Here is a 57671-nt window from a genome sequence, read left to right on the forward strand (position 1 = left end):
CCGTAACAATAAAAGCTATATTGACACATTTAGATTAGTAGTGAATCAAGGATAATCATTGGAATATTGATTTCAGATGGTGCCATTTGTATTGATTAATCAATAATAATTTATAACCTATTACCCTGTTAACACGAATGTGTCCTTATTACCTTTTAAAAATAAAGTTCCAAAAATAAATTCCGATTGTTTTATTGCGCCAAATTCTGTAATTATTGGCGACGTAGAAATAGGATCTCGTACATCGATATGGTTTGGCACTGTTCTTAGAGGGGATGTATTTCACATAAGGGTGGGTTTTAATACCAATATACAAGATAATAGTGTTGTGCATGTTACCACTAATAAATATCCCACTATTATTGGTAACAATGTTACTATTGGTCATGCAGTGACACTTCATGGTTGCTCAATAAATGATAATTCGCTAGTTGGGATAGGTTCTGTTGTTATGGATGAATGCGAACTTGGAGAATGGTCAATAATTGCTGCAGGTTCGGTGGTTAAGCCAAATACTAAAATTCCCTCGGGCAAACTTTGGGGGGGTTTGCCAGCGAAGGAAATTCGTGACATAAATAACAAAGAACGAGAATGGATAAAAGAGTTATCAAATAATTACTTGGAATTATCAAAACAATATTTGAGTATTTAAAAGGAAATAGACAATACATTTCCGAATTAGATACTGTAAATAAATCGTATCTGCCTACAAACGTTCCTGTCCGATCCTTAAAATCATCTTTTATATATCATAATCCTTGAAATCCGTTCTAGCAGAATCCTATTCCATAACTAAATAGGTTAATTTTGTTTCTTTTATTTTTACTAAACATGATGTTGTACCATTGATAAAGTAATCAGTTATCAAACTGCTTTATGGGATTAGATAGGATCTTCAATAATGCTAAAGATTATACCATTTAATCTACTATTAATATTCTTAGTAGTGGTAGTAACAGGTACAGCTACACAAGCAATCTTTAATCAAAACGTATTAGCACAAAACTCAGGTGAAGACAGCTCTCGTGGATTAAATTTTGATGGTCTATTCGGAAATAACAAAGACGGTTTCAGTTTCGATGAATTGTTCCCATTTAGTGATTCTAGCACTTCAAGTTCTGAAGATGAAGAATCCTCTTCAAGTTCTGAAGATGAATCCTCAGCTATGGATCCATTGGGCGGAATCGATCTTGTATTTCCTTTAAATGATATCCAACCTCCAGAAGCACAATCTGATACAGCATCTGAAGATGAAGGTACCTCAAGCCCAGACGACAATAGCAAATCTATAGCTCCCCAGAACGAGTCAACTTCTGAATATGAAAATGCAACATCTTCTGAAGACGACAGCACAAAATCAAGCTCTGAAGGCGAAGAGACAACATCTTCTGAAGACGACAGCACAAAATCAAGCTCTGAAGGCGAAGAGACAACATCTTCTGAAGACGACAGCACAAAATCAAGCTCTGAAGGCGAAGAGACAACATCTTCTGAAGACGACAGCACAAAATCAAGCTCTGAAGGCGAAGAGACAACATCTTCTGAAGACGACAGCACAAAATCAAGCTCTGAAGGCGAAGAGACAACATCTTCTGAAGACGACAGCACAAAATCAAGCTCTGAAGGCGAAGAGACAACATCTTCTGAAGACGACAGCACAAAATCAAGCTCTGAAGGCGAAGAGACAACATCTTCTGAAGACGACAGCACAAAATCAAGCTCTGAAGGCGAAGAGACAACATCTTCTGAAGACGACAGCACAAAATCAAGCTCTGAAGGCGAAGAGACAACATCTTCTGAAGACGACAGCACAAAATCAAGCTCTGAAGGCGAAGAGACAACATCTTCTGAAGACGACAGCACAAAATCAAGCTCTGAAGGCGAAGAGACAACATCTTCTGAAGACGACAGCACAAAATCAAGCTCTGAAGGCGAAGAGACAACAAGCTCTGACAGCTCTCGTATGATTGCTCCTCAAAGTGGAACTGCATCAACAGAAACAGCTACACCAGTAGCTCCTCAAAGTGGAACTGCATCAACAGAAACAGCTACACCAGTAGCTCCTTAAGTGTAGTCGATTCGATCGATAATGATTAGGTGAAGCAGGCGCGATTAAAAAAATCCATACCTGCTTTACATAAAACCAAATTTTTTATATTTTTTGATTTACTTATATTGTTAATATTTCATGATGTATTACTGCTGGTCATTCAATTCATAGTAGATTCAATTTCATAAAATTAAAACTTCATAAGATATCAGTTACCATATAAAATAACTCATCTTATTCATAACCTATCTTAATATTATTATAAATTTAGAATCTCAATTTTACCGATTCTTTAGTCTAGTGCTAGAAATTCATGATTTCCTACTCTTTAATAATTAGTTTAACGAACAATTTCAAATATTTTTTTGAGATCTTCTTGAAGTGCTTTGTATTTATCCAATCTTGTTCGTCCCTCCTCTGTGGATGGTATATTCTCTAATAATTTTCTTTGTTCTTTTTCTGTCATACAATCAACGGAGTTCAGGATGTCTTCAAGTTCAGATTTTGATAATTCAACTGTAATTATTTCACTGGGATGATTCGTTTTAACAATTTTTATCATATTCATATTGACATGTCCAAATTAATATCTTTGTTCATATCCAAATGTGGATTGAGATGAATTGCAATGGACCTCGACGTAAATTAATCGAATCGTTAAGATTTTCTTGTTTAATCCAATAAATCATACTTTAGATTATTTCAAATTATCCATTAATAGTGCATTATTTATTGTATTTTATGCATTCGAATGTTAATGCAGTTGTATGGCATTTCTCATATAGATGTATATTCCATATTTACATCGTGTAAAAATGAATTAGATATCATTAGTCTCATGAATCATCTTATTTTTTGACTTATTTCTTCACCATATCCGATTGGGACAGTTACCGATTGAACAAAATCTATTTTTCTTATATGTTCAATATATTTAGACATACTTGGTCTATACTCTTCAGGATATAACACATTATCCGTTACAATTATTCCACCCTTCTTGATCATTGATAGGGCTAAATCAAAGTATCCTATCAAATTTTCTTTGTCTGCATCCAAAAAGATAAAGTCAAAATATTGATTTTGATCATCTGGATTTTCATTAACTTTATTGGATAATTGCTTCAGAACCTCTATAGCATTTCCTTCAATTATTTCTATTATATCGTTAACTCCAGCATTCTTAAAATTTGTTCTTGCTTTATTAATTTTAACTGGATTATTATCTATGGTGGTGATATTTTTTTTTAATAATGAAGAATTTCCATTATTCTGATAAAACGAATATGCTATCCAAAGAGTCGAATATCCAACGGATGTTCCTACTTCTAATATCTTATTGGCATTCATCAACGATATCAAAATATTGAAAAATTTTCCAGTATCGCTGGTAATCGCAAGCATTGAATCTTCATGGGAAATATTTGTTAAACCTGATCTTTCTGCTGTTGATTGCTTTTCCAACTCCATTAAAACTTCCATAATTCTCGAACATGCATTAAGATTCATGTCTGACATTTTTCTATTCTTATAATTATTTAATTCTTCTAATATTAAAACAAAATATTTTTGTATTTTAGGTGATTATGGTTGTATAGTAGTTGTACAGTTATAGAAATCTTAAGTAACAGAACAAGACTTTAACTGTAGTAAAATAGGATTAGTTAATATTGATAACCATGAAATTATTAATATGTTTTTTATTATTTCCACTTACATTCAAAATACCCAAATTCTATTGAATTCAATAATTTAGATCGCCTGATGATTATTAGACTAAAGAATAACGTTACCAAGGTCATTTAATAAATAAATACTTCAATATCTATATGATTGAGTTTTGTAGACCTGAATTTCTGTATCTGCGCTTTTTGGTATCATATTGAGTTTATGATTTCAATTGATGTGGATACATATATTTTATTTTGATTTAATTAATTTTGCAGAAATCTGTATGGATCATGATAACTTCTTACATTTTTCAATCAGGTAGCTGAGAAAATGGAGAGGTGCGATTATTTACATGTGACGCTCATATTTTGCTAGATTTAATAAATAATTTTACAGTACTTGATAAAACTGATGAACTCTAAAATGAAATTAACATATTAACCAACAAGAGAAATCAAGTGCTACGCTTCACCAAATCAGAATGATTCGATGAATGATGAGAGGAAATGAGAATTAATTACTTTCTTGGATAGAGGTAAATTTTATAAATTAAAAAAACTGGAAGTGAATATTGAGAATGGGAAAAGTACAAATGTTTACGAATATTTTGAAATCGCATCTAGGTTCATTATCTTTTTCTAAGTTTATTGGGAATGATATCTAAAGATGCATCTTTTATTCTTACCTAATGTGAAAACGTTTACCTGTAGTTGTATTTTTAACAATAGTTACTCAGAATAGACCAACACCCCCGGAGGAAGGAGTGCTGATATCGGTCGTGAAGGAGGGTGCCTCTATTGATTAATCGGGGAATTGGTATGAGAGTTCACATTGTCAAATAGGTACTTATTAGAACATCAAATCCTCTGATAGATCATCTTCCTATCATTAACTTTTTTGTAAAGGATAATAGTTTAGTCACTGCTCATTCTATGGCCAACTTATATCTAGTTATAATGCGTATTCGAAGATCTTAATATACAATAATATTATAGACGATTATTCCACAATTATCTATTATAACTATATATCCTAATTGTCTTCATTAATTATTATATCCAATATTGTACGTTAATAAATCACGTTTAAAATGTTAAAGTCAAAAAACACAAACAAAACTACACTAGTATTAGTTGTAGCAATACTAGCAGCTATCATGACAATCGGTCCTTCTGTATCTAATTTCCAAAGTGTATTTGCACACTATGGAGTAGACAAAGACGACTGTAAAGATGATAAAGACTACTATGAAGATCATGAAGAATCATGCGACAAGAACTTGAAAGAACATTATGGTAAAGATTATGATGGTAACTTTGCTTCACAGGCTATCGCTCAAGAACAAGATTCTGAACAAAATAGTCTAGTAGTATCTGGTGATGATACAAAGAACTCTGGTAACAACATCAACGTCCAAAACCAAGAAAACAAAGGCAATAACGCATTAGCTCAAAGTGGCGGTGATGGTGATGGCAATAGCGCAAAACAGGCAATTGGTCAATCACAATCCAGTGAACAAAATAGTCTAGTAGTATCTGGTGATGATACAAAGAACTCTGGTAACAACATCAACGTCCAAAACCAAGAAAACAAAGGCAATAACGCATTAGCTCAAAGTGGCGGTGATGGTGATGGCAATAGCGCAAAACAGGCAATTGGTCAATCACAATCCAGTGAACAAAATAGTCTAGTAGTATCTGGTGATGATACAAAGAACTCTGGTAACAACATCAACGTCCAAAACCAAGAAAACAAAGGCAATAACGCAGCAGCACAACAATAACCTCTCCCTTTTTTATCTCTATAACAAGATATATCATTGAACGCTAGATGATGAAGAATGAAAGAATCTGCATCTAAAAGAAGTCGTCTGGAATTATATTATTATATATTAAGAACATGTATCATTGATGAAAAACGTACTAGGAGTTCTCTAAATAGGCAACTCTTGATATCTTACTCGCTATTAGACGATTGTTTAATTTACCTACAACAGTTAGGCTTTATAGATATAAACTATAATGATAGGGCAATCAAAACTACATTAAAGGGCCAAAACTATGTACAGAAATTTGGCTATTTGATGCAACAAGTAGAGGATATTTCTAAGTTGTCAACCTAAATCTGTTCAAATTTGAAAATTTGATTTACATACGGAGGGCTTCAGACTGATATGGGGGTTCTATATGTTAGATACTGAAAAAACAGTACAAAAAGTATCAAACTCTCAGTAAGGGATAAAAATTGAATAAGGGTTTGATATGCTTTCAAGGTAGTTTTTACAGACAAAAATAAGTAATGCGAACTTCTCAAATGTAGATTTATCAAATTCGGATTTATCAAATTCTGAAATCTCCAATATAACGTTTAATAATGCAAATATGTCCTATTGTAATCTTCAAAACACAAAGATTTATAATTGCAGTTTTGTTGGATCAGTAATCTCATTTACAAATCTTAATAAATCCGAAATAAAACTGTCAAATTTAACTTTCACTAATTTCTCTTCAAGTGATTTGTCGGATACTACGTTTGTTGATTGTGATTTATCAAAAGTTTGAATGGGATAGTTCAAAACATATCCCTTTGATAATTTATGCACAAGATTGTCGATAAATTTGACATAGTAGCAAGGTCTGAATATTTTGAAGAACTAATCTAATAATGCTGATTTAATAAAAAATCAAGTTCGAATGGTATCAACTTGATAATTATACTACCCAAAATTATGGTCAAATTTGACGCGGGCCCGGAGGGATTTGAACCCTCGGCCTGACGCTTAGGAGGCGTCCGCGCTATCCATTATACGCCTTTGATTCTACAAAGTCTGCGCTACGAGCCCATCTTATACTCTCAGATTATCTTATTTTTGAGATTAACATAATATTAATGCTGAGAAGAATTCACGAGGTTAGATGTAACCATTAGTTTGCCTAAAGTAGTGATATTAATTACTGTCTTGCCCCTGTCACCTTTATCGACCTCTACCAATCCCAAGTCTGCTAAACCTTTGTTCTCTTTACCGCCTTGTACATGATAACTTAAAAGAGGTTTTCCATATCCTGAAATTTGTTCTAGTTCTTCTAAACTGCTTACCATTCCGCCTATGCTATCAATACTTTTTAATATTTTTATCTTAGTATCTGATATGATTTCGCTGTAACTGAACTTTAGTACTGGTAATAAAAGAGGTATCGAGTGACCGTGGTCCATTGCAAATGCCTTTATTCCATTAATAAATGCTGACGAGAGAGCAGCACAACTGATTAATTTATCTCCAGAACTTACATTCATTAGTATTTGATGATATTCCATGCTTTTCTTTAATAGTACTTCATTAACTCTTTCGATTGTATCCTTTACGACATTTTCCTTCTGAACAAGAATTATTTCTATACCAATGCCGATTATTGTTTCAATCTTCTTTGAATATTCAATGGCTTTGGCTTCGTCACTTGAATAGCATATTAGTATGAGTTGGTGGATGGGAAAATTTCGAATCCCCAATGCAATTCCATCCTGATCGTCGTCACCAAAAGTAGCAATTTGAAGAGTTTTCATTCTATAAGGTATTGATATATGGACTTGATTAAAAATATTTACAATTTTCTGCTTCATTTTTGAATTTGGCACTTAATTGGGATTTAATATTAGAAAGTTTTTCTTCTAAACAATGATAAAGATCCACTACCAAATCTTGAGGTATTCTGGAAGCTTCGAATTATTTTAGATGTCAAAGATGTTAATTCAAGTAGTCAAATGAAATCAAGTGGTTGACATCTCCTCTAGGGCAGCGAAATTGTCTTTTACCACGCACGACAAATATGATGAAATGTTTGTTTTTCAGGTTTATACTGGGTATGAATTTTCGTTTTTTCCATTCTTATTGATGATTAAAATATCTATACCATCACCGCTTGCAGAATCCCTTTGTATGGATGATCGAATGGCTTTTAACGCTAAATTAGTAGCTTTCTCCTCGTCAAAGTCTTCAGAGAACTCTGCATCCATTACTCCCAATGCCATTTCAGCTCCAGTTCCTACTGCGGCATATCTATCTGGTAAAACTGAACCTAATGGATCGAGAGTATAAATTTCAGGTTTGCCCGTTGTAACACCACCTACTACAACTTGAGTTAATAGCGGGAAGTATCTTCTTTCAAACATGATAACAGACATTAATTTTGCAACTGAATTCGGTTCAACATTGCGTCGAGTTTCCAATTTCCTAATTTTTGACAAAGCGCTTACCTGTCGTACAAGCACCTGCATATCCGCAACCATCCCTGCACAGGCGGCACCTACGTGATCAGTAACATTAAATGTTTTTTTAGTATTTTTATTAACTACGAAATTGCCATATGAAACTCTCTTTTCAGCAGCCAAAAGTACTCCATCATTGTAAGTAATGCCAACTGCTGTTGCTCCGGGCATAAATTGAAAAGCCATTTAATAATTAAAAAAAGGAGAGTTAGATTTAGTCGTTTCTATATAGATCGCTACTTTTTCAACATGGAGTAGTCATGAATCTTTATTGCTTCGGATATTAGCTTATTTTGAATTTCTAGGATATCCTTCGCTTCTGGATATTTGGACCCAACCACTACCTCGGCAACAATGTTTGTTATATGTCTGAAAAGGAATTCATCTCCTCTTTGAGCTTCAACCTTATAGGTGGAATGAGCCTTATTTACAAAGACAATATTTTCATTCGTAAAACTGTATCTCGGATCAGTTTCATCTTCGTATGGGATCACTTTGTATCCTATTTTTTTTAGAGTAAACGTTTTCTTGAGAATTGGTTTTCTAATAGTTTTTCTGATCATCCCGTTACCGCTATTGGAAAGATGGTCGTTATGATTATTATTTAAAACCTGAGTTAAAGAAGCGCCCTCACTGGTGATAGAATCGTTGATGGCAAATTCATTGGGTGAATTGGAGATTTCAGAATTGCTGAAATTTTTGTCTCGATTGTCTACATAATTGTCCGATGAAGAGATCCTTGTAGTTTTCTTTGAATTCAAATCATCAAAAGTTGAACCGGTAGTTGATTTGTTGTTGTCATCTTCAATGCCTAAATCGTAGTTCTTATCTACTTCCGTTGAGGTAAAGAATACATTATCGTTTCTATTATTCCCCTCACTATATACTGAATATTCATCGCCTGAGGCACTATCTCTTGGTCGACTTGAGTCATATGTTTCATTCGCATCGGCTGGGGATGAAACCTCAACTGATTCAAATCCTTGAATCTCTTCTCCTGGTTCAAGGGTTTCCAAAACAGCTTGACCCATGACTTTATCTATTTCCTTATAAATTTTTGATTCTTCTCTTGTAATTAGGACGTCTTCATATTCTGTTAGGCTTGGAAGTACTTGATCAATTATGAAAGTTTTTACATTTTGATTGAAATTGTTATATACATCATTCTCAATCAATGCCGATTTATCGGCAAACCTGGAGGTTAGTTCGTCGCATTTTAAATATCCTGTAACTCGGCTTAACTTGTTGTCAAATCCAAATGTGCTCCGCAAAACCACGTGGTTACCTACCATTATTGCTATTCCCTTCTCATCTTGTCCCAAAGGCCTTCTAGCAATAGTTATTTCACCGGTGATTCTTGGATTATCTAAGCTTACTTCTAACTTATAACCCTGAATATCTGGCGAACGGATTACTTGGGAATTAGACATATCCCATTCTTTAATATTGTCAGCAGATTTGATATACACATCGAAGAGAGGATATTTTAGAATAGAGAGTTTTTTAATTTCTTTGGAAAGTTTGTTTATGTCAATGCTTATTTTAGATCCTATCAACAAAATTTCAGTACCATTTCTGTTGAGTTTTGGTTCTCCTATCTCTTGCAGTTTCGCTCGTCCGGTAATTAGCTCTTCTAATGTATTACCGTCGATGGATATTGTTTTGCTAAAATCATCCAGCCGAGTTTTAATTTTCATTTGATCAAACGAAGTTAAAAAGGATAATCGTCCAGTACCGTATCGTCCAGTTCTTAATCTTTTTAATTTTGGTGAAAGTGTCTCTTCGGCCTTATGGGGTGAGCCTAATATCAAAAATTTGTCCATTGAATTGGAGTTCATTCCTGCATTGTCTTCTATTACCACATTGCCGTTGTTTAGTACAGTTACTAGGACGTTCGTTGCATCCTCGTCAAAAGCGTTTTCAATAAGTTCTCGCACTATTTCATATGGAGAGATCCACGTTTTTGTGGCAAACTCTCTAAAAAATGATGGATGAACCTTTAATTCCATAGTCAATATATTTTAGTTTTTAGGAGAAGATTATTTAAACAAATATTAAAAATTAGTTGACTATTTTCCTAATTTTTATTAACTAGATCTATGACATGAATCTATGTTGGAATTGTGTTGGCAAGGTTGATTGTTATAGCCTTAGGTATCAGATCTACCAATCCTAAGGTTATTTTAGGCGGATGAGTTTCGATAAAGGGATGTACTGTTGTATAATAAATCAACAAAGCTGGTACTGCAGCGCATCCTGCTATAGTTAAAAGGATTAGCCAAGTGGCTGTCATCTTTCCCGTAAACATGTCATTTTAAAAATAGTTGGGATATATAAAGATAAAGCCATCTCACACTGTATTATTAAATCTCATAAACGAAATGAAATTTCCTTGAAAGCATTCCAAAATTTGTCACCAACATAGTGTAGATTGTTTATTATCTGTCCTTTTTGTAATTCTTTGGCGTTAATGCTATTCTCTAGTGCTATGCCCACAGACAAATATTTTCCATATTTTTCTTCCTTTGCTACCACTATATCATTTTTCATGAATTGACCAAACTCTACAATCCCTGGACGCAATATTTTTGCTCCATTACAAATGAACTTTATAGAACCTGAGTCTACAATTACAGAAGGAAATTTTTCCAATACTTCGGTTCTGCCTAAAAAAGGCAGTATAATCTCTTCAGAAATGAAAACTGCAACAAGAGAGTCGATAACCAAGATACTCTTCTTTTCTTCAATTTCAAAAACTTTAATATTCTTAGTTTTGGGAATGGATATCTTTTCCTCCCAACTATTGACCATTGTTTTGAGTATTTTCTCCGTATCTTTCTTGGATATCACATACGTCTTCAAACAGATTATTGATTTCGTCATAGATAATAAAGATGTATAATTGTTGGTTATTGCCACTGATAATTCATTTAATTCCCTGTGTATTCTGCTGAATATAAAATTAAAAAAATAGATCCTATATAGTATGTATTTTTACTACCCGTCTTATCCTTATTCCCTAAATTGGAAAAAAAATTTTTATAACTAATTAGGCCCTACATAGAATCAAATTGAGATGAGTGAATCGCTTGATACAAAATATGAGGTTCCAATAAAACAGGTGGAAAAAACCTTGAAAATAAGTGATAGAGCTAAAGCTGAGCTAAAGAGCTCAGGGATGATGGATGATAAGGGTAAACTAAAACTCAAGGGGGTCAGTCCAAAAATGTTAAAAAGAATGAAGTTAGAATCTGTAGATTGTCCTGTATTCAAACAGGAACTTGGCTTTATACAATGCTACGTTTGTAGCAATTTTCATAGTAGGATTAGTGGCGTAGTTTACTGTAAGGGTGACCCATTAGAGTAGTCTCTTAAATTTTTTTATTGTTTGGTTCTGTGTCGTTAAGTGTTGGAAATATTGGCATAAGCTTCATAAATAGAAATCCATAGCTATCTTTTGATTAATTGGACCAGAAAATCAGCAAGGAATTTGGTATTAGTGTGAAAAAAGATGAAAACTTTAGTGAGTGGTATTCTCAAATCATAGAAAAGACAGGATTGGCGGATCATATTTCTGCTAAAGGTTTTATAGTCCTGAGGCCATATGGCTTCGCCATATGGGACCTCATCAAAAACTATTTAGATCAGAAATTCAAAGAAACTGGACATCTTAATGGATTCTTACCATGTTTGATACCTGAAAATCTATTGAACAAAGAGGAAAAACATTTCAAGGGATTCAATCCCGAGGTCTTTTGGGTAACATCTTCTGGTGATTCCCTACTGAGTGAAAAATTAGCCTTGAGACCCACCTCTGAGGCACTACTTTATTCAATATTTCCGAAATGGATATCAAGTTATAGAGATCTTCCACTTAAAATGAATTTTTGGAACACAGCTTTGAGGGCTGAGATAAAGTCAACAAAACCTTTTATACGCAATTCGGAATTCTTATGGCAAGAAGGTCATACAGCTCACATCAACAAAAAAGAGGCAGAGGATGAAGTTATGACTATTTTATATCTCTATAAACATTTTATTGAAAAAGTCCTTTTAATTCCTACAATTTCTGGCTATAAGAGTAATAAAGAAAAATTTGTTGGTGCCGATTATACTACTGCTTTAGAGGGAATGATGCCTGATGGGAAAGCCCTACAGTTGGGAACTTCCCATAATTTGGGTTTAAATTTTTCACAACCATTTGAAATTAAATTTTTGAACAAGAATAATGTTGAAGAGTTTGTTTGGCAAACTTCTTGGGGGATATCATGGAGATTGATTGGAGCATTAATAATGGTCCATGGAGATGACAAAGGCTTGATATTGCCTCCGATAATTTCTCCAATACAGATAATTATTATTCCAATTTATAAAAATATAAATGAACATTTAGTCAAAGAACATGCTCACAGTCTGAAAGATAATTTAGTTGCATTGGGATATAGAGTTTTTGTAGATGATAGGGATGAGTTTACCGCTGGATGGAAATACAATGAATGGGAAATGAAAGGGGTCCCTGTTCGAATTAATATCGGACAAAGAGATATTGAAAACAATAATGTTGAGATAGTTAGAAGAGACAATAGACAAAAAAGTATTATATCTGTGGAAAATTTGAGCAAAGAAATCGAGAAAATCTTTCAGAGTTTACAATCTGATTTATATAACAAAGCTGAAATCTATCTTAAAGAAAAAACAAAGATTATAACAAGTTTCAACGATTTCAAGATGGATCTGGATAGTTATTCCGGATTTATCGTGACAGGCTGGTGTGGTAATGAAGATTGTGAAGTAGGAGTAAAGGATGATACTGGAGCAGACATTAGGGTAATCCCGTTTGATGTAAAAGACATACCAACCGATCTCGATAGTAGGTATGACGATATTAAGGAATGTATTTATTGCGGAAAAAAGTCAAACAAGACCGTTATTTTTGCAAAAGCATATTGATACAATACTTTCGGTTTAGTCGCAACGGAAATGAAATAAGGAATATCAAAATTTAAACAGAATGTTTATGTAAGGTTCAAATTCCAAATTATTTATTACAAGTTGTCAAAAAAGAACAAGGATAACAAGAGGAAAGATATAAAGATAATTATAATCATCATTGTGGTATTTGCTATAGCATTTATTTCTATTAGGACTCTTTTAGCCGACTCTAATCCATTTTATGTAGTGGCAAGTGGTAGTATGATACCTGTTCTAAACGTCAATGATTTGATAATAGTTTGGGAGAAAGACAATAGTACTTTTGCCAATGCGAATTTAGGAGATATTATAGTTTTTAAGGCCCCGGCGCCTGAGGAAGAAAACAAGACCATTGTACACCGGGTATCGGCTATTATTGAGAATGGAAATAATTTGACAGGAGACGTGATCCTTTGTGCTCCTATCGCCATAAATGAAGTCATTCAAGAAAAAACGATCCTAACTAGGGGAGATGCAAATGAGTGCTCCATTCCGGGAATAGATTTTCCGATAACGGATGAGAACTATGTAGGGAAAGTTGTCTATACCATCCCACAAGTGGGTATCATACCTCAGGTTTTGAAGCCGCCTGTAAACTATATAATAATGGCTGTAATCGGTGGATTACTGATATACTCATTCATTCGTGGAGGTAAAAAGGATAAACAGGAGGAGGAGAAAGAAAAATTAAGAGATGAGTGAAACCAGTGCCAATGCTATACCATTAGAGTTATCTTTATTGATGTATAGACAGGATGATCCAAACAAATGCACTGCATCACGGCTTGTTAAATTTAAGATGGCTAAGGAAGTAAGAAGGATTCCTACCACATATTTAGTACTTAATCCTTTCGCTGAAAAAATGATTGTCCCCTCTGATGTTAAAAAATTTAGAGGTATTTGTGCTATTGATTGCTCCTGGAAATTAGCGACACAGGTAATTAATACTTCAAAAAAATTCTTTAATAATAGAAAACTTCCTGCCTTATTGGCCGGAAATCCTACCAATTATGCCAAATTAGGAATGCTTTCAACGGTTGAAGCCTTATCCGCAGCTTTGTATATACTAAATTATAGAGAAATGTCTAGCGAAATATTAAATAAATTCAAGTGGGGGCATACATTTTTGGATCTAAACTCTGAAATCTTGGAAGAATATTCAAATGCGCAAGGACAAGACGAGATTATAACGATAGAGAAGGATTACTTTCCACACATTTTCAACTCCTAGCAACAGCTCCTGAGAAAGGTATAACACTAGAGAGAGAACAATTATACTGGAAGGCTAATTTTGTTAATACAAATTAATTGAGCGATTAAAAAATATTTCAACATCAAGTTTGTTTTTTTGGATTTGGAAAAGAATGTAATTAGCTGTATCGCAACAAGAAGGTTTATTCAATAAACGTATAGTCGATAAGAAAGTTAATAACTTTAAAGCTTCATTTTTACTTGTGAGCTAGCGGGCAAGTTACTTCTACTAATATATAACGAAGAGGAAACTCCTCCCTCACTACGGGCACCTGAATTAGCGATAATTAGAAGGAGACTTCTGGCAACGAAATAGAAAAGGATCCAGTTGAGATCATAAGCAATGATGATTGATAATCTGAGTGATTTCAGTCTTGGAGTGAAACTGTCGACCTAGGTGGAGAAAGGCCAAACAGAGTTAGGAACCCGTACATATACTCAGGTAGGCTGCTTAGCTAAATCTTGCTTAAAACAAAAGGAGGGTTACTACTAGGACACACAGTATGGGATTCAGAGTGAAAAAATTTCTAATCTGAATCCCATACTATTAGTTTATCTTCATATAGATTCAAAAATCTATTAATTATAATTGCCACTACTAATAAACTGTAATATAGAATGGATGAAGATTTAAACTGTCCAGTACTTATAATGGGTAACGAACGGTCTAGGTACTTATCAGAAAGATATGGATATAAGGAGTGGATGATATCGAGATTTCTAAATTTTATTCCTTATCCTGAAAAGATGCTAGATTATATCCATGATGGTAAAAACTTACATCATTACATTAGAGTAAATACTCTGAGAACTAATCCAGATGCGCTAAAAAGGCGACTTTGTGAAAAGGGGTATAGCCTAAGCGATACAATTCTAAAAGAAGTATTTGAAATCAAAAACCCTAGTTTTGGGGATAATAAAATTAAGGACTCTGGGAACACGATTGCTCATCACAATAATAATGATAATAATGATGGTATCGTAAAAACAGATTATGATTTACAATCTGGTAACGATAGTGACCTTGGGTCCAAGCAGCCTAGTATAGGTTCAACGATTGAATATTTGAAAGGATACTATTACATCCAGGATTTGAGCTCTTGTATTGCAGTAGAGGAGTTAGAAATTCAACATGGACAAGATTTAGTTGTATTAGATATGGCTGCGGCGCCGGGGGGTAAGACGACACACATCGCTCAAAAACTAAATAATAAGGGAGCAATTTTCGCATGTGACTCAAACTCCAACAGAATTTCATCTTTACTTTTTAACTTGTCACGTTGTTTTGTACAAAATACAATTGTACTTAATACTAAGGCAGAAGAGATAAACAAACTTGAATTACAATTTGATAGGATACTACTTGATGCACCATGTACATGTGAAGGGATTGTTATGAAAGATAAATCTAGAAAGAAAAGTCGTAATTTAGAGGACTTGGAAACTTGCAGTAATAGGCAGAAAAAAATGATAGAATCTGGTTTCAAGGCTTTGAAAGCGAACGGACTTATGATATATTGTACTTGTTCCTTTGCGCCTGAAGAAAATGAGATGATAATACAACATCTGCTAAGCGATTACAAAGATGCAAAAATAGAGCCGTTAAGTTATGGAATGAATGGTTTGACGAGTTTTTCTAAATACCAATTTTCCGAAAAGATGGTCCATACCAGAAGGTTCTATCCTCATATTCATTCAACAAATGGATTTTTTATAGCAAAAATAAGGAAGAGACTGGACTAAAATGACTTACAGAAATTTGACTTTTATTGAAGAGACAATTCTAAAAAGGTCCTTTAACACTTGGGGAATTTTTGAGTTATTTGGAATACTAAGAATATTAATCCGGGAGCTGGTTTTAGATGCACATGTTAATGATAAGAAGACAATCGCTTCAAAACTCGATACCCTTCCAAACGAAATTCCAGATGACAATTCACGCGGAAGTGGTAGTAGTATTAGTAATCTACCTGGAAAATATAACAACAATGATATCAGACCATTTCATACACCGACAAAAGCACATCTAAATGGTAATGAAGTCTCTGAGTGTGAAAAAAACACCAAGAGAATAGAAGTTTTCATTCATTCCAACTTTAAATATGATGATATGTTGTTTAAAAAATTTAGGCCAGTCATAATCGGTTTGAAAATTGGTACGATTAAGAACAAGAAATTCTTACCCGGGTTAAATTTTGCTGAGTTAGTAGTTAAACACAATAGGAATGTGGATTATCCTCACGTTATCATCAATACTAAGGCTGAAAATCTAATAGTTTTTGGTAGGGATATAATGGGAAGTTCAATTCTTTCCGTTCCGAATGATGTCAAAGAAAATCAACAAGTAATAATATTAAACCATAATAAGGAGGTTATCGGATTAGGTAGAACTAGATATTCAAGGAGATTAATTACTCAGCCTAATATCATAACGATAGACACCATACAGGATATTGGCACATACTATTTAAAAAATGAAAATAGACATTCTAAAGGTATTGACCATTTACTATAAATAAAAACAATAAAAAAATTTTAAATTCTATCGATTATTTTCTGGCCTTTACTAGTACTAGGATTGCTACCCCTGCCATCATAGCTCCAAATATCAATAAGACTTGTATGGGAAAGCTACCAGAAGAAGTAGCCACACCTTGAGGAGCTTCCGATGATACAAAGAGATGTTCTGTACCTCCTGATTGCTGAACTTGAGCAAATCCACCTATCTGCATTTGTCCACTTGGAGGTGCCGTTAAACCGTTCACAGTAACAGTTACTCCATCTATATCTGCTGAAGCAGAAGTTTCTTTTACGGTATGTGTTCCTTCCCTGAAACTACTTTCACCCAAAGAATAGATCGAAACTATCTCTGAATCTCCTTCTATGACGGAAAACCCATAGCCCGCAGCACCAGCTTGAGCACCAGTAGCGTCAAACAAAAAGTGCCAGTTATTCATTGATGATCCAAATTCTTCAAAATCTAATATAGGGGTATTAAATGCTTCAGCTAAAGTTGTATTTTGAATTTTAGCAGCTAACTCTGGAGATAGTTTTTCCAAGGCTCCAACGGGGTGATTAATGTCAATCGGACCATATTCCTCGGTATTTACTATCAATGGCTCTTCCAACACAATACTTCTCCAATCTACATCCAAAACAGACGTAGAAGTTCCGTTTGATGCCGTTACAAGATTAGTAATAGTTGGATGTAATTCAACCTGATATGAAATAGTTGCGGTTGTGGGTCCACCATTGACTGATGCTCTATAATCTAGTGTGGCATTTTCAAATTTTACCAAGCTTTGTTTTTGAGAAAGTAACATATTGTTTATTTTATCCAAAATCTCGACTAAACCATTACTGCTATCTGAAGAATTCAACGAAAATGAGGTTGAATTTTTATTTCCATCCAAGATTTGTGCCATAGTGCTATTAGCGGGATACTTTAAAGTAATAATTCTATCACCTGTAAACGAAGCGTCTGCTGCATTTTTTGCAGGGGAGACACCTGCTTCCATTTGAATAGCAAAGCTTTGATTAATAATGCCGCCAAAAAAAACAATAGCCAATAATACTATTACATAATCTAGAGACCTTAATTTCAATATTTTTGAATTCCATTTAGCCTGTTTATAATCTTATTGAAATCTGTCTCCTTGAAATAATTTCAAATTGATTACTGCATAATTTCTAGTAAAAATTATATTTTATCCAATTTTAAAGTAAAAAAATCATAACATTACTAAGAGAAAAAAACAAAGAATAAAAAAAGAAAAAAGTAGAAGTATGTGTAACATTGATTACCATTTTAGCAGGGGGTACAGGTTCCGTCAAATTAGTTAGAGGAATGTATGGAGAATCAGAAAACATTACAATTATTTCAAATGTTGCCGATAATTTTTGGCATTATGGGCTCTACGTTTGTCCAGATATCGATACGATAATCTATGGACTAAGTAATAATTTGGACAAAAAGAAGGGATGGGGAGTCAAAGGAGATTCTTTTAATTTCTTAAAATATATGACTAGTCTTGGAATTGAAACATGGTTTAATCTAGGTGACAAAGATTTGACAACTCATATTTTAAGGACGCAGCTATTAAAGGAGGGTAGGAGTTTAACTGAAATTACAAAATACTTTACCGAAAAATATAATCTATCACTAATTGTAGCACCAGCTTCTGATATTCATTATGAATCAAACATAGTTACTAAACGCAACAAAAGAATTCACTTACAAGAATATTGGATAAAATACAAGGGATCAGTACCTGTTTATGACATTATATACAATAACATAGAAAAAGCCAGGGTAACGTCACAAGCTCGAGAAAGGCTTGAAAAATCACAATTAATCTTATTTGCCCCGGGGAATCCCATTACCAGTATTGGGCCAATAATTAACATACCGGGTATGAAAAACCTTTTGAAGAGGTTAAAAAATAAAATTGTAATGATATCTCCACTTATCTCTAACAAAGCAGTAAGTGGTCCCTGTGAGATCTACATGAAGGCAAAGAATATATCACCGAATTTGAGCGGGTTAGTTGACTTTTATTCAGATATTGCAAGCACTATGATCTTTGATAAACTTGATAAACCTGAAATTGAAAGAAAAATAAAAAACAATTATCCAGATATAAACTTTTGTTATACTGATATACTTATGACAAATTTAAGAAAAGAAACATCACTAGCGAGATATATAATTTCTAATTTTTAAGAAAAGAAGGGATGGGGAGTTATTTCTGAACAATACCCGAACTGCAATAATTATTCCAATAAAAAAATTTGAAAAGAGTAAAACACGGTTGAGCGGCTTTCTTAATCCGGAACAAAGGATCCGCCTTTGCCATCTTATGGTAAATGATTTGATTGAAAAAATATCAGAGTTAGAAGATAGTAGTATTTTTTTGGTTACAAATGAAATTATTCCAATACCGGAAAAACTCAGAGAAAAAATGGTGGTATTGTTTGAAGGTCGCAGTGCTGGCGTAAATGAAGCTGTTAAACTTGCGGATTCTTATATATCACGAGAAAAATTTGACAGCTCAATGGTGATCCCAATAGATATCCCTCTTCTAACGCTCATAGAAATAAACGAGATCATTTCTTTCTCACGGAACTATAAAGAGAGCATTTGCATGGTTCCTTCACATAGCTTTGACGGAACTAACATATTATTGAGAAAACCACATTCGATAATAGATACGAGTTACGATGATAACAGCTTTTTCAACCATTTTAAAAAAGCTCTTGAAAGAGGTGTCTCGCCGAAAATATTTTACCATGAGAATTTAAATATGGATATTGATACAATCGGTGATGTTATGCTGGCTTTGAAAAAATATCATTTAGCTGATTCAACTATTGAAAGAAGTATCTCAGATCAAAAAAAAATAGAAAAGAGTGAAAATAAACCGATTGAATATCTATTGAATATCTTTCAAAACCAGAATGAACTTTGTTATTAAATGCTATTGCTTTCAATCTAGCGCTTAGTTATAATCGTGCCTAAAAAGAACGGTAGATTGCAATGAAAAATTCATTCATTCAAGATATTTATTGGTAATATAACAATAAATATTGTACTTGTTACATAATATCATTGCCATAATAGTCATTTCATTCATAATAGTGGGTGCTTTATGGGGCATTGGTAGTTTATTAAATACACCTCAAGAAAGTAATATTCAAAAGTCAAATGATTCAATTCTGCTAGTGGCTCAAAATAATGCCTTCAATCAGACAAATCCTACATTATATGTGAATGCAAGTCAACCTACTAGGCTGATAATTCTTAATAAAGATTTTGTGAAACATGATTTCATATCTGAGGAACTAGGTATAAATACCGCATACTTGACAACGGAGCAAGATTTTATAACAGGAATTGCTAGTAATAAAACAGGTAACTACACATACTATTGCTCTTTTCATCCCGATATGAAAGGAGAAATTGTTATAACATGATGAAAAAATATGATGGAACACTAATCAACATATATTTAAAGAGATGTTGTTCACTTTTAATATTATGTTTAAACTATGGACTATGTGAATTTCTACTAAAAAATTATTAAATAAACCTTTATCTTTTTACTCGAGTAGCAATTACTAGATGTACAGACCTGCAGAGGATACTTATTTCATGGAGGATGTTCTCTCAAATTATAGAGGAAAGAATGCCCTTGAGGTAGGCATTGGATCTGGGTACTTAACTAGGATATTGTGTTCTAACTTTGAGTTTGTTGTAGGAACTGACATTGATTTTAATTCTGTAATATATGCAAAAAATAATGCCTTGACAAAATTTAGTAACATATTATTGGTTTGCACTGATTTGAGTCTACCATTGAAATGTAAATTTGATTTGATTATATGTAATCCGCCATATTTACCAACAGATGTCGATAATTTTGACGATACTACCATTTATGGAGGTAAGAATGGAATTGAAATGACCATTCGATTATTGAGATCAATTCAATTGCAACTTAGCGAAATTGGCAAGATTGTGATAATGAGATCAACCTTGTCTGATTATCTAAAAATGGATGAATTCATTGATAAATTGTTTTTAAACAATAAAATAATTGGAAAAAAAACATTCTTTTTTGAATCTCTTGAAATAATAGAACTCTCTGGTGTAAAAAATAGTTCACACCGATCTGATTATTACAAGAAAAAAAGAAATGATGCTCAATTATAACTAAAACAACAAAAAGTGTAAGAAAAACACAAATACAAAAGGGATCAATTGATCCTAGTCATCGATTATGTGATCATTTTTTGAGTAACGATGCAGACCTTTGAGCAATTGCCTCTGCCATTTTAGATAATGATGATGATCCGCCCAAGTCGTATGTCAAAAACTTTCCATCGTCTATCGTTTGTTCAGTGGCTTTAAAAATAGCTTCTGAGATATGCTTTTCTCCCAAGTATTCAACCATCCAAGCCCCTGATAATATGGTTGCCACCGGATTTACTTTGTCTTGCCTAGCATGCTTTGGAGCGCTACCGTGAGCAGGTTCAAACATAGCATATGAATCACCATAATTTCCAGAATAAACATTACCAATAGACCCTACATGACCTGATGCGCATTCCGAGATTATATCCATAAATAGATTTGTACTCAATAACAAACTATTGTTGAACCTTTCTGGATTTTTGACTAATTGTTGAGTCATATTATCGATATAATATTCTTCTACTTCGACATCTGGATATGTTTTGTTTGTTTCCACAACGGCATTCCAAAAAATTCCATCGGTTTCCTTTAAAATATTTCGTTTGGTTATTGCGAATATCTTTCTAAATCCTTTTTCTTTAGCTAATTCAAAGCCTTTTTTAACTACCCTTCTACAACCCTTTCCGGTGGTTTTTCTGATCGCTACGGCCGAGTCATCACTTGTCCTAAATTCAATCCCCGCATACAGCCCTTCTGTTGATTCTCTTACACATATGAAATTGAGCTGTAATTTCGAAATCTTGTATGTCTTGATCGGGCGTATATTTGCATAAAGTTGAAATTTTTGTCTTATGCTTACTGCAACACTTCGAGGTGCTTCAGGATTAGGAACCGTAGTGGTGGGACCCTTAAAGCAAGCATCGGAAGAATTCAGAGTCTCCCATACTTTGTCTGAAATATATGAATTACCTCCATTTTTTTCCCACCATTCAGACCCTGCATCACATGTTATTAATTCAACGTTAGTATTACATGATTTTAACACTTTAATCATCGCATTAACTAATTCAGGGCCCGTACCGTCACCGTTTATTACAGCAGCTTTTTTATTGCTCAAATGAACTCAAAAATGTTTGATTAGATTCATATTTATTTTTTCAGTTACTTTGGGATAAAATCAATTCTTCCAAAAAAAGCATTAGAAAATGGTGGGAACTGACTGCTATTTAAAATTGTAGTAAACTCTCCTTGATTTGAATAATACGAATACTGGATGTCATAATCGGCAAGTTCGAGAGTATTATTTAGGTATTGGCCAGTAGAATTATCCACTAAATTAACCGTTTTATTGTCATATGAGTATATTTTCATCAAGTCCGGTAAAGACAAATGAACCGGTCTAATATATTGGACATGCAAAGTATCCCCTATCGAATCAGTATGAATCGGTTTTAAACATTCTTTGCCATCAATGATTTGTTTGCCCACGTTATCTGGTAACAAATATTGTTTATTATCTACAAACAACTGGACTCTAGGATACACATTATAACTATCCAATGTATGTGCTTTAAGACAAACACTAAGTATCTCTGGGGGTGGCACAATCTGTGTAAATACGAGTCCGAATAATACAGCTACCCCTATGATTATCGGAGGCAAAAGTAAATCCTTTTTACCCAGTCTTTGAAAAAAATTCTTTCGTGGGGTCCCCTCTTTTATCTTTCTCTTGGGCACAAATCAGTATTCTTCTAACAATATAAATTCTTTAGAAATATCGATACAATATCTTTCTCATCTTTATGATAAGAAATAAAAAAAATAAATGTAAAATAGTTTTTTCATAATATTTGTTGTTGGACGTACATATTGATGGCGCAAGTAGGGGAAATCCGGGATTATCTGCAATAGGCATAACGATAAAAAGTGACGACAAAATAATAAAAGAACATTGTGAATTTATAGGTATCAGGACCAATAATCAGGCCGAATATGAAGCATTGCGACGAGCACTTGAAATATGTACCGACATGGATAGTGAAGTAAATATTTTATCAGATAGTGAATTATTGATAAATCAGAGAAATTTAAAGTACCGAATAAGAAGTCAGGAGCTGAAAATGATTTCAAGAGAAATCTCAAATTTAGAAAAAAACTATAACAAGGTTACCTACAAACACATTCCGAGAATAAAAAATAGTCGTGCAGATTATCTTGCGAACAAAGCTCTTGACATACATGTCGGTGGTGCGAACGCAAAGAAATGACCTTGTAAACGATTATTTTATCACAAAGACGTGAAACCAAATTTGCTATAAATTAAATGTATAATCGAAACTAAAACATCGTCCACTTTGGAATCGAAAAATCAAATAATCGGTAGATAATATACAGGTACGTCGGCGGCTATGAGGAATCAGAGTTATCACGTATTCGATATGAAGAAAAGGCATTTGACTGAGCCGCCAAAAACATTTACTGTTTAAAGAGCGTTTATTTTCTTTACGATTGTAAGAACATCTTCATCTGTAATTCTGTGCTCTAAACCGACTTTTTGACCTCCAAATTTTACACTTTTGCCCCATATCTGAGCAAACTTAAAGTCTCTAACCATGTTTCTGTGAATCTTGTTACAAATATTTTGGACTGTACTATTTCTTGGCATTATTAAAGGCTCTTTTAAATCGGCATCTTGTCCTTTAGGTTTCATGTATATCCGAACAAAGTCCAATTTATTGTAAATTTCTCTTTTAAGTAGTTCTATATTCTTGTTTGTGTCTGCCGACACGGCAGTATATGGAATTTTAAGTTTAGATGTTGCCGTCTTAAGATATTCTGTATCAACCAAATCGATTTTATTTATGACTGCTAATGAAGGAATGTATACCCGATTCCCCGATAACACATCTATTAACTGGTCAATCGTTAGACCTCTCTGTCGTATTGTGATACGTCCGTTGTGGATACCGTTTATTCGCATCACATTTCTGATAAAGTTTTCATCTACTTGTATGGGAACCTGAATATTTACCGATAAACCTCCTGTAGCAGTCTTTTCTACAATAATATCGGGAGGGTTTTCATCGACCTTGACTCCTATTTCAGATAGTTCCTTTTTTATGATCTCAAGATGGTTGATCTGGAACACATCTAAGACAATCAACACCAAATCTGCATTTCTAGCAACAGATAACACTCTCTTTCCCAAACCTTTGCCTGCAGCAGCGCCTTCAATTATACCTGGCAAATCCAATATCTGGATCCGTGCACCATTATAGTCTAACATCCCTGGCACAGCAGTTAATGTAGTAAAAGAGTATGCTGCCGTTTTAGATTTTGCATTTGTTAATGCATTTAATAAAGTAGATTTCCCTACACTAGGGAATCCTATCAATACGACCGTGCCATCACCGGCTTTCCTAACGTCAAAGCCCGCACTGCCTCCTCCAGTAGAGACGGTCTTTCCATGGGTATTTTCTTCTTGTTCTTTTTTTAACTTTGCTATCTTTGCCTTTAGAATTCCTACGTGGAATTCTGTTGCTTTGTTTATCTGCGTTTTGTGTATCTCATCTTGAATGGCCTGAATTTTCTCTGGTATCCCCATTGGTTTTAATATTATTTATAAAAATAACAATAAAAATTTTGTTAATAGTGTATTAAATATTTGGGCTCTATTACTATTTCAATACCATGAAAAATTTGAGACCGTATACTATTGCGATGGTAGTAATGAATCCTAGCATTCCTAACCATGGCAAGGCCGGAATCTTTGGGGTTTTTATTTTTATTTGATGATCATCAATAATATTTGTGATATAATCCTTAACCATCGAATGCCATAATTGATATTCAATACGATGTTTCTTTAAGATGATCTCAATTTCATACACCACAGGTACCCTGACTGATTTTATATGCTGGAAATAGTTTCTAGAGATTTCTACCTCTGCATGTATTCCAATCAAACCTTGATTAAAATCTAGGAGTCTTACATGCATCTCCCATGGTTTTTTTAGTTTTTTTGAGAAACCGCTACCAATTTGGGCAGGTTTTTTGTGTTCGAATTTTACCATTCTAAACCCTTCAGAAACCAAAGTATTGACAATTTCATCTTTTTTTATTTTAACCATTAAAAATAAATGATCCAGCTCGACTTCTTCTCTTTTAATAAGATTCTGAATCCCCTGAAGAAGATTCATTCTTCTAGGATAAAATGTAGAAAATTCAGCCATGAACAGTTTTCTCCAATTACATTTGATATAACATTGTTTGACTATTTATAATTTAAAAAATTAAAACTTTTCAAATAAATGATCCCGCAATTCTCTTTGAAAGTCCTCGTATATAAATGTCAAATTTGCTATCAATACTTAATGTATCACTAGAGACAGGCTTGTCGGTCATTTTAATATTTAATCCTCTAATTAGTATGACTGGAGTCGATGCGTTAGATTCTCCCATTATCATCGTCCCTATGGAAGCTAGACAATCTGCAAGATTTTGAGAGGTATACTTTAGAATATTTCCAAAAAGATCGTAACTCCCTTTCAGATCTATGACTGGTTCAAATCCGCAGCAAGCTAATGCAATGCCCACTGTCCCCTTTCTCATGGGTAAAATTCTGCTATCTGATAAAACAACCCCCACCCTTTTCCTTGAATCTATCATGAATTTCTGTCTGATGGTCTCTATGGAGTGGTAAGGATATTTTGGATACAAAACAACACTACCTTTAGGCACATTTGACTTGTCAATACCTGCATTGGGAGCTAGTACCTTATGAACAGAAGTTAATACAAATCCATACAATCCACCAAAAATTTCATCAGATTCTCTGAGAATTAATTCCATTATTTTTGGGTCTATGTGATACTGTTTAGAGGCTTGAATAGCTTGACTGCTTGGTTTTATCCCTGTTAATTTCTTAATTCTACCTTCACTGATTGAAAGATATTTGCTTGATATGACAAGTATATCGCTATCTTCGATGCATATTTTTTCTTTATTCATGATAATTTTTTCATACAAATTAAATTCTGATGATTCTCTATCTAGGTGGATGGGGATAACTTCCAAATTCTGATATTTCTCAAAGCAAAGTACATAATTAATTTTATCATAAAGATCCTTAATTTCTCTTAAACCTCAATTCAAAAAGTATTAATCTTTAGAAGTCATTCTTAATTATATTACTATGGGAATGACAATAACTGAAAAAATCCTGTCTCATTCCTCTAATTCCAAAACAGTTACCCCTGGAGATATCATATTTTCTAACGTTGATAAAGCTATGATTCATGACGTTTCGGGCCCCGGGGTCATCAAGGTATTTAAGGAATTGGAAAAAAAGGGCTTTCAACTGGACAAACTATGGGACCCTGAGAGGGTGTGGATCTCTGAAGATCACTTTGTTCCTGCCGCCGACAGGATTTCTGCCGACAACGTAATTCAATTAACCAAATGGGCTCAAAAATATGGTATAAAGAAACACTTCAAGTATGGAATGGGACAATACGGTATTTGTCATACGATTTCTCATGAAGAGGGGTTAGTGTTACCTGGAGAAGTTTATGTTGGTGGGGATTCACATACTAACACTACAGGCGCAATTGGTGCTTTTAGTGCAGGGCTGGGCCATACAGATATTGCTTATGTTTTAAAACATGGTAAAATATGGTTTAAGGTACCAGAAACTGTACTATTTAAGATAACAGGAAAAAAACCCGATTATATTATGGCTAAAGACATTATTTTGAATATTATTTCCGATATAGGGACCGATGGGGCCAATTACAAAGCGATGCAGTTTAGTGGTAGTGTTATAGATGATATGGAAATGGAGGAAAGGTTTACTTTAACCAATATGACAACCGAGGCCGGTGCGAAGAATGGAATAATAGAACCGGATAACACAACTGTAAATTATTTAAGGACAAGACTCGGAGCAATAAACTTTAATCTAGTCAAAGGAGATCCAGATGCCGAATTTAGAGAAATATTTGAATATGACTGCGAAAAAATGGCACCTTCTGTGGCAAAGCCATTTTCTCCGGAGAATGTTGTTCCTGTAAGGGAGGTTCAAGGTATAGAAATAGACAAAGCGTATATAGGTTCTTGTACTGGTGCAAAGCTTTGTGATCTCAGGGCTGCGGCCAAAATCTTGGAGGGAAAGAAAGTTAAAGTACGAACTGAGGTACTCCCTGCTGCTCAATCGATCTATATGAAGGCAATTAAAGAGGGCTTAGTTACCATTTTTATGGAGTCTGGTGCAGTTATTGGTCCACCTACCTGTGGAGCTTGTTGTGGTGCGCACATGGGAGTTTTAGGAAAAGATGAAATTTGTGCAAGCACGACTAACAGAAATTTTCCTGGTAGAATGGGGGATGTAACGTCCCAAACATATCTTGCCTCTCCGATGGTTGTAGCTGCGTCAGCAATTACTGGAAAATTAACTGATCCAAGGGATTTATAATGATTTTAAAAGGCGCCGTGCACAAATACAATAGACCGAATATAGACACGGATGTTATCATTCCCGGTCCATATCTAAAAATACATGACCACGATGAGCTTGCAAAACATGCAATGGAAGGACTGGATGCTCACTTTATCAACAAGGTTTCTAAAGGTGATTTTCTTTTAGTGGGTCATAATTTTGGATGTGGATCAAGCAGAGAACATGCTCCAATTGCTCTATCAAAAACAGGTATTAAAGCCATTTTATCCCCATCTTTTGCAAGAATCTTCTATAGAAATTCTATAGATGGTGGTTATTTACTACCTATTGAAATTGAAGAAAATATTTTAGAAAAAATAGATGATAAGGATAAAATAGAAATTAATTTAGACAATAATAGCATTTTTAACGTTACTAAAAATGAATCCTATCCAATCAAACCATTTAGCAAAATAATTTCAGATATCATAGAAGCGGGTGGACTTTTTAACTATAAAATCCCTTAAAAGAATATCATGATATAGAGGAAAATCCATTGAATTCCTAGGTATTTTTTTCTTTAATCTTTTTTTTGTTTTATAACTCTATTCTCCTATTCTAACAGTTTAAATTTTTTTTGTCAAGGCAACTTATATTATTAATATTTCTATTGACTAACATCTCAAATGTATTATTCGCTGCCTTTCTCTACCAATGATTGAATGAAAGTACAAATTTGGACTGATTCCTTATATCACTTGTATCTCTATCTTGAATAATTAATTACCTAATTAAGTGATAATAATTCTGAGATTCAAGATGCATACATTCATATGATTTTTACAACCAATCATGAATCATATATTTAGATTCAAAAATGCAAGTCGGGGTGTTTTTTACTAAAGTAGGAATTTGCTGATTGCAATATGCTTTCAGGATTAGGGTACTCAAAATCTAAATTGTTTTGGGAATGATAAAATATCATCTGTTCCCTTCTTTCCCTGTCTATTACATCTGAGTTAGAATAATATACTACAAGCTCAAAGGCATCCGATTCTTTGAATCGTTTTACATGGGCCATCTGTATATTTCCGTGTTTAAAACGTAGTGAGTACACCAGAGCACATGCAAATTCGAAATTCGTTCCCTTGAAATTTTCGATTACAAGATTAGGAGATACTATTTCAAGTAATTCAATTCTATTTGTTTGATATACTATGTTGTAATTATTCTGCATGGTCTCGCCTACTATTTTATTCTCAAATAATACTTCTATTTCGCATTTTGTAAAAAATGATTCCATCAGATACCCCAGTTCCTACTCATTAACCTATGATTTAATCTCCAACTGATTTATTTTGTAGAATTATTTATGTATTTCTTGAATTGTCTCTTAGATTTTAACACGTGACTACTTTCATCCACATCAATAAAATTTAGATGAACACCGATTGCTAAAAAAACCGAATTCTACTCGAATTCTGAGTGAAATTTCAGATATCTTATTTGTCATGAATAGGTCCCAGTTAATTCTCTGTATACCTGTAGTGCACTCTCTATATCGTTTTTTGTGATCGAATAAAATTCTTTCCCACTAAATGAATAACTGACCAAAAAAGGTTCATTTGTTATAATACGTAAACCATTCCCAGAAAACAGGACACTACCGGTATTTTTGGGTTCATCAAGTAAATTACTTGGAATTACTATGGTGTCGTTAACAGGAAATGTATATAGTGTTCCAAATTGTACTGGTAGTTTCAGACTATTATTTATGGTCAAAATATTTATGGATTGGATTTGTACAGGTTTGCTCGAAGCAAAAGTTAGTACTCCTGAATAAGTAGTGCTTTCGTTTTTAACTGGGAAAATAAAAAATGATTGTTCAAGACCTGTATTGTGAAATGTTTCAGGATTTGAGGATATTGTTCCACTGAAAGAAACATCATGAGATCTGTGATTGGTATCATTCATATTATTTATGGCTAGAGCAGAAAATGAAGAGCCCGGTGTTACATATATAATAAAAATACCTAATAGTATAATTAAAGCTACTTTAGGTACAGTAGATATCTCGAATTGAGATTTGTTGTTGTAATGGATAGATACTTTGATCATTGGAGTAGTTAAATATTTGATTCGATGTTTGTTAATTAAAACTATTAGAATTATTAAGTTAAATCAACTATGCTCTTCTGAATCACTATCTTAGCTTCATTGGATATATCATAACAATCGAGTATTTTTTTGGGATTTCTTATTAGTCGTTTCCTGAATTCAGGTTCACTGGCTGCCTTAAGTAAAATCTCACTTATGACTTCAGCTTCTATACTCATAGAACTCAAGTAATTCCACAAGAGAATTTGTGTTATATATACCTTTTCTATTTTAAACTCTAATTTATCTTTAATCCATTCATGTAGTATGGATAATCATTTTTATCTTGTCAACCCAATAATTAAAATAATATCGTATAGAAATGAAGAATGTACATTCTGATTGAAAACTACATCTCAATTATTATTGAAATCTAGAAAAAAATGGAGTACGATGGGTACATCTAGAATCCAACCTGTAGAACAAACTTTAGAAAAAGTAAATTCCTTAATTCATCAAATTGGAATTACAAGAATTGCAGATATTACAAATATGGATAGACTTAAAATACCTAATTTTTCAGCCGTACTGCCAGGAACGGAGGATTACATCTGGGTATATAGTGGGAAGGGTCCTACGAAAAACCATGCAAGAGCTAGTGCTATTATGGAAAGCATTGAAAGATTTTCATCCTTACCTGCAAATTATGACGGAAAAATTCAGAGGGGGACTTTTAAAGAATTATCTCAAAGTTATACTGTTCTAGCATATGATGAAGTAGTGGAACCAGTCTCGTTCCATTTAAATGAAGAAATGATAATGGACTATTGTATTGGTTATGATTTAATCAATAACTCAGAAGTTTTGGTGCCTGCTCCATTGACTATTTTTAGATATACTCCATCGCCGCCATCAATAAATCCTTATTCTTTTTACCATACAAATGGATTGGCTTCTGGGAATGTACTAGAAGAAGCAATCTGTCACGCCCTATGCGAAGTTGTAGAAAGGGATGCGGTGAGTTTGGCCGAATTCACTTCTAGCGCATTTCAGTACCATGTATTGAAAACTATTGAATATTCGCTTGTAAAAAGGGGTTTTCAATTAAAGTCATTTGACTCAAAGAGTTTTATGGACGATAATGCTATTTATCCAGAAGTTGATTTAAACAGTATTGAGAATGTTACTATTGACCGTATCGTAAATAGATTTAGACGATCTCAAATACCATTGACAGTAAAGGATATTACCTCAGACCTTGGAATTCCGACCTTTATAGCAAGTAGTGCCGAATGGGTTAATCATGAGTATGGATATCTAGTAGAAGGTCATGGAACTCATCCAGATGCACGAATTGCATTGATGAGAGCTATAACAGAAGTATCTCAATCCAGAGCAGCTAATATTCAAGGATCTAGGGATGATCTAAGAAAGATGAAATATGATCCTGAAAATAATGATGAAAATAGATCATGGCAATTCATTAAATCCAAAGAAAAGAAGTCTTTTTCAGAAATCCGTACATTTTCCTATGACGATATATTAGATGACATAAAACTTATTCTGAATAATCTAAAATCGAGAGGTCTAACAAAAGCTATAGTAGTAAACTTGACTAATTCGAAATTAAATATACCAGTTATTAGGGTCATCGTTCCTGGATTGGAAACATTCAAAATAAATAAAGCAGTTATAGGGCGAAGAGCCAAGGAAAGTGTTAAAAAATGGTTAGGTCCAAACCTGTAATATTTTTAGGACCTTCTCTATCAAGGGATAAAGCAAGAAAAATTCTAGACGCCGATTACAGACTTCCAGCTAAAAAGGGTGACCTTCTGCAATTGATACTAAAAGAAGTTGATATTGTTGGATTGGTGGATGGATATTTTCTTCAGGATTATCCACCTACACCAATTGAAGTTTATAATTTAGTTAGAAAAAGGAATGTAAAGGTTTTAGGATCATCGAGTTTGGGCGCTCTTCGTGCTGTCGAACTTGGCAAGTATGGAATGATAGGAATAGGAAAAATTTTTAGACTTTTTAGAAATGGAATCTTAGAGTCTGATGATGAGGTTGCTGTGACGTTTACGGATTATACGAATTACAAGTCAGAAGCATTAATTGATATTAGATACAATTTGTTTTTAGCCCAAAAATACAAGATCATAGACAATATGACAGGAAGGTCGATCCTTAAAATATCAAAACAGACATATTTTCCTTATAGGACCTACGAAGATATTTTGGACAAATGCAAATTAAAGTATCCTGAAATCCATTCTCAGCTTGAAAGTTTTAGAGATTATATTCTGAACAATAAAATGAGTTTGAAAGAAATGGATGCGGTACGGCTACTAAAGCACATAAAAAGTATTCATGAACCTTGACATCAATAAAGTTAATTTTATATTCGCTCTAATTTACCTACAGTATTACTCATGATTAACGTGTTAACCAATTTTTTTCATAGTGTTGATTCACGCTCTGTTTATATAGTATTTTTCTATTTTTCAGCATTCATGATGCTGTATATAACAATGTTCGGAATGTATTGGAGTTGGATAGAATATGATAAAACAGGTGCATTAAACATAGGTGAAACAATCGTAAAAAACGATTTGATCTTTGATGGATCTGGCAAATTGGTTACCTATCTTGCAATTTTCTCAGTTATCACATGGTTTTGTGTTACTAAAATCGGATATAGCAGAGTACAAAATACCCCAAAAATAGTTCGATCTGTGTTATCTGTGTTATCAATTATTTTGATAGTTGTTGCAGCTTATGAATTTACTTACAATTTTACTGTGTGGGGATCGTTTATAACTGTAAATACAATCAATAACTCTTTGAATTTTGATGAAATCAATATAAGCTATCCCAACCCTGAAACACCATGGAATTTCGTTTTTGCAACTAAGATGACTCTCGCAGCTCTCATAATTTCTTGTCATGCTTTTTACATTATTCATCGGTCAGACAAGCAATCCTCTATGTATGTGAAAAAACAGGCCTAAAGCGTACATGTTCTCCCATCTACCATCTACCATCTGTCGTCTCCATAAAACTCATCCATTTGTCACCAATCCTATTAATTTGAGTTTATTATAAAACAGATTCGTGATTTTATGCAATCAAGAACGTTTTCAAAATTTGACATTCACAAAATGCTAAAACTGTTTAAAGCATAGATTAATTTCAATATTTTGGAACTTAATATGGGTATTGACTTGTTTCTTGAACGTTACCTTGCCCAATGTCCATAATGAAAATCACAAGATTTTTTATGATGGTTAAAAAACAATTGATAGTGAAAATTGGGGTAGTCTCAGATACACATGATGATATTGAAAATACTAAAAAAGCAATAAATATTTTCAACACGACGAAAGTAGATTATGTTTTACATGCCGGTGATTATGTTTTTCCGGGAATGATTAGTTTGTTCAAGAAATTAAACAAAGAAACAAAATTTTATGGCGTTAGGGGAAACAATGATGGGGAATTAATGGGTATCACAAGGCAGTTTGATGCATTAAAAAATTCTCAATTTCTAAACGAATTTGGAAAACTCTTAATTTCATCAAAAAAAATAGGCATATATCATGGAACAAACTCTGATTTGTCAAGATCCTTAATAGAAAGTCAGTTATTCGATATTTTGATACTCGGTCATACGCATATTAAAAGAATTGAAAAAATGGGGAAAACACTTGTATTGAACCCCGGATCACTAAACAGAAATTTCTTTTCTGAAAAAACTAATGACGGCCCTTGTGTAATTGTCTATGATGAAAAACGTCACATGGCGGAATTTATAAACGTTAATGGTAATATGAACTCACATTAGGCTCTAGAAAATAATTTGCAATTTGATTCCTTGTTTTACAAGACAGTTAGGTTTTCCAGAGTCATTTATAGCATAAAAGTAAAAACGACAAGAAAAAATATTTATAGATACAATTTAACCACTCAAAGTAAATAATATATAAAATCGTTGATATGGTATTTTGTCATCACATGAACCGAGGGAAAAAATAGAATTGAACGAAACGAGTGCGGATAGAACCAACACCACCGATAATGACGTAAAAAATAATAATGAGCAAAGTACTCAAGTTGGAAATCAATCTAGTAATCATACCAAAGCCAATGAGGAGAGTTTGGGTGAGAAATTTACTACCAATGGCCCTGAAATTCTTGATAAAGAAAATCCTACCCTAATTGATCCGATATCAAAGTTGACATCAAACTATTTTTGCTTTGACTGCGGATCAGTCTTTACTACCATAGAGGACAAAAAACAGCATGAATTAATCGAGATTGAAAGAAAGAAACAAATTGATTTAGACAAAAGTGATTAACCAAACAGGCGAATATCCCATTTACCTTATTGCTTTTATTTTTAGAACTGCTTGAGGACTAGGCACCGCATTTTTCATAGTTATGATACATTAGGTATCGTTTTGTTCATATCTTTGAATATCTATAACTACTTTATCCCCGACCTTAATCTTTAATTCATCATATTCTTTCATGGTTACTTTGAAAGTAGGGGCGTCGCTTACTGCGCCTCCACCAAACATATTAGATATATTTGACATGGCTTTTGGTAGATTCTTCATAAGGTCTTCTGGAGAAGTAAAAGCCATTACATTGGAACCAAAAGGATTCATTTGCTTATCACCAGATTTTAAATATTCATTTGGATCCTTAAATGATACGTATATATAAGGAGAACCATCCGTGGATGCTTCAATTTTGGCAACTATGAATTCTTTTTTCATCTATACTTATTAGTGATAATCGATATAATAAATATTTAATTTTAGAAAAAAATTAAGAGATTTTATATACTTTATTTTTCTAAGGAAACGACGGTTATGTATTCATCGGATCCTATTTGTATGCCTTAATGTTGCCAAATCCTGTTCCTATAATATAATTATTTAATTCTTCCTCGAAATCAAACCTAATCTTGAATTTTCAATCCGTCTCTTTCGCCATTTAATGTAATGTTTTGTCAACATATGAAACATCGCTCTTTATAAGGGGATTATCTGTATATGCAGAACTTAAATGTGGATCAGTCCTATAAATAGAATCGATCTATGTAGTCCGTGTAGTCCGGATCTCCGTCATTCTCGAAATTCTGTAATTTAGTTCTATAATTCAAATCCTATATTTTAACGAAAAGATTGTTAACTTTTCCTATAGTTATCTTACCACCATTACGATTTAGTCCAAGTATTGCGGACAAATCTATTTTGAAGATTCTTTAACATAATTTTTGACCCAAATATCTGATGACTATTTTCTATGTCTTCGGCCGCAACGCTTCTATGGGACTCACCTTTGATGCCTTCCAAGCTGGCAATAGTCCTGCAATTACACTTAGGACAACAGAGATTATCCATACGGTGATCATATCACTCATAAAAAAAAGAGGTATGAGGGGAGGGTCGCCTTCATTTCTAGGGGTGGTGGCCTGAGACAGTGCATAACCCCCTCCAACACCTCCAATCAAGCCCAAAGAGGCACCAAGCATACCTATTATCAGAGCTTCAAAAACAAACATTGTCAAAATGTTAGAGCTTTGTGCGCCTATTGCTTTTAATGTACCAATTTCCCTGATTCTTTCAATCATGGAAGTATATAATGTGGTTATTATTCCTACTGCACCAACAATTAATGAGATTATGGCTATGCTCAACAGAAAAGAGGTGATCCCACCTGTAAATTGTTCAATGGTCTTTAGTATAGCTTTTACTGTGGTTACCCTTATATCATTTCCATACAATTTCTTAATTTCGTTTTCTACAACATCTACTAATTCGTTAGATGATGCTACTACAAATAAAGAGTCGTACTTGCCCGATTTCTGAAAAAGGGAATCACCAGCATCCAAGTTAATGACTGCTGCATTGTCTATGGTTGGATTGCCTGTAGATTCCATTATTGCAGTAACCAAAAAATTCTTCGAATTTGTATCTTGTTCGCCAGTTATGTCATCAATAAATGAATATTCTAATTCTATGGTCTCTCCCAATGTTACAAATGGATTATCTTCGCCAGGAGGATTGGCAATGTTTTCTGCTATTACAATTGCAGACGGATCATTTTGTTTGATTTGAGAGCCCTCTTGTAAATCAAGGGTTGGGGCAATTACAAATAACTTGTTTGGATCGATAGATAGTGCTGCATTTGTTTTTTCCTCGCCCCTAGATTTGATCAATACCTGTGACTGATAAGATGGGATCACTTCATCAATAAATGGTAATGAATCAATTCTGTTTATTACTGCTGCATTTAACGTTATCTTGGAGCCCGCAGAGCCTCCTCATCCTCCTCCTCCTCCTGTGGAGCCAACAGTACTGGAGCCCTCTTCTTGGCCGCTTGTAACAAATAGAATGTTAGGAGCTAAATTGCTAAATTGTTTATTAAAGAATTCAGTAAATCCTGCTCCTACACCATTTACTGCCACTAGTAGACTAGTTCCAGCCATAACCATTAGAATGGTCAGGAGAGACCTGATTTTTCTCTCTTTAAGCGCCTGAAAAGATAAAATGAATATTTCCCTAATATCCATAAAATCTATCCCTTCTAACTACTTGTACATAATTAGATCCAAATCTTATTTGATGAGGAGGACTATCAGGGCAATATTGTAAAATTTTTAAATTATATATAATCAAGACACCTCTTTAATATTTAGGATCAAACGGAAACTAAAGTGACATGATCTGTGGATCTTATCGTTAATTAAAGTGGATTTGTAAATTTGATGATTCTTTTTTGTCTTTATTTTTTCTGTCACTATACTTTTTATCCATGTTATTGTAATCATCACAATTATCACTATTACATATCTCAAAATAGACTTAAAGTTATCTAAGATGAAGTGAAAAAGTATAGACTTGTATGCCTACATGGTTAAATTTTATTAAAAAATCATTTATGTAATTATGTTTTCTTCACGTTCTATTTCCCCATCCTTGAGATATATTATTCGATCAGTTTTAATTGCTAACTCCGGATTATGGGTAACCATTAGTATAGTCCTATTATATTTATTGGATAGCATCTTAAGCAAATTGAATACTTCATTACCTGTTTTAGTGTCCAAGTTACCCGTAGGTTCATCAGCCAAAATGATGGATGGATTATTCATTAAGGCTCTAGCGATGGCAACTCGTTGCTGTTGACCGCCACTCAAATTGAACGGTTTGAAACTGCCTTTGTCTTCAATTCCAAGCAATCCCATGATTTTTAAGGCTCTCTCTAACCGCTCATTTTTATTTAATCCCGATATTATACAGGGAATTTCAATGTTCTTTAAAACAGACGCTCTATTTATCAAATTATACGATTGAAAAATGAATCCGATAGCATTATTTCTTAAATATGCCAGATCACGATCATTTAAAGAAAATACATCTACACCATTGATATAAATATCTCCAGTTGTCGGTCGATCTAGAGTCCCTAGTATATTTAAAAGTGTAGATTTGCCGCTACCCGATGGACCGACAATAGATACAAACTCTCCCTTTTTGACCTCAAAATCAATATTTTTTAGTATTGGTGTTTCTCCCTCTGTTGAAGGATAACTTTTGTAAATTCGTTCAACTTTAAGGATTGGATCAGAAGAAGGATACGAAGATGCCATTTAAAATATCAATTCAATTTTATTACTCATCAAACTATATAAAAATTGAAAACTGCTCTTAAATTTTATCACGGGCTCTTTCTACTGAATTATTCTCGATACTTGTAGTAAAATTGCTCTGATATCACTATTGATTCAATGCTGTAGCCAAAATTTAAATACTGAATAATAGTAAAATATGATATAATATTCTTATGAAAAAAATTAATTTAATAATATTATCTACTTTTATTATAGGTGTAATGCTATTAAATTCCGAAACTGGGGGTACTGTGTCTTATGCTCAGGAGAAAATTGATAGAAACATAATACCTTTGCTTATACCTCCATATCAGATGATTGAGGATCTTGGGTCATCAGATTTAAATAAATTTAATCTAACATATGTCAACAATATTCCATAAGAAATAGATAGTTTATAGTATAAGATTGATTTCTAAATTAATAGTATAGAAATATTTATCAAAATCCTTAATATGTAAATCTAATAATTTAATTACACATATGAATCGTGGATTGAATTTTTATGGTATTATACTCTTAACAATAGCTACTATTCTAGTTTTTTCCCTTACTGACTTTGGAGTGGTTCATGCCACTACTGGTATTGATCTAGATGATAATCCTGTTCAATCTAATCAAGTACCTGACTTAAAATCCGATCCAAATGATAATGAAGAGAGCACTAGCAACAATAACAATAACAACAACGATGACAATAACGATGACACCAACAACAATAACAATAACAACAACGATGACAACAATAATGACATGAGCAGCACTAGCACTAGCAGTACTCCTACTAGCACTAGCAACACCAACAACGATGACAACAATAATGACATGAGCAGCACTAGCACTAGCAGTACTCCTACTAGCACTAGCAACACCAACAACGATGACAACAATAATGACATGAGCAGCACTAGCACTAGCAGTACTCCTACTAGCACCAGTGCCAGTACCACTACTTCAACCAGCAATGATAATGTGCCTATGTCTTTACCGTTTAATTCAAATATGGCAGACGAATCAGACGATGAGACTGATTATTCAAGTATAATCCCGTTCCCATGATTTTGAAAAATTCTAATTTTATACGTTAGACGATATTATGGTTTTATCATTTCCCAAAATAATTATTTGATCCTATAAATTCACCATGTCCCAGATTTTCAGGAAATACTATACCATTTTCCATAATTATTTTGCCCCTTGAGATGGTTGTGATGGGCCAGCCTTGCAATCTAATGCCATCATATATCGTGTAGTCTGAAGAAGATTGCAAGAGGTCCGGCGTTACTTTTTTGTACCAAATCTACATCTATAATAACTAGATCTGCATCTGAACCCTTTTGTATAGTGCCTTTTTTAGGAAACATTCCAAAGATTTTTGAAGTATTGTAACTGGTCAATTCCGCCAAGCGCAAAATTGGAATCTGTCTTAAATTTACTCCATAATGTAGTAAGACAGGTAGCATCGTGGCCACTCCGGGAAATCCTGCTAGTGCGGTCCAAATATCATTATTTTCACCGGACTTTAAACTCAATGTATTTGCAACGTGGTCGGTTCCTATAGTGTCAATTACTCCGTTTTTTATAGCACTCCATAAACTAGATATGTCATTCTTGGAGCGTAAAGGTGGTACCACTTTGCCCCTTATATTATTAAAATCAACCGAGTGAGTTAAATAATGTGGACATGTTTCAATATAGATATTACATCCTCCAATTTGTCGTTCATACAAAATGGCGTCTAATGCATCATTAGATCCTATATGAACAAAGTAAATATTGGATCCAAACTGTCTAGCCGTATTCCCAATCTTTTTTATAGCGATTACTTCGCTCTTGGTAGGTCTACATTTAGACCATATGTCTAGGGGGTTATCATTTCTAGCATGTGATAAATTATTTTTTACATTTGCTGTGCTCGTATCTAAAGTCCTGATTTCTGTTTTTGACATTGCTATTTTCTTTTCCTCAATGAGATCTGCACATGTATTATGGTCTTCTGCGTGAACCAGAACAACTGAGTTCTTAAAAGAAGAAGACTCACTGAGGACGCTACTACAGAGTTCATCTGAAACATACACATTTTTTGGTAGATGCAAATTTTTACACGGATCCATATCCATCAAGATCCTATTATCAGTTGAACCTAAATTCATGTAGAGTTTGAATGAATGTATTCCACTTTGAAACAAATACGAAATATCTTTTACTTGATCAAAATTCAATATTGAAGCATGTATGCCATAGTCTATGAAATGGTTCTTTGCACTAGCTTCTAGATGCTTTGATATTTTATCTTTATATGATTCGTATATTCTAAGCATTCGCATAATGGTGGTGACCCCGCCAACAGCAGCAGATTTCGATTCGGTTGCTGAAGCCACTTCAATAGGGGAAAATACTCCGTAGTGAACGTGGGGATCGATTAATCCCGGTAAAACATATTTACCATTTGCATTTATTGATTTTGAATAATTAACGCTATCTGACGAATTAGTTAGTTCTTTAATTTTTCCATTTTCTATTAGTATATCTCTTTTAATAACGCCTATTTTAGGTATTACAACATTTGCATTCTTTATTATAAGATCACAGTTATTGCTATTGCTAGTGATATTGCTATGATCAGAACCGTCACCGTTACTCGTATTCATCAACTCATAAGCAAAAAGATTAGATCTATCTAAGTTGTCTGGTTAGAGTGGATGGATTTTCGTAGACTTTGTATTGACTATTTTTAAGTGCGCAATAACAAACGCTTGCAGGTCGTATAAAGAACCCCGTCTCAATAATGCCTGGTATTTTTTTTAGTTCCATATCCAATTGAAGAACATTCGAATAATCATTAAACATAACGTCTAAAATAAGATTTCCATTTTCTGTTATATAGGGATAGCCCTTCTCCAATGTTCTAAGTATTGACATCCCATTTAATTTATTCAAAAAATGTATCGTTGCAGTTCTCCCAAATGGGAGTATTTCCAGGGGCACCGATTCTTGAAAAACGCCGAACAAATTTTGATTCGTCTCCGACAATTATTGTTTTCTTGGATGAATAGTATAGGATCTTTTCACGGAATAAGGCCCCGCCGCCACCCTTTATCATGAAGAATTTATTATCAATTTGATCGGCTCCGTCAATTACAATATCTAAAAGAGGGATCAATGATTCATCTACTATGTTTAATTTTTTCTTCTCGGCTTCAATTTTTATTTGTAATGAGGTACAAATAAATTTACACCTTTCTGTGATGGAAGGTGGTAACAGATTTACAATTTTGGATACCGCTCGCCCACTTCCTAATCCAATGATGAGAAGTTTATCGGACATATGATTTTCGATGATATGTTGGGCTATATTTTCAAAGCTTTTATCTATAGAGCCATTATTTTGAGAATCAGAAGTGGAAGTAGACATAATTATTCATAATGAAGATGGTGAAAGTATATTTAAATCGATTGAAGCAGCAGTATCAGCAAACGCAGTCAAAGCCAACACTCGGGTCAAAGCAGTAAATGTGGTCATGATACTATTGTAATTCACATAAACCATTTTATGCTTAATTATGAATCCCCTAATCTCTTTAAGGTTTTAAGAATATCTCTTTGTATTTTGTCAATTTCATTTAAGTCAATATTTCCAATCGTGGACTGCTTCAAATCTAGTGGAGTAGATGTCCTTGTACCATCTTGATTTATTTCGGTATAATCTTTGTTGATATCGTTAATTGATCTTCCTTCTGTTTCTTTCAATCCTTCATTTATACCAAATTCTGATTCCCCTTGGTTGTCGTTATCAACCTGAGACAATGATTCCTTGCTTCTCTTGTTACTAAATTTCATTGTTTTTATCTTATTTAATATCGAGTTAGTTTGTTTTGGTTTTGAGAATGCATTTAAATAATTCTTGTCATTATCCTTAAAATTTGATTCATTATTGCCTAATCCCAAACTCGCTAGCTTTGTGTCTATTTTTTTAACATAATCTGATAAAATTGAATTTAACTGATTTCTATACTCGTATATTTCTTGGACCTCTAGTATCGGGTTAAGTTGAAAAGCACGCTTATCATACTCATCTAAAAGATTGATGTATTTATGAGATAATCTATCCCTTTCATATTCATCTATTCTTTTTTCCTCAAAATGTTGATTTATCTTGTTTAGAGCTTCTAAAGCAACTGATTTTTCAAAGTAAAGACTGCTTAACTCATACTTGACATTTCCGAGAATTTTTAGCCGACTCTCTCTTCTTATTTTTATAATTTGGAAAACAAAAAGGGCACAAATTATACCTAACATGGCCGAACTGGCAACTATGAGTATGTCTATCATGTCTATCTAATAACCATAATGACGTATTGGTTTATAAAAACAAAAACTTGGAATGTTAAATCAGTAAATCGGAGGGTTATTTTACCCGTCTTTTTATCCATTTGTATTTTCTGAGCTTTGGATCAGGGTATCCACATTTTGCACAAGTTTTGCCACGTTTGTGAAATGAATTATGTCCGCATCTCCTACATCTAATATGTGTCTTTTTGCGGGTAAATTTACCCATAGATGTTGTTCCTTTTGTCAAATCCTTTTACCTCAAAATTAATTGTAGTTATTTGAACTGAGGCGGAGAAATTATAACCACATTATCTCCTCTTACAACGATATTTCCAATCTCATCTGTCTTTCCTTCTTCTAATATTTCAACGGAACTTTCTAATAATAAATTCATGTGTTGATCAAAACCCTGTAAATTTCCTCTAATAACCTTACCGCCCTTCAATTTTATCAAAACATCCCTACCGAGGCTTTCATCAAGGACTTTAACTGCCATATCTACTGACAACTTTATCTAACCTATTTTCTATCAAATGGATGTCCTATATTAAATTTAGTTTTTACTCGTTTATGTGATTTTAAAGGACTATCTAAATTTAGGGTCTGTTATTAAAGCCGATATTTTTTCTATTATCTGGGAAAGCATTTTCTTTCCTTCTATGACCTTGGCATTAAATGGATTTCCCCATATTCCATTCTTAGTAAACTTCACAAACCCGGCCGGATTGTTAATTGACATGTTTGTACCTAATTTATACCAGGATTCGCTTTCTTGACCGTTTATGTCTAGTCCTGTTTTTGCTAGATCCATATTAACAAGATCCGGATGGATAGCCATCATGATGGAGGTTTCTATTTCTCCTGCATGATCAAACCCGTTTTCAAGCATTTGCCAGTAGTTAATAAAATAAAAAAAGTCCGTATTCATGGCATATTTCGATGACAGATTTTGTCCTACATATTGTAAAAGGCCAATATTCCCGTGATGCCCATTGATAACATACATACGTTTGATACCGTGCATTGATAGCGATTGACATATACAGGAGATGAAATCAACTAGTATGTTATAGTCTATTGAGATATTGAAATGTGGCTCATGTTCGTATGATACGCCGTAGAAAAGCGAAGGAAGTAAGAAGGCTTTTGATTTAGTTGATACAATATTTGAAATATGTTCTACAATAAGGGTATCTGTCGAAAATGGCAAATGATCTCCGTGCTGTTCTATGGAACCAAGAGGCAAAATGGCGGACTCGTAATTGGAATCTTTTATCAAATTAGAAATTTTTTTTTGACTTAAATTCTTGATTTCCATTGTTAATTTAATTAGGATCGTTGCGCTGTGCTATAAAACATATTTGATTATTTGTAGCTTACTTTGCCCCAATAGACCTCTAATTTATCTTCTAAAAACAGCTTTACTGCTTCAAGTAATGCAAGAGCTTCAGCAATTTGGCCTTTTATCTTGATAGATTCTAATGTGTCTTCTGTCATCACCTTAAACGATTCTTGAATTATTATTGGTCCTTGATCTAGATCTTCTGTTACAAAGTGTGCTGTGCATCCAATTATTTTAGCGCCTCTCTCATAAGCTTGTACATATGCAAAAGCTCCAGGAAAAGCAGGCAATAAAGATGGATGAATGTTTATGATTCTATTTGGGTAGCGCCATACAAAATTAGGTGTTAGTATTCTCATATACCTTGCTAAGACGATGAGGTCAATGTCGAAATTTTCTACCAGCTGTAAAATTTCACCTTCTGCAACACTTTGTTCTGTATGGTTTACAAAATGAAATGGTATAGAAAAGGAGTCTGCAATAGATTTTAGCTTTTCATCAGAACCAATTATCAACGAGATATTGCAAGTTATTTCTCCAGAGGCGCGAGAATTTAGAATTTTCAACAAACAATGGTCTTCTCTGCTTACTAGAATTGCCACGTTCTTGATTTTGTTCTCTTCATGGAAGTGTACTTTCACTTCCATTGCTAGCTTTATACCTAACTCATGCAATTCCTTTTGCATTTTTGGTTTATCGATTGTTGGAAATGACGCCTCAAGATGCATTCCGAAGAGTCCTTTAACCACATTCTGGTTTATCTTTTCAATGTTTCCACCATTTCGGAAAATGTAGTTAGTCGTATCAGCCACTATTCCTTCTTTATCTTTACCTACAATAGTAACTTCAACATGTGTTTTAATATTTTTAGAATCGGTAATATTTGTACGAGTATCTCCCATTTATGATGAAGAATATTGATTATCCGAGATAAATATGATACAGCTAAATTTATAGAGATAAAGTTTTTTAATCCATTTAGAACCGACTGCTCACGTAGATGCATTCTTATCCAGGTTGATTGCACTTGAAACCAATTACCTAAACGGAAGCAAATTGTCTGCAATATGCTAACAAATTACCCGACAATCTTTTGTTGAACATTTATCACATAGTCAACAAATTTAGTGAACTTTGGCAATAATGTTCTAGTTTTTTTATTAGTAAAAGTATGATGTAAGATAATAGCATATTTATTTTAAGAACTATACATATTATACACATTACCTTAACTTATGATGTTTACATTAAACAATAAAAAACCACTAATTTTAGCTGTGGTTGCAGTGGTAACTTTTGCTCTGTTTTTGAGTCCCACTTTAGCTGTGAATGACGTCATGGCAACAGACAAGAAAAACAAAGGAAATGACGGAGATCAAGACATTGATCAAGGCCAATCTTCACGACAAAATGCACAATGTGTCTCTGGTGAAGATGTGGTAGCATCATGTAACCAAGTAAGCGTCCAAGACCAAGACAACGAAGGAAATAACGCAGCAGGACAACAAAATGGAAAAGGTAAAGGAAATGACGGAGATCAAGACATTGAACAAGAGCAAGAAAACAAACAAAACAGTCAGTGTGTAGCAGGAGATAGTGTTGCTGCATCATGTAACAATTTGAGCTTCCAAGACCAAGACAACGAAGGAAATAACGCAGCAGGACAACAAAATGGCGGAGATAACAAAAAGGGTAAAGGAAATGACCGAGATCAAGACATTGAACAAGAGCAAGAAAACAAACAAAATGCACAATGTGTATCCGGTGAAGATGCAATCGTATCTTGTAACCAAGTAAGCTTCCAAGACCAAGTCAATGAAGGGAATAACGCATTAGGTCAAAAGTAGTTTCTATCCAATACCTCACCTCAACCTTTAATTTTTTCATTCTATTATCGATCTGTTAGGTTCAATTTTTCCAACCACAATTTTATATTAGTCAGGACTAATGCATTTTGCTTAGATTTTGTCACCAAACAATCGACATTAGATACATTCTTTCATTCAGTCATTCATTCCAAAAAAATTACTAAATCTAAAAAATTTATTTGACCAGTAATCCCATATCCTTCGACAAAGAATCAACTTAATTTATTAAAAGGTTGAATTTACTATTAAATATAAAATGGGTAGTAGAAAGAGAAAAACTGCAAGGCCAGTACGAAAAACAAAGTCTACTGAAGGACGATGTCCAAAATGTAAGACTATAGTAAGATTCAATGTTTCTGGCCAGGTGGGCAGCGAGATCTATGAATGCATAGGCTGTACTACAAAGTATAAAATTGATGAGCTGTAGTTATAAAATGGAACAGTATAATGGTAGAATATCTGATGTTGAATCACGGGAATGTTTTTTTATTGCAAAATTTTTAGATATTTAGTGTCTAATAGAATAGAGTACACCAATAAAGTCTATTTATACAGCAGTGGGATGCCTGCAGAATTGATAGATAGAAGTAAAGAAAAATTGCATGAACATGGAGTTAATTTAAACGATTTAATAGTAATTGAATCACCAGAAAATGTTCCTGAAGGAGCAATTATGATAACGCTTTGGCCACACTATTTGTCTGTAGCCAAAGTGAAGAGAGTAAGAGAGGGGTCTATCTATGCGCCTCAGTTATTTAACATAGATTTATAGCTCAGATACAAAACAAAGCATGTTTTTAACTTTTTTTTGCAAAAGAGGCAAGCATAAAGAATGTCCCGGTGATTGGCCCATGGATGAGACTTGCGGTCCCGACGAAGATTGCTCATTTGATATGAAAATGGTAAGATGCGAATGTGAATGCCATGCCATGCCATGGCATGATATAAATTCGATTTCGCTCGAATAAAGTAGGCAATTAAGAAAAAAAGAGTCTGGTTTTTGTTTTAGACTCTATATATTTTAGTGTCAAAAATATATTCTATTGGCTCGCATAATTATGTAGTAAACTAAACAATAAACTCTCAGAATAACCATTTTTCATGATCTACAAAGAGCTGAAAGTTGTTCTGTTTCTTTTCTTTTTATTAGCCTTTTTATTAGATAAATACAAGAAATAATAATATACTTTTTAAAGCAATCCAATTACAACTGTATTAACGATGGAAAATAAATATACTAATCATTCCAATAAATCTGTTTATCATGGAAAATGTATCTCATTTTTGAACATTTCTGAAAAGATTCGATATGTTGGAATAATTAATAGATTTGGTAGAACGATATCAGGAAAGCTGCGACAGAATGTAAAACCTTTGTTATCTCCTGAGCAGGCTAGAGACGAACGTTTTATAGAATCTGTGAGACAACAGCTGCGAAGTTCCTTTGAGTCATCAATTGGAAAAACCGTATTCTCTATTACAAAAAATGAATTTGTTACTTTGGTATTAATTCCAACTCAAACTAATGATAATGTTCTATATTATGTAACTATAGATAAGGACGTTCCACTAGATGAAGTCAATAACATCATAAATAAAATAATTGAAGCAAGTAGATAAAAATAAAAGATAATTTATACTAATCTAGTTAGTTAAAATTTATTCTACTTCTCATTTCTTTATCCTTAATGATAGCTGGATGATGTGGATCAACTAGAATTACTTCAAACCAAGAATACATTCCGTCTTGATAAAGCATATATGATCCCATTACCCTTAAATTAACGAACTTTTCATTTACACGTCTTTCAGCTACTCTTTTCATGCTGATGCTTTGTTTAATGTGAACTACACCAATATGTTTTGGTCTTCTGCCTGAGACAGGACGTTGCTTTCTCATTCCTCCTCTACCAACACGAGCCCTAACTACAATTATGCCTTGTTTAGCTTTGTAACCTAATGCTCTAGCCCTATCTATACGAGTGGGGTGTTCTATCTTATGTATTGTGGGTTCTCTTCTCCATACATACGCTTTATTCTTTATTTCTGGAGATCTCGTTTTCAACATTGTCTTCCATGTTTCCGCAATATGGCTGTACATGTTTTTGCTTTGTTTTTACCCATTAATATTTTATTTGGGTGAGAAACCATCAAGCAAAATGATATTAATTAAATAATAAACTTGAAAATTAGAAAAAACAGAGTAGAGAAGAGTTATTTAGCGTCTATGCATTCTTTCTGGCTTTTTCTGTCCTGGTTGAACCCTTTTTTCAAATCTTTTTATGAAATTATTCTTATTCCTAACTTTAGAAGAAGGGCTAGTTCTTTCACGTGCTTGTATTTTGGGAGTTTGACCCCTAACCTTTCCAGCTTTAGTTAATGATCCGTGAGTCGGCATGAGCTATTAATATTGAAACTCATATTTATTATATGCATTTTGAAATCATAATATATAGGCAACAATTACCATGATTGAAATATTTATGGCAATCAAAGACTAAATCACCATTATTTAAATTGAAGAATCTCATAATTTGATCTGCAAGTAATGTCTGTATTGAAACTAGACTACACGAAGGAAATCCAAAGACTAAAAAAAGAAAAAAATGCAATAATTTTAGCTCATAACTATCAAATTTCTGAAGTTCAAGATATATCTGACTTTGTTGGAGATTCCCTTAAATTATCTAGATTAGCCAAAGAAACGGATGCCTCAATTATTGTATTTTGCGGTGTCCATTTTATGGCTGAAACAGCGTCAATAATAAGTCCAAACAAGAGGGTGTTGATACCCGATTTAGAAGCCGGATGTTCACTTGCTTCTTCTATCAATCCACTAGAACTCTTAAAATGGAAAAATGAAAATCCGGATGCTATGGTTGTAAGTTATGTGAATACCTCTGCAGAGATAAAGGCTCTATCGGATTATTGCTGCACATCCTCCAATGCAGTAAAGGTAGTACAGAGTATTCCAAATAAAACTCCTATTCTGTTCTTACCTGACATGTTTTTGGGAGCTTATGTTGAGGAAGTAACGAAAAGGAATAATATCAAGATATGGCCTGGTGAATGCCATGTTCATGCTGGTATTACTGACAAAGATATCAACTCGATACTACAAAAATATTCAAAAGCCGAATTTTTGGTTCACCCTGAATGTAGTTGTACTTCTTCTACACTATATCATATATCTAAAGGCGATATAAATAGAGATTGTAAAATATTATCGACAGAAGGGATGATGAAGGAGGCTAATTCATCAAAAAATAATCAATTTCTAATAGCCACAGAAGTGGGAATACTTCATAGAATGCAGGAAGAAAATCCATCCAAAGAATTTATCCCTGTAAAAAAAGACGCAATATGCAAATATATGAAAAAAATAACAATCGAGAAAGTATACAATTCACTTCTCAATGATGTTTATGAGGTTAAAGTTCCTGAAAATATAGCAAAAAAAGCAATGATACCGATAGAAAGGATGCTTGCCATCTCTTGATCTGTCCCATCCTTCCATCTCGTCCCATCTCATTCGTATGCTTTACCGTATCTATAATGGAGTTGGAATTAGAGTAGAGTTATACTCCTAGTTAGATTTAATCCAATGCAATTGAGAACTGCATACATCCACTAGGTAGTTCGCATTCACCAAACCTAATACTAATAAGAATTACAATTACTCTCAGTGATATCGTTACTTTTACTATCATAAATACTATTACAATTAATTAGGTTTATCATAGCTCATTAAAATTGTGAAAAATAATTTAGACGGTCATTTGATACATATGCATATAACATTACCCGGGAATTTCTAGGCTAAAATCTATTGATTGAACTGAATGAGTTAATGACCCAATAGAGATAACGTCTGGTCTAGCTATGGCATAATCATAAATATTATCTAAATTTATACCCCCGGAAATTTCAATAATGATATTATCACGCAAGCCTAATTTTCTAATTCTATCAAGCGACTCTTTGACCTCTTCTGGTTTAAAATTATCTAACATTACTATGTCGGCACCTGATTTTATCGCTTCAACTATGCCACCAAAATCAATTACCTCGCATTCTATTTTTCTTTTATTTCCATACACCGACCTGGCCTTTTCAATGGCTTTTTTCACAGAACCAACAACTGCGATGTGATTATCCTTTATTAGTATAAGTTGATCAAGCCTTGCTCTATGAGAGATACCGCCTCCTATTACCACAGCCTTTTTATCAAAATACCTTAATCCCGGAACAGTTTTTCTTGTTGAGGCAATTCTTACAGTTTTCGATAATTCTTCTAACTTTTCTATAAATTTATTAGTCCGCGTAGATATCCCGCTCATACGCATTAAAAGATTGAGTGCTGTTCTTTCTCCTTTTAGAATCGACCTTGATGACCCTTCTACACTTAGCACATCTGTACCTTTTGCAATTTTTGCTCCGTCATCTACTAATAGGGTGGCTTCGCAGCCGCAAATATCAAAAATAATTTTAGCCTCTAAAAGTCCGCTAACTATTGTGCTTTTTCCATCGTTTTTGCAAATTATTGTTCCTTTAGAGGTGGTTCCTTCTGGAATCAGTAAATTGCTTGTAATGTCTCCGGTTCCAATATCCTCATTTAGAAAGCCAACCAGAGCAGCCCTTTTTTCTATTTCGGATTTGAACGGTTGAACCTGCTCCTGTTGCTCCTGCTCTCGATTTAAATCACTAGAGTTTGAATTATAAAAAAAATTGTTATGATTTTTCAATTCATTAAATTATTATGTAACCTTTAAAGCATATTTGTGTGGAACAGATATTCCTAGTGTAGCTGCAACCTTTGATTTTTCTGGATGAAGTATCAACATAATTCCGAACCAGTCTTTGGATAGTTCAGTAGACTTGCATACTGGGCACATTTTTCCTGTAGTTAAGGCCTTGCATTTTTTACAAGCATATTCTCTTACCAACACTATCACTACTCAGTATAATTTTTATCTCTTGTCTTTTTTTGCTGCCTTAACATATGAACTATCTGCACCTTTTTTGTCTGCATTGCTGTTCTTACCGCTGGAATTTTCCCCACTTGCTCCTCCTTGCGCACGTCTTATCTCTTTTTCCACCCATTCTAGTGCTCCTAGAAACGGTTGCCTACATGTGATTCCTATTTTACCCATTGATGCGCTCTTTCCTAAGCTAATTGCTGTGATTCTTGCACGAATTTTGGAGCTTATCCGTAAAGTCTTTTCAGATTGATTTGATAATATTAAACCTTGTTTCACATCGCTTTTTAGGTAGTCATCTGTGATCTGAGATAAGTGTAAAAGAGCGTCGGTTGGACCTATTCTAACAAATGCACCAAAATCAGTAATTTCTACTACCTCACCCTCTACAACCTCGTGAAGTTTTGGATAAAACGTTAATGCGGTAAAATTTACTTTGTGATACGTAGCTCCATCCCCAGCAATAACCTTGCCTACAGAGTGGGTTTCTGCATCAATAATCAAAATTACGTACCCTAATTCTGCATTAACCATACTTTCATATTTTTCTTTTAGGATACCAATTGCAGTTAACTTTAGAGAATTAGTTAGCTTACTAGGAGGAATTCTTACTACATCGGACATATGTGCTATAGCAAACATAATAAAGATAAAAGATATCCAGAACTATCAGTTTATGAACTTTATGTTTTTTTTGATTAATTATGTGAGAAAAGTTAACTTGCCATTTTGACTATTTTCATTATCGCTTTTGAGAATGAATGATTTAAATAGAATAGTTACTCGATTTTTATATCGTCATGGTTACTGTAGATAAAGTCATTAGTGCCTTAAAGAATGTTAAAGATCCAGAATTACACAAAGATATAGTGTCTATGGGTATGATAAAAGATATTACTATTAATGAAGATAAACTTGCTTTTACATTAGAATTAACTACGCCTGCTTGTCCATTTAATAGCGAAATTGAACAGGATGTGAGAAATACTATTACAAATTTGGGAATCAAGGATTTGGACCTTAAAGTCACGGCCAGAGTAATGGAGGGCAGGACGATAACTATGGATCAAATTTTGCCTGGAGTGAAAAATATATTAGCTGTTGCAAGTGGGAAGGGTGGTGTTGGAAAAACCACTGTTTCGGTAAATTTAGCCGTAGCCCTTGCAAAAACGGGTGCTAAAGTTGGCATATTGGATGCAGACGTATATGGACCAAGCGTACCTTTGATGTTGGGACTAAAAGATGTCCCCGAGGTTTTAGAGGGAAAAATTCAGCCCCCAGTTACTGAAAATGTTAAAGTAATGTCAATGGGATTCTTCTACGAACAGTCTCAACAAGCTGGAATATACCGTGGTCCTATTATTGCAGGTATAGTAAAACAGTTCATAACAGACGTAAATTGGGGCGAACTTGATTATCTTATTATTGATTTGCCACCTGGTACTGGGGATGCTCCACTTACCATGGCACAAACAATACCAATTACTGGAATCCTTGTTGTGACAACGCCTCAAGAGGTCGCTATGAATGTAGCCGTAAAATCAATCGGTATGTTCAACAAATTAAACATACCGATAATAGGTGTGGTAGAGAATATGAGCTATCTTAAATGTCCTAATTGTGATGAAAAAATACATATATTTGGAGAAGGCGGAGGAATGAAAATTAGTGAACAGTATAAAATTCCATTTATTGGCGAAATACCTTTGACAACTCAGATCATGAAAGGAAGCGATAGTGGAGTATCTGTTCTAATTTCAGAACCTACGTCTGAATATGCCCAGGCTTTTAATAAAATCTCTAAAATAACCGCAGGAAGAATAAGTGTTATTGCATCAGAATTGATGGATCAAGAAAAAGAACAACAAAAATAGAGTTCTGCTTTATATTCATTACCCGAAAACCCTTAGATATTAAAAGCAAACAAAGAAACTCAATCTTATAAAATTTTAAAGGTGAGAAAAAAATTTGAAAATAGATCAATCCCAATTGGATCTTCTAAAGGAGCCATTTGGGGTATTAATTAAAGATGTTGATATCGATAAAGAATTCTTAAACCGAGAAATTGGTCGTGCACACAAGATTATAACGGTAGGAGATACTACTACTGAAAAAATGGTACGTTTGGGATATATCCCTGATATCTCGGTTGTAGATGGAAAGGAAAAAAGGATCAAAAAACCCAAAATATTTGAGTATCCAATAGATAAAATTTTACATTTCAATAATAATCCCGGAGAATTGAATGAATATGTGATTGCAGAGATAATGAAATTAACTCAAAGCAAATTAGAAAGCAAAATCCAGTTCATTATTGAGGGTGAGGAAGACTTGGTTGCACTTCCATTCCTAATGTATTCTCCAGATAATTGGGTTATTTGTTATGGACAACCCAACGCTGGTTTGGTAATAGTACGAGTAAACGAAGACTCTAGAAATAGGGCCAAGTTAATATTTAATAAAGTCTTTAACATTTAAGCTTCAATAATGCAGGGTATGATGATACGGTGGCTGTATGAATGTATAAAAAGATGATTTGATTTTACCATTTACTGACCCTGAATTTGTTTTTTTAGTTATATTATTAGTATTCATCCTAATTCGTTTTCAACAAAGAATAGTGAATTATGAATTGATCATGACTAAAAATTATATAGGTCAAATTAAATTAAATTAAATTAAATTATTAGTAGAGCATTTTTGTAGTATTTTTTTTGTGTTTGCAATATTCTTTTTTTATAAATATCTATATGATCTGACCACCCTGTTAGCAATCACATCCGCAACCATCCCTGCTGTTATCAAAAGTATCCATACCGTATTTCTTCATACAGGCATTGCATACACTTTCGGATTCATTACTTATGACTGCATCACAAAATGAACATACTTTGGTCATATACTATCTATAGTATGATTAAAAATAAAACCTTATCTGAATTTAATACTATCCTCTTGTTATTTTTTCTTTATAATAATGAATGGATCATGTGCTTAGGCGCGGTTGCTGTAAAGCTTGTATATCGTTCCTGTCTCATCACTGATATAGTTCCAGTTTTCAGGATTGATGTCTACGAGAGAAAAATATTCTTGTTCCTCTTTTGATAGAACATCATAAATCAGCTGTCCTACTATTATATTATTAACCTTGGCATGAGTAGTCATTTTGGTTGCAATACTAATGGTATATCCTAGTATATCGTAAGTTGGTCCCTTATCAGATATCAATTCACTGGTTTTTTGAATGGTTTTATAATCATATCGTGTTAAGTCGCTTACATTCTCTATATATGGATAATATTTTACGATCACATTATCACCGTAATCAATGCCGATTCTAACACCGATTTCAGGATAGTCATACTGGCTAAAAACAGGGTTAAATCCTTGATTGATGACTTTAATCATAGTACGGGCGCAATTTATCGCGTTAATGCAGAGTGTATACAAATGGTTAGAACTAACATTAAAAAAACCTATTATTGCATCACCAATGTATTTTAAAACATATCCTCCATAGAGGCGGATTATCTTGGTCATCTCTTGACAGAAAGTTTGAATTATTTTAGACACTCTTTCTATAGGGAGGTTCATGGACAATTTTGTAGACCCTACTATATCGATATTTAAGATTATCAGTTTAATTTTTTCATTACTATAACTGCTGAGAATTTCTTGTGTTTCTTCAAAGGGGGCAGTAAAAATGGGATCTGATTGTAAGGCTTTCCACATACTTGATTGGGAAGCTGTAATAATTTTTTGAATATCTATTAGAGCGTCAACGTAAAAAACAGAGGCATTATCCACCTTTTTGTTACCAATTAGCCTGTTATTCTGATGATCTTTTTTTTCTATTAAATTCTTGATAACATCTTCTACTTCCTCTACCTCAATATCTAACTGCAAGGCAATAATCTCTTGAGGAATTCCGGAATCAAATAGATTTACAACCGTTTGATGTTGCTCATATTTGTCAATTTTCGTTATTTGATCCTTTTCTAAATTCTTTTCATCTGATTGGGAAATTCTCTTTTCACCTACAATGATATTAAATCATGGTTAAAAGTTTATAGCAGATTATCATTTATAATTTTTGTTGAGCACAACGATTCAATCCAAGTAATTAGCTCTAAATCGCATAAATATTGAAATAAAGACAAATTCTAATTTACACGCTCAAGTTCTTTTGACTTTTTATAAAGTTTTTTTACTGGAGTATCTGGGTTACCTATATCACTAACGCCGCTTGCATCATCACTACTACCATCATCCACACTATCGCCATCACCGCCACCATAACTAACACTATCTTCTTCATCATTACCGCCCAGTCTTTTGAGAGTAGTCAAAATCTCTTGCTCTATTTTCTCTATCTCTGGATTTGTATTTTTTTCTATAGGGAAATCGTTATCAGTTATACATTTGTTTAGGGGTTCGTTATCGTTCTGTTCAACGTTTATTGGTTTGTCCTGAGCCGTCGAATAATAAGGATTATTCCTGGTTGATACCCGCATAGATGGATCGTAGTCAGGAGAAAGGTACGATTTGGGTGTAATCGAGGGTACTGACGTCTTCGATGTGTATATTGATTCTACTGTCGAGGGAGAATGCAATACTGTCCCTGGTATTGGTATAGAATTATTTTTCAAAATATTTGGTTTAGGTATTGTACTTTGTCTTGCATCTATTGTTTCAGAATCTGTCATCGTTTGATTTTCTAATGTGGGATCTGTTGACTGATCTAACGAATCTGATTCATAATCAGTGGATTCTTTGAATCGATAATTACAGGCCGGATCCTCAATAGAATCTACGGATGAACCAAATTTATCCTGATTTGTGGATATTGTTAGGACTTGGTCATATAAATAAGATAGTTTTGATTCAATATTGCTAATTTTATATTCGATTTTTTCATTTAAGCTAATATTTTTTAGATGAATTTTATTTATTTTAAAGTAAATAATCAATATAATCAAAGCAATTGCGATAGTTTGAGCAATAATTGCAACTACCAATAAATCGGATGTATTTTCAAAGCCGAGCATTTTAATAAACAATAACGATAAATTTTTTCTTGCTTTTAAGTCTAATTATTCGATTAGTTGAGTGGTGATCACACGGCTGTGATGTTTTTCGTATTCATAAGTAGACTCAAAACAATGTTTTTGATTTTTATATAACGTAAATTGGCAATTTGGCATGTAGATAGGTAGGTAGGCAGGTAGAAAAAATGCCTAGGTAAGAGGAGACTAGACATTCCATTGAATATAATCTGTATTTCTGATAAGATACGTAATTCGTTTAAAGACGCTTTTTGCATCATCTCCACATCCGTATTGGGAATAAAAATTGTTTCTTATATAGCAGGATTTTGAAAATTTCTGATCGACTAACTGGACATCCTGGTATTTGATCAAGCCCAGGTTTATTTTGATCAGATCTTTGATTACTTGGTATAATCCCTTTCTTGAGGCGTATGCTTTGTCTATCTTTATGTACCAAAACATTCTGGTTGGGTCCTTGGAATAATTGTTAAATACTAATTCCTTAAGTTCGAGGGACCTCTCAATATCAAAATGTCCTAAAATTTCTATTTTTCTTTTCGATAGACGGTAAACAGCTTGAGCAAATTTTGAACAGGACGAACAATAATTATCATATATTAGAACGGGAAAATGAAACTTGAGGTCTTTTTTTTCCATATCTATTATTATACACTCTAACTTTTATTTTATTAACAATTAATATCTAACCTAAATCTCTACACAAGTTACTACCCTCTTTTGTTTCAACTTTCGAGGCTTCTAAGAAGTCAGATTATGGATATCGTATTCGATCGCTTGCAGAATATGATAATTATAGCACCTATCCTCTAGGAATTTCTGAGCACATATACCAGAGCGAAATAAAAGATTGACATATAATCTAATTATAACCTATATTCGACTGGACCATATGAAAATTGGATTATTTTGGGATAAAAATAGGCAATTTTCATACTGTGGAGTTGTTGATGACCATCGGTTCTTGTCAGATAGCCGTCAGATAGCCGTCAGATAGCCGTCAGATAGCCGTCAGATAGCCGTCAGATAGCCGTCAGATAGCCGTCAGATAGCCGTCAGATAGCCGTCAGATAGCCGTCAGATAGCCGTCAGATAGCCGTCAGATAGCCGTCAGATAGCCGTCAGATAGCCGTCAGATAGCCGTCAGATAGCCGTCAGATAGCCGTCAGATAGCCGTCAGATAGCCGTCAGATAGCCGTCAGATAGCCGTCAGATAGCCGTCAGATAGCCGTCAGATAGCCGTCAGATAGCCGTTAAAGACAGACACTGCTTAACTTGGAATGGTAAAATCATCATCAAAATTTTGATATAAATACTCTTTTTTTGTTATATATAACATGTATAAGATTGGGAAAGGCGATTCCTCAAGCAATAGAGGTCAGTCCTTAGAGGCTGGTTGAGAGGTATATCGCGTGACAGCATAGCCATAGAGAACAAAATAGGGTATCGCAGTGTTTCTACCATAATTGATCAATTCCGACTCCAAATAGCAGATATGGATTTATTGAGAGCAGTTTCTATAGAGTTAAGAAAGAAGGACCTTGATCTATATCAGTTAGGTGCCTCTATTAGATTGAAAAGGAAATTAGACAAGATAAACTTACCAGAAGAACAAATAGAAAATGTCCTTGAGCAAATGAGCATCCATTGCTTTCAGGAAGATACTGATATTGAACAATTCTTTGTCCAGATCGACAAAGTTACACAGATGTCTAATACTCTTGGTATTTCAATATTTGATATTTCAGAAATCATTGAAAGAGAAAAACGGGAATTAGCCCGATTAGATGAACTGATATTCATTAATACTAAAGAAATTAGTAGACAGATAGTAGAGGAAGGAATTACGAAGAAAGACTTGGATGAATATAGAATGACAAGACCGCTTGCAGACAGAATAAAGCAGCTGGAGTGGGAATCAAAAGAGAAGGATCGAATTATAATAAATATACAAAAAAATATATCAAAGCTTAGATTGAGGTCTGATGGACAAGATGAAATTGTAGTAGATCTAAGAAAATCCTATTTAGATTGAAAGCAGGTCAAAAAAATTGGGAAATATTTAATTTCCTATGCACTATGCAAGCGATCCCAGATTATAAACATGGATTAAAGGTATTAAATTGAGACAGAAGTGTGAGGATATAGTTTAAGTTCGAGTTGACAGTATGATATGACCAATGGACAAATTGTATGTATTGGAGTTTGATGTTGCCTATAAAAGCAATAAACTAGGTGGTCTGATTCCGCTGTTGTCAAAATAATCATGTGAGCCACTATATAGTCATCAATCATCCCTATCAATGAAATGGATTGGATATATAGAAGAAAATATTTAAATTGAAAAAAACATTTCAGGGTAATGTGTGGAAGATTTTAATTCCAAAAAAAATAGCATACGGGGAAAATGCAGCAAAGGAATTTGATTACCCTGAAAATGCGTTAATAATAACAACTACTGAGAGCAAGATTTATGAAAAATGGATAGAGTATATGGGAATAAAAAATTATCACATTTATGATAAAGTCACTCCTGATCCAGCTATTGAAACCATTGAAACCATAAAAAATGAATTTGATGGAAAGAATGTGTCCTGTTATATTGGGTTGGGCGGTGGAAGCTCACTAGATGTATGCAAATACTTGAGCAAGATGACTGGAGTCCCAAAAATTCTGATACCTACTACATTTGGAACGGGGGCCGAAATGACCACTTATGCTGTGATTAGTTTTGATCATAAGAAGAAGCTGTTACAGGATGAGGCTTTCTTAGCTGATGCTGCTGTTATCGATCCTTACTTTTTACCTGGGACTCCTTTTAATATCATGCGTAATTCTGCATGTGATGCAGCAGCACAAGCTTCTGAAGGATATGATAGCAAGTTAGGAAATCCACTAACAAAACTATTTTGTAAAGAGGCATTTGATATTCTAGAGGATGCCATAATTAACGACAAACCTGAG

Annotated in this window: 71 protein-coding genes, 1 tRNA gene, 1 other RNA gene and 1 pseudogene (2 of these 74 running past the window's edge); 37 read left to right on the top strand and 37 right to left on the bottom strand. The window is 33.7% G+C overall.

Going from position 1 to position 57671, the window contains the following annotated elements; all coding sequences use genetic code 11:
• The 3 genes from AB0A59_RS02640 to AB0A59_RS02650 all read left to right on the top strand — a co-directional run.
• A protein-coding gene (locus AB0A59_RS02640; RefSeq protein ID WP_458746236.1) for a TetR/AcrR family transcriptional regulator crosses the window boundary here: on the top strand, positions 1 to 38 show its end. The gene continues 562 nt to the left of window position 1, outside the view; only the last 38 of its 600 coding nucleotides appear in the window; the start codon falls outside the window, past its left edge; it ends in the stop codon at positions 36 to 38.
• 101 nt (positions 39 to 139) lie between these two features.
• Complete coding sequence (locus tag AB0A59_RS02645) at positions 140 to 652, top strand: gamma carbonic anhydrase family protein (RefSeq protein WP_458746238.1); 513 nt, start codon at positions 140 to 142, stop codon at positions 650 to 652.
• Between the two features lie 249 nt (positions 653 to 901).
• On the top strand, positions 902 to 2068 hold the full coding sequence (locus AB0A59_RS02650) for a hypothetical protein (RefSeq protein ID WP_458746240.1): 1167 nt from the start codon (positions 902 to 904) through the stop codon (positions 2066 to 2068).
• 322 nt (positions 2069 to 2390) lie between these two features.
• On the opposite strand, the gene AB0A59_RS02655 is transcribed toward AB0A59_RS02650, so the two are convergent.
• Positions 2391 to 2612 (bottom strand): hypothetical protein, encoded by a 222-nt coding sequence (locus AB0A59_RS02655; protein WP_458746242.1) that lies wholly within the window; start codon positions 2610 to 2612, stop codon positions 2391 to 2393.
• 281 nt (positions 2613 to 2893) lie between these two features.
• Positions 2894 to 3568 (bottom strand): O-methyltransferase, encoded by a 675-nt coding sequence (locus tag AB0A59_RS02660; RefSeq protein ID WP_458746243.1) that lies wholly within the window; start codon positions 3566 to 3568, stop codon positions 2894 to 2896.
• 1243 nt (positions 3569 to 4811) lie between these two features.
• On the opposite strand from AB0A59_RS02660, the gene AB0A59_RS02665 reads away from it, so the two are divergent.
• The 3 genes from AB0A59_RS02665 (at position 4812) to AB0A59_RS02675 (ending at position 6282) form a co-directional block, all read left to right on the top strand.
• Positions 4812 to 5504 (top strand): hypothetical protein, encoded by a 693-nt coding sequence (locus AB0A59_RS02665; RefSeq protein WP_458746245.1) that lies wholly within the window; start codon positions 4812 to 4814, stop codon positions 5502 to 5504.
• A gap of 57 nt (positions 5505 to 5561) precedes the next feature.
• Positions 5562 to 5843: a winged helix-turn-helix domain-containing protein gene (locus AB0A59_RS02670; RefSeq protein WP_458746247.1), complete on the top strand. Its 282-nt coding sequence runs from the start codon at positions 5562 to 5564 to the stop codon at positions 5841 to 5843.
• 169 nt (positions 5844 to 6012) lie between these two features.
• Entirely contained in the window at positions 6013 to 6282 is a 270-nt protein-coding gene (locus tag AB0A59_RS02675; protein ID WP_458747538.1) for a pentapeptide repeat-containing protein, read from the top strand.
• Between the two features lie 183 nt (positions 6283 to 6465).
• On the opposite strand, the gene AB0A59_RS02680 is transcribed toward AB0A59_RS02675, so the two are convergent.
• The 6 genes from AB0A59_RS02680 to AB0A59_RS02705 all read right to left on the bottom strand — a co-directional run bounded on the left by AB0A59_RS02680 (position 6466) and on the right by AB0A59_RS02705 (position 10795).
• A tRNA-Arg gene (locus tag AB0A59_RS02680) sits at positions 6466 to 6563 on the bottom strand.
• A gap of 44 nt (positions 6564 to 6607) precedes the next feature.
• Positions 6608 to 7339 carry a hypothetical protein gene (locus AB0A59_RS02685; RefSeq protein ID WP_458746249.1) on the bottom strand — a complete coding sequence of 244 codons (732 nt, stop codon included), beginning with the start codon at positions 7337 to 7339 and terminating at the stop codon, positions 6608 to 6610.
• Between the two features lie 231 nt (positions 7340 to 7570).
• Complete coding sequence (locus tag AB0A59_RS02690) at positions 7571 to 8155, bottom strand: Ntn hydrolase family protein (protein ID WP_458746251.1); 585 nt, start codon at positions 8153 to 8155, stop codon at positions 7571 to 7573.
• A 65-nt stretch (positions 8156 to 8220) separates the two neighbouring features.
• Entirely contained in the window at positions 8221 to 9993 is a 1773-nt protein-coding gene (locus AB0A59_RS02695) for an ATP-binding protein (protein ID WP_458746253.1), read from the bottom strand.
• 101 nt (positions 9994 to 10094) lie between these two features.
• Positions 10095 to 10292, bottom strand: a complete 198-nt coding sequence (locus tag AB0A59_RS02700) for a hypothetical protein (protein ID WP_458746255.1) — start codon at positions 10290 to 10292, stop codon at positions 10095 to 10097.
• 62 nt (positions 10293 to 10354) lie between these two features.
• Positions 10355 to 10795: a PUA domain-containing protein gene (locus tag AB0A59_RS02705; RefSeq protein ID WP_458746257.1), complete on the bottom strand. Its 441-nt coding sequence runs from the start codon at positions 10793 to 10795 to the stop codon at positions 10355 to 10357.
• A gap of 265 nt (positions 10796 to 11060) precedes the next feature.
• Here AB0A59_RS02705 and AB0A59_RS02710 point away from each other — a divergent pair, with 265 nt between their 5' ends.
• The 7 genes from AB0A59_RS02710 (at position 11061) to AB0A59_RS02740 (ending at position 16721) form a co-directional block, all read left to right on the top strand.
• Positions 11061 to 11351: a hypothetical protein gene (locus AB0A59_RS02710; protein WP_458746259.1), complete on the top strand. Its 291-nt coding sequence runs from the start codon at positions 11061 to 11063 to the stop codon at positions 11349 to 11351.
• A gap of 110 nt (positions 11352 to 11461) precedes the next feature.
• Positions 11462 to 12934 (top strand): proline--tRNA ligase, encoded by a 1473-nt coding sequence (proS, locus tag AB0A59_RS02715; RefSeq protein WP_458747539.1) that lies wholly within the window; start codon positions 11462 to 11464, stop codon positions 12932 to 12934.
• A gap of 102 nt (positions 12935 to 13036) precedes the next feature.
• A complete protein-coding gene (locus AB0A59_RS02720; RefSeq protein ID WP_458746260.1) occupies positions 13037 to 13657 on the top strand; it encodes a signal peptidase I in 621 nt (206 codons plus the stop codon).
• Positions 13650 to 14186: a DUF367 family protein gene (locus AB0A59_RS02725; protein WP_458746262.1), complete on the top strand. Its 537-nt coding sequence runs from the start codon at positions 13650 to 13652 to the stop codon at positions 14184 to 14186. The genes AB0A59_RS02720 and AB0A59_RS02725 overlap by 8 nt, the downstream gene beginning before the upstream one ends.
• A 223-nt stretch (positions 14187 to 14409) precedes the next feature.
• An RNA gene (gene rnpB / locus AB0A59_RS02730) (RNase P RNA component) lies at positions 14410 to 14704 on the top strand.
• Between the two features lie 120 nt (positions 14705 to 14824).
• Positions 14825 to 15949 carry an NOL1/NOP2/sun family putative RNA methylase gene (locus AB0A59_RS02735; protein ID WP_458746264.1) on the top strand — a complete coding sequence of 375 codons (1125 nt, stop codon included), beginning with the start codon at positions 14825 to 14827 and terminating at the stop codon, positions 15947 to 15949.
• Between the two features lies 1 nt (position 15950).
• Positions 15951 to 16721, top strand: a complete 771-nt coding sequence (locus AB0A59_RS02740; RefSeq protein ID WP_458746266.1) for a PUA domain-containing protein — start codon at positions 15951 to 15953, stop codon at positions 16719 to 16721.
• A gap of 34 nt (positions 16722 to 16755) precedes the next feature.
• Here AB0A59_RS02740 and AB0A59_RS02745 read toward each other — a convergent pair whose 3' ends face one another.
• Positions 16756 to 17811 (bottom strand): hypothetical protein, encoded by a 1056-nt coding sequence (locus AB0A59_RS02745; RefSeq protein ID WP_458746268.1) that lies wholly within the window; start codon positions 17809 to 17811, stop codon positions 16756 to 16758.
• A gap of 191 nt (positions 17812 to 18002) precedes the next feature.
• Here AB0A59_RS02745 and cofD point away from each other — a divergent pair, with 191 nt between their 5' ends.
• From cofD to AB0A59_RS02765, 4 genes are all read left to right on the top strand, one after another.
• Positions 18003 to 18929, top strand: a complete 927-nt coding sequence (gene cofD, locus AB0A59_RS02750; RefSeq protein ID WP_458746270.1) for a 2-phospho-L-lactate transferase — start codon at positions 18003 to 18005, stop codon at positions 18927 to 18929.
• A 52-nt stretch (positions 18930 to 18981) separates the two neighbouring features.
• Positions 18982 to 19680, top strand: coding sequence for a 2-phospho-L-lactate guanylyltransferase (cofC, locus tag AB0A59_RS02755; RefSeq protein WP_458747540.1), 699 nt, complete (start codon positions 18982 to 18984; stop codon positions 19678 to 19680).
• A 118-nt stretch (positions 19681 to 19798) separates the two neighbouring features.
• On the top strand, positions 19799 to 20179 hold the full coding sequence (locus AB0A59_RS02760; RefSeq protein ID WP_458746272.1) for a cupredoxin domain-containing protein: 381 nt from the start codon (positions 19799 to 19801) through the stop codon (positions 20177 to 20179).
• Between the two features lie 148 nt (positions 20180 to 20327).
• Entirely contained in the window at positions 20328 to 20918 is a 591-nt protein-coding gene (locus tag AB0A59_RS02765; RefSeq protein ID WP_458746274.1) for a HemK2/MTQ2 family protein methyltransferase, read from the top strand.
• A 73-nt stretch (positions 20919 to 20991) separates the two neighbouring features.
• Here the strand turns inward: AB0A59_RS02765 and AB0A59_RS02770 are convergent, their stop codons facing one another.
• Together AB0A59_RS02770 and AB0A59_RS02775 are read right to left on the bottom strand one after the other, a co-directional pair.
• The gene (locus tag AB0A59_RS02770) at positions 20992 to 22017 is read right to left on the bottom strand and encodes an isocitrate/isopropylmalate dehydrogenase family protein (RefSeq protein ID WP_458746276.1); all 1026 of its coding nucleotides are present in this window, start codon (positions 22015 to 22017) and stop codon (positions 20992 to 20994) included.
• Between the two features lie 44 nt (positions 22018 to 22061).
• Entirely contained in the window at positions 22062 to 22637 is a 576-nt protein-coding gene (locus AB0A59_RS02775) for a hypothetical protein (RefSeq protein ID WP_458746278.1), read from the bottom strand.
• Between the two features lie 119 nt (positions 22638 to 22756).
• On the opposite strand from AB0A59_RS02775, the gene AB0A59_RS02780 reads away from it, so the two are divergent.
• Entirely contained in the window at positions 22757 to 23167 is a 411-nt protein-coding gene (locus AB0A59_RS02780) for a ribonuclease HI family protein (protein WP_458746280.1), read from the top strand.
• 215 nt (positions 23168 to 23382) lie between these two features.
• On the opposite strand, the gene AB0A59_RS02785 is transcribed toward AB0A59_RS02780, so the two are convergent.
• The 3 genes from AB0A59_RS02785 to AB0A59_RS02795 form a co-directional block, all read right to left on the bottom strand.
• Entirely contained in the window at positions 23383 to 24504 is a 1122-nt protein-coding gene (locus AB0A59_RS02785) for an OBG GTPase family GTP-binding protein (protein ID WP_458746282.1), read from the bottom strand.
• 73 nt (positions 24505 to 24577) lie between these two features.
• The gene (locus tag AB0A59_RS02790) at positions 24578 to 25132 is read right to left on the bottom strand and encodes a hypothetical protein (protein WP_458746284.1); all 555 of its coding nucleotides are present in this window, start codon (positions 25130 to 25132) and stop codon (positions 24578 to 24580) included.
• A 70-nt stretch (positions 25133 to 25202) separates the two neighbouring features.
• A complete protein-coding gene (locus AB0A59_RS02795; protein ID WP_458746285.1) occupies positions 25203 to 25910 on the bottom strand; it encodes a coenzyme F420-0:L-glutamate ligase in 708 nt (235 codons plus the stop codon).
• A gap of 190 nt (positions 25911 to 26100) precedes the next feature.
• On the opposite strand from AB0A59_RS02795, the gene AB0A59_RS02800 reads away from it, so the two are divergent.
• Both AB0A59_RS02800 and AB0A59_RS02805 read left to right on the top strand, forming a co-directional pair.
• Complete coding sequence (locus AB0A59_RS02800; protein ID WP_458747541.1) at positions 26101 to 27372, top strand: 3-isopropylmalate dehydratase large subunit; 1272 nt, start codon at positions 26101 to 26103, stop codon at positions 27370 to 27372.
• Complete coding sequence (locus AB0A59_RS02805; RefSeq protein WP_458746287.1) at positions 27372 to 27863, top strand: LeuD/DmdB family oxidoreductase small subunit; 492 nt, start codon at positions 27372 to 27374, stop codon at positions 27861 to 27863. The genes AB0A59_RS02800 and AB0A59_RS02805 overlap by 1 nt, the downstream gene beginning before the upstream one ends.
• Before the next feature lie 344 nt (positions 27864 to 28207).
• Here the strand turns inward: AB0A59_RS02805 and AB0A59_RS02810 are convergent, their stop codons facing one another.
• The 3 genes from AB0A59_RS02810 to AB0A59_RS02820 all read right to left on the bottom strand — a co-directional run bounded on the left by AB0A59_RS02810 (position 28208) and on the right by AB0A59_RS02820 (position 29672).
• On the bottom strand, positions 28208 to 28639 hold the full coding sequence (locus AB0A59_RS02810) for a hypothetical protein (protein ID WP_458746289.1): 432 nt from the start codon (positions 28637 to 28639) through the stop codon (positions 28208 to 28210).
• Positions 28640 to 28845: 206 nt separating this feature from the next.
• Positions 28846 to 29454: a hypothetical protein gene (locus AB0A59_RS02815; protein ID WP_458746291.1), complete on the bottom strand. Its 609-nt coding sequence runs from the start codon at positions 29452 to 29454 to the stop codon at positions 28846 to 28848.
• A gap of 53 nt (positions 29455 to 29507) precedes the next feature.
• Positions 29508 to 29672 carry a hypothetical protein gene (locus AB0A59_RS02820; RefSeq protein ID WP_458746293.1) on the bottom strand — a complete coding sequence of 55 codons (165 nt, stop codon included), beginning with the start codon at positions 29670 to 29672 and terminating at the stop codon, positions 29508 to 29510.
• A 163-nt stretch (positions 29673 to 29835) separates the two neighbouring features.
• Between AB0A59_RS02820 and AB0A59_RS02825 the strand changes: the two genes are divergently transcribed.
• From AB0A59_RS02825 to AB0A59_RS02845, 5 genes are all read left to right on the top strand, one after another.
• Positions 29836 to 31179, top strand: coding sequence for a YcaO-like family protein (locus AB0A59_RS02825; RefSeq protein WP_458746295.1), 1344 nt, complete (start codon positions 29836 to 29838; stop codon positions 31177 to 31179).
• Positions 31158 to 31817, top strand: a complete 660-nt coding sequence (locus tag AB0A59_RS02830; protein WP_458746297.1) for a TfuA-like protein — start codon at positions 31158 to 31160, stop codon at positions 31815 to 31817. The genes AB0A59_RS02825 and AB0A59_RS02830 overlap by 22 nt, the downstream gene beginning before the upstream one ends.
• Positions 31818 to 31949: 132 nt before the next feature.
• Entirely contained in the window at positions 31950 to 32447 is a 498-nt protein-coding gene (locus AB0A59_RS02835; RefSeq protein ID WP_458746299.1) for a hypothetical protein, read from the top strand.
• Positions 32448 to 32740: 293 nt separating this feature from the next.
• Positions 32741 to 33280, top strand: a complete 540-nt coding sequence (locus AB0A59_RS02840; RefSeq protein WP_458746301.1) for a metallophosphoesterase — start codon at positions 32741 to 32743, stop codon at positions 33278 to 33280.
• A gap of 160 nt (positions 33281 to 33440) precedes the next feature.
• On the top strand, positions 33441 to 33794 hold the full coding sequence (locus AB0A59_RS02845) for a hypothetical protein (RefSeq protein ID WP_458746303.1): 354 nt from the start codon (positions 33441 to 33443) through the stop codon (positions 33792 to 33794).
• Between the two features lie 90 nt (positions 33795 to 33884).
• Here the strand turns inward: AB0A59_RS02845 and AB0A59_RS02850 are convergent, their stop codons facing one another.
• The 4 genes from AB0A59_RS02850 to AB0A59_RS02865 form a co-directional block, all read right to left on the bottom strand.
• Positions 33885 to 34217, bottom strand: coding sequence for a hypothetical protein (locus AB0A59_RS02850; protein ID WP_458746305.1), 333 nt, complete (start codon positions 34215 to 34217; stop codon positions 33885 to 33887).
• Between the two features lie 530 nt (positions 34218 to 34747).
• On the bottom strand, positions 34748 to 35665 hold the full coding sequence (locus AB0A59_RS02855) for an ABC transporter permease (RefSeq protein WP_458746306.1): 918 nt from the start codon (positions 35663 to 35665) through the stop codon (positions 34748 to 34750).
• Between the two features lie 105 nt (positions 35666 to 35770).
• Positions 35771 to 36019, bottom strand: a complete 249-nt coding sequence (locus AB0A59_RS02860) for an ABC transporter permease (protein WP_458746308.1) — start codon at positions 36017 to 36019, stop codon at positions 35771 to 35773.
• Between the two features lie 366 nt (positions 36020 to 36385).
• On the bottom strand, positions 36386 to 37099 hold the full coding sequence (locus AB0A59_RS02865) for an ABC transporter ATP-binding protein (RefSeq protein WP_458746309.1): 714 nt from the start codon (positions 37097 to 37099) through the stop codon (positions 36386 to 36388).
• A 194-nt stretch (positions 37100 to 37293) separates the two neighbouring features.
• Between AB0A59_RS02865 and AB0A59_RS02870 the strand changes: the two genes are divergently transcribed.
• Together AB0A59_RS02870 and AB0A59_RS02875 are read left to right on the top strand one after the other, a co-directional pair.
• Positions 37294 to 37503, top strand: coding sequence for a hypothetical protein (locus AB0A59_RS02870; protein ID WP_458746310.1), 210 nt, complete (start codon positions 37294 to 37296; stop codon positions 37501 to 37503).
• Between the two features lie 100 nt (positions 37504 to 37603).
• Positions 37604 to 38179, top strand: a complete 576-nt coding sequence (locus tag AB0A59_RS02875) for a hypothetical protein (RefSeq protein WP_458746312.1) — start codon at positions 37604 to 37606, stop codon at positions 38177 to 38179.
• 179 nt (positions 38180 to 38358) lie between these two features.
• Here AB0A59_RS02875 and AB0A59_RS02880 read toward each other — a convergent pair whose 3' ends face one another.
• The 7 genes and pseudogenes from AB0A59_RS02880 to AB0A59_RS02910 all read right to left on the bottom strand — a co-directional run bounded on the left by AB0A59_RS02880 (position 38359) and on the right by AB0A59_RS02910 (position 43696).
• On the bottom strand, positions 38359 to 39771 hold the full coding sequence (locus tag AB0A59_RS02880) for a dihydroorotase (protein ID WP_458746314.1): 1413 nt from the start codon (positions 39769 to 39771) through the stop codon (positions 38359 to 38361).
• 25 nt (positions 39772 to 39796) lie between these two features.
• A pseudogene (gene rpiA / locus AB0A59_RS02885) lies at positions 39797 to 40535 on the bottom strand (ribose 5-phosphate isomerase A).
• 146 nt (positions 40536 to 40681) lie between these two features.
• On the bottom strand, positions 40682 to 41452 hold the full coding sequence (locus AB0A59_RS02890; RefSeq protein WP_458746316.1) for a hypothetical protein: 771 nt from the start codon (positions 41450 to 41452) through the stop codon (positions 40682 to 40684).
• 76 nt (positions 41453 to 41528) lie between these two features.
• The gene (locus tag AB0A59_RS02895) at positions 41529 to 41699 is read right to left on the bottom strand and encodes a 50S ribosomal protein L37e (protein ID WP_144734120.1); all 171 of its coding nucleotides are present in this window, start codon (positions 41697 to 41699) and stop codon (positions 41529 to 41531) included.
• A gap of 27 nt (positions 41700 to 41726) precedes the next feature.
• Complete coding sequence (locus AB0A59_RS02900; RefSeq protein ID WP_149861860.1) at positions 41727 to 41960, bottom strand: LSm family protein; 234 nt, start codon at positions 41958 to 41960, stop codon at positions 41727 to 41729.
• 78 nt (positions 41961 to 42038) lie between these two features.
• Positions 42039 to 42770, bottom strand: coding sequence for a creatininase family protein (locus tag AB0A59_RS02905; protein ID WP_458746318.1), 732 nt, complete (start codon positions 42768 to 42770; stop codon positions 42039 to 42041).
• A gap of 47 nt (positions 42771 to 42817) precedes the next feature.
• Complete coding sequence (locus AB0A59_RS02910) at positions 42818 to 43696, bottom strand: formyltetrahydrofolate deformylase (RefSeq protein WP_458746320.1); 879 nt, start codon at positions 43694 to 43696, stop codon at positions 42818 to 42820.
• Positions 43697 to 44029: 333 nt separating this feature from the next.
• On the opposite strand from AB0A59_RS02910, the gene AB0A59_RS02915 reads away from it, so the two are divergent.
• From AB0A59_RS02915 to AB0A59_RS02935, 5 genes are all read left to right on the top strand, one after another.
• Positions 44030 to 44641, top strand: coding sequence for a hypothetical protein (locus AB0A59_RS02915; protein ID WP_458746321.1), 612 nt, complete (start codon positions 44030 to 44032; stop codon positions 44639 to 44641).
• A gap of 277 nt (positions 44642 to 44918) precedes the next feature.
• Positions 44919 to 45089 (top strand): hypothetical protein, encoded by a 171-nt coding sequence (locus tag AB0A59_RS02920; protein WP_196818090.1) that lies wholly within the window; start codon positions 44919 to 44921, stop codon positions 45087 to 45089.
• Between the two features lie 84 nt (positions 45090 to 45173).
• Entirely contained in the window at positions 45174 to 45434 is a 261-nt protein-coding gene (locus tag AB0A59_RS02925; RefSeq protein WP_458746322.1) for a hypothetical protein, read from the top strand.
• 19 nt (positions 45435 to 45453) lie between these two features.
• Complete coding sequence (locus AB0A59_RS02930; protein ID WP_458746324.1) at positions 45454 to 45630, top strand: hypothetical protein; 177 nt, start codon at positions 45454 to 45456, stop codon at positions 45628 to 45630.
• A 253-nt stretch (positions 45631 to 45883) separates the two neighbouring features.
• On the top strand, positions 45884 to 46282 hold the full coding sequence (locus tag AB0A59_RS02935) for a hypothetical protein (RefSeq protein WP_458746326.1): 399 nt from the start codon (positions 45884 to 45886) through the stop codon (positions 46280 to 46282).
• A gap of 28 nt (positions 46283 to 46310) precedes the next feature.
• Here AB0A59_RS02935 and AB0A59_RS02940 read toward each other — a convergent pair whose 3' ends face one another.
• On the bottom strand, positions 46311 to 46763 hold the full coding sequence (locus tag AB0A59_RS02940; RefSeq protein ID WP_458746328.1) for a 50S ribosomal protein L15e: 453 nt from the start codon (positions 46761 to 46763) through the stop codon (positions 46311 to 46313).
• A gap of 117 nt (positions 46764 to 46880) precedes the next feature.
• On the bottom strand, positions 46881 to 47060 hold the full coding sequence (locus AB0A59_RS02945; RefSeq protein WP_458746329.1) for a 30S ribosomal protein S30e: 180 nt from the start codon (positions 47058 to 47060) through the stop codon (positions 46881 to 46883).
• A 150-nt stretch (positions 47061 to 47210) separates the two neighbouring features.
• Between AB0A59_RS02945 and nadA the strand changes: the two genes are divergently transcribed.
• Positions 47211 to 48161 (top strand): quinolinate synthase NadA, encoded by a 951-nt coding sequence (nadA, locus tag AB0A59_RS02950; protein ID WP_458746331.1) that lies wholly within the window; start codon positions 47211 to 47213, stop codon positions 48159 to 48161.
• A gap of 301 nt (positions 48162 to 48462) precedes the next feature.
• On the opposite strand, the gene nadC is transcribed toward nadA, so the two are convergent.
• The 3 genes from nadC to AB0A59_RS02965 are packed head-to-tail and all read right to left on the bottom strand — an operon-like array spanning position 48463 to position 50283.
• Entirely contained in the window at positions 48463 to 49407 is a 945-nt protein-coding gene (gene nadC, locus AB0A59_RS02955) for a carboxylating nicotinate-nucleotide diphosphorylase (protein ID WP_458746333.1), read from the bottom strand.
• Between the two features lie 12 nt (positions 49408 to 49419).
• Positions 49420 to 49608 carry a transcription elongation factor subunit Spt4 gene (gene spt4 / locus AB0A59_RS02960; RefSeq protein WP_458746335.1) on the bottom strand — a complete coding sequence of 63 codons (189 nt, stop codon included), beginning with the start codon at positions 49606 to 49608 and terminating at the stop codon, positions 49420 to 49422.
• Positions 49609 to 49632: 24 nt separating this feature from the next.
• A complete protein-coding gene (locus tag AB0A59_RS02965; RefSeq protein ID WP_458746337.1) occupies positions 49633 to 50283 on the bottom strand; it encodes a DNA-directed RNA polymerase in 651 nt (216 codons plus the stop codon).
• Between the two features lie 158 nt (positions 50284 to 50441).
• Here AB0A59_RS02965 and AB0A59_RS02970 point away from each other — a divergent pair, with 158 nt between their 5' ends.
• Both AB0A59_RS02970 and AB0A59_RS02975 read left to right on the top strand, forming a co-directional pair.
• Positions 50442 to 51515 (top strand): Mrp/NBP35 family ATP-binding protein, encoded by a 1074-nt coding sequence (locus tag AB0A59_RS02970; RefSeq protein ID WP_458746339.1) that lies wholly within the window; start codon positions 50442 to 50444, stop codon positions 51513 to 51515.
• A gap of 94 nt (positions 51516 to 51609) precedes the next feature.
• A complete protein-coding gene (locus tag AB0A59_RS02975; RefSeq protein ID WP_458746341.1) occupies positions 51610 to 52119 on the top strand; it encodes a GTP-dependent dephospho-CoA kinase family protein in 510 nt (169 codons plus the stop codon).
• 289 nt (positions 52120 to 52408) lie between these two features.
• Here the strand turns inward: AB0A59_RS02975 and AB0A59_RS02980 are convergent, their stop codons facing one another.
• The 4 genes from AB0A59_RS02980 to AB0A59_RS02995 all read right to left on the bottom strand — a co-directional run bounded on the left by AB0A59_RS02980 (position 52409) and on the right by AB0A59_RS02995 (position 55346).
• Positions 52409 to 52540, bottom strand: a complete 132-nt coding sequence (locus AB0A59_RS02980) for a hypothetical protein (protein WP_458746343.1) — start codon at positions 52538 to 52540, stop codon at positions 52409 to 52411.
• 95 nt (positions 52541 to 52635) lie between these two features.
• On the bottom strand, positions 52636 to 53547 hold the full coding sequence (locus AB0A59_RS02985) for an adenylate/guanylate cyclase domain-containing protein (RefSeq protein ID WP_458746345.1): 912 nt from the start codon (positions 53545 to 53547) through the stop codon (positions 52636 to 52638).
• A gap of 257 nt (positions 53548 to 53804) precedes the next feature.
• Positions 53805 to 54689, bottom strand: a complete 885-nt coding sequence (locus AB0A59_RS02990) for a hypothetical protein (protein WP_458746347.1) — start codon at positions 54687 to 54689, stop codon at positions 53805 to 53807.
• Between the two features lie 204 nt (positions 54690 to 54893).
• On the bottom strand, positions 54894 to 55346 hold the full coding sequence (locus AB0A59_RS02995; RefSeq protein WP_458746348.1) for a hypothetical protein: 453 nt from the start codon (positions 55344 to 55346) through the stop codon (positions 54894 to 54896).
• A gap of 757 nt (positions 55347 to 56103) precedes the next feature.
• On the opposite strand from AB0A59_RS02995, the gene AB0A59_RS03000 reads away from it, so the two are divergent.
• Both AB0A59_RS03000 and AB0A59_RS03005 read left to right on the top strand, forming a co-directional pair.
• Positions 56104 to 56742 (top strand): hypothetical protein, encoded by a 639-nt coding sequence (locus AB0A59_RS03000; protein WP_458746350.1) that lies wholly within the window; start codon positions 56104 to 56106, stop codon positions 56740 to 56742.
• 305 nt (positions 56743 to 57047) lie between these two features.
• Positions 57048 to 57671, top strand: the 5' portion of a protein-coding gene (locus AB0A59_RS03005; protein ID WP_458746351.1) for an iron-containing alcohol dehydrogenase. The gene runs 351 nt beyond the window's last position; the window shows 624 of its 975 coding nt (coding positions 1-624); its start codon is at positions 57048 to 57050; its stop codon lies beyond the right edge, outside the window.

The organism is Candidatus Nitrosocosmicus sp. T (assembly GCF_054408485.1).

Coding starts and splice junctions, on each gene's coding strand:
- AB0A59_RS02685 (WP_458746249.1), bottom strand. CDS start 7,339: ATGAAGCAGAAAATTGTAAATATTTTTAATCAAGTCCATATATCAATA.
- AB0A59_RS02890 (WP_458746316.1), bottom strand. CDS start 41,452: ATGATAGACATACTCATAGTTGCCAGTTCGGCCATGTTAGGTATAATT.
- AB0A59_RS02735 (WP_458746264.1), top strand. CDS start 14,825: ATGGATGAAGATTTAAACTGTCCAGTACTTATAATGGGTAACGAACGG.
- AB0A59_RS02705 (WP_458746257.1), bottom strand. CDS start 10,795: ATGGTCAATAGTTGGGAGGAAAAGATATCCATTCCCAAAACTAAGAAT.
- AB0A59_RS02650 (WP_458746240.1), top strand. CDS start 902: ATGCTAAAGATTATACCATTTAATCTACTATTAATATTCTTAGTAGTG.
- AB0A59_RS02655 (WP_458746242.1), bottom strand. CDS start 2,612: ATGATAAAAATTGTTAAAACGAATCATCCCAGTGAAATAATTACAGTT.
- AB0A59_RS02930 (WP_458746324.1), top strand. CDS start 45,454: ATGTTTTTAACTTTTTTTTGCAAAAGAGGCAAGCATAAAGAATGTCCC.
- AB0A59_RS02865 (WP_458746309.1), bottom strand. CDS start 37,099: ATGGCATCTTCGTATCCTTCTTCTGATCCAATCCTTAAAGTTGAACGA.
- AB0A59_RS02970 (WP_458746339.1), top strand. CDS start 50,442: ATGGTTACTGTAGATAAAGTCATTAGTGCCTTAAAGAATGTTAAAGAT.
- AB0A59_RS02785 (WP_458746282.1), bottom strand. CDS start 24,504: ATGGGGATACCAGAGAAAATTCAGGCCATTCAAGATGAGATACACAAA.
- AB0A59_RS02700 (WP_458746255.1), bottom strand. CDS start 10,292: ATGTTTACGGGAAAGATGACAGCCACTTGGCTAATCCTTTTAACTATA.
- AB0A59_RS02945 (WP_458746329.1), bottom strand. CDS start 47,060: ATGCCGACTCACGGATCATTAACTAAAGCTGGAAAGGTTAGGGGTCAA.
- AB0A59_RS02910 (WP_458746320.1), bottom strand. CDS start 43,696: ATGGGAGATACTCGTACAAATATTACCGATTCTAAAAATATTAAAACA.
- AB0A59_RS02940 (WP_458746328.1), bottom strand. CDS start 46,763: ATGTACAGCCATATTGCGGAAACATGGAAGACAATGTTGAAAACGAGA.
- AB0A59_RS02695 (WP_458746253.1), bottom strand. CDS start 9,993: ATGGAATTAAAGGTTCATCCATCATTTTTTAGAGAGTTTGCCACAAAA.
- AB0A59_RS02740 (WP_458746266.1), top strand. CDS start 15,951: ATGACTTACAGAAATTTGACTTTTATTGAAGAGACAATTCTAAAAAGG.
- AB0A59_RS02725 (WP_458746262.1), top strand. CDS start 13,650: ATGAGTGAAACCAGTGCCAATGCTATACCATTAGAGTTATCTTTATTG.
- AB0A59_RS02800 (WP_458747541.1), top strand. CDS start 26,101: ATGACAATAACTGAAAAAATCCTGTCTCATTCCTCTAATTCCAAAACA.
- AB0A59_RS02710 (WP_458746259.1), top strand. CDS start 11,061: ATGAGTGAATCGCTTGATACAAAATATGAGGTTCCAATAAAACAGGTG.
- AB0A59_RS02665 (WP_458746245.1), top strand. CDS start 4,812: ATGTTAAAGTCAAAAAACACAAACAAAACTACACTAGTATTAGTTGTA.
- AB0A59_RS02995 (WP_458746348.1), bottom strand. CDS start 55,346: ATGGAAAAAAAAGACCTCAAGTTTCATTTTCCCGTTCTAATATATGAT.
- AB0A59_RS02965 (WP_458746337.1), bottom strand. CDS start 50,283: ATGTTTGCTATAGCACATATGTCCGATGTAGTAAGAATTCCTCCTAGT.
- AB0A59_RS02905 (WP_458746318.1), bottom strand. CDS start 42,770: ATGGAAATCAAGAATTTAAGTCAAAAAAAAATTTCTAATTTGATAAAA.
- AB0A59_RS02690 (WP_458746251.1), bottom strand. CDS start 8,155: ATGCCCGGAGCAACAGCAGTTGGCATTACTTACAATGATGGAGTACTT.
- AB0A59_RS02660 (WP_458746243.1), bottom strand. CDS start 3,568: ATGTCAGACATGAATCTTAATGCATGTTCGAGAATTATGGAAGTTTTA.
- AB0A59_RS02915 (WP_458746321.1), top strand. CDS start 44,030: ATGATGTTTACATTAAACAATAAAAAACCACTAATTTTAGCTGTGGTT.
- AB0A59_RS02990 (WP_458746347.1), bottom strand. CDS start 54,689: ATGCTCGGCTTTGAAAATACATCCGATTTATTGGTAGTTGCAATTATT.
- nadA (WP_458746331.1), top strand. CDS start 47,211: ATGTCTGTATTGAAACTAGACTACACGAAGGAAATCCAAAGACTAAAA.
- AB0A59_RS02670 (WP_458746247.1), top strand. CDS start 5,562: ATGAAAGAATCTGCATCTAAAAGAAGTCGTCTGGAATTATATTATTAT.
- AB0A59_RS02935 (WP_458746326.1), top strand. CDS start 45,884: ATGGAAAATAAATATACTAATCATTCCAATAAATCTGTTTATCATGGA.
- AB0A59_RS02835 (WP_458746299.1), top strand. CDS start 31,950: ATGATGCTGTATATAACAATGTTCGGAATGTATTGGAGTTGGATAGAA.
- AB0A59_RS02875 (WP_458746312.1), top strand. CDS start 37,604: ATGAATCGTGGATTGAATTTTTATGGTATTATACTCTTAACAATAGCT.
- AB0A59_RS02980 (WP_458746343.1), bottom strand. CDS start 52,540: ATGACCAAAGTATGTTCATTTTGTGATGCAGTCATAAGTAATGAATCC.
- AB0A59_RS02795 (WP_458746285.1), bottom strand. CDS start 25,910: ATGAATAAAGAAAAAATATGCATCGAAGATAGCGATATACTTGTCATA.
- AB0A59_RS02820 (WP_458746293.1), bottom strand. CDS start 29,672: ATGAGTATAGAAGCTGAAGTCATAAGTGAGATTTTACTTAAGGCAGCC.
- AB0A59_RS02805 (WP_458746287.1), top strand. CDS start 27,372: ATGATTTTAAAAGGCGCCGTGCACAAATACAATAGACCGAATATAGAC.
- AB0A59_RS02850 (WP_458746305.1), bottom strand. CDS start 34,217: ATGAAAAAAGAATTCATAGTTGCCAAAATTGAAGCATCCACGGATGGT.
- AB0A59_RS02790 (WP_458746284.1), bottom strand. CDS start 25,132: ATGGCTGAATTTTCTACATTTTATCCTAGAAGAATGAATCTTCTTCAG.
- AB0A59_RS02765 (WP_458746274.1), top strand. CDS start 20,328: ATGTACAGACCTGCAGAGGATACTTATTTCATGGAGGATGTTCTCTCA.
- AB0A59_RS02860 (WP_458746308.1), bottom strand. CDS start 36,019: ATGGATATTAGGGAAATATTCATTTTATCTTTTCAGGCGCTTAAAGAG.
- AB0A59_RS02880 (WP_458746314.1), bottom strand. CDS start 39,771: ATGAATACGAGTAACGGTGACGGTTCTGATCATAGCAATATCACTAGC.
- AB0A59_RS02830 (WP_458746297.1), top strand. CDS start 31,158: ATGGTTAGGTCCAAACCTGTAATATTTTTAGGACCTTCTCTATCAAGG.
- AB0A59_RS02815 (WP_458746291.1), bottom strand. CDS start 29,454: ATGATCAAAGTATCTATCCATTACAACAACAAATCTCAATTCGAGATA.
- AB0A59_RS02920 (WP_196818090.1), top strand. CDS start 44,919: ATGGGTAGTAGAAAGAGAAAAACTGCAAGGCCAGTACGAAAAACAAAG.
- AB0A59_RS02810 (WP_458746289.1), bottom strand. CDS start 28,639: ATGGAATCATTTTTTACAAAATGCGAAATAGAAGTATTATTTGAGAAT.
- AB0A59_RS02870 (WP_458746310.1), top strand. CDS start 37,294: ATGAAAAAAATTAATTTAATAATATTATCTACTTTTATTATAGGTGTA.